50 protein-coding genes and 1 pseudogene (1 of these 51 cut by a window edge) are annotated in these 57,097 nt (G+C 72.3%); 29 read left to right on the top strand and 22 right to left on the bottom strand.

Features of this window, described 5'->3' with window-relative positions; translation table 11 throughout:
• The 12 genes in view from AB0B72_RS34955 to AB0B72_RS34900 are tightly spaced (at most 42 nt apart) and all read right to left on the bottom strand, a layout consistent with a single transcriptional unit that may run on beyond the window.
• Positions 1-995, bottom strand: partial view of a 3-oxoacyl-ACP synthase III family protein gene (locus AB0B72_RS34955; RefSeq protein WP_367743732.1) — the 5' portion only. Its footprint begins 25 nt before the window's first position; the window shows 995 of its 1,020 coding nt (coding positions 1-995); it begins with the start codon at positions 993-995; its stop codon lies beyond the left edge, outside the window.
• 12 nt (positions 996-1,007) lie between these two features.
• The gene (locus tag AB0B72_RS34950; protein ID WP_367743731.1) at positions 1,008-3,938 is read right to left on the bottom strand and encodes a type I polyketide synthase; all 2,931 of its coding nucleotides are present in this window, start codon (positions 3,936-3,938) and stop codon (positions 1,008-1,010) included.
• Positions 3,935-4,207, bottom strand: a complete 273-nt coding sequence (locus tag AB0B72_RS34945; RefSeq protein WP_367743730.1) for an acyl carrier protein — start codon at positions 4,205-4,207, stop codon at positions 3,935-3,937. The genes AB0B72_RS34950 and AB0B72_RS34945 overlap by 4 nt, the downstream gene beginning before the upstream one ends.
• Positions 4,208-4,218: 11 nt before the next feature.
• Positions 4,219-5,943, bottom strand: coding sequence for an acyl-CoA dehydrogenase (locus tag AB0B72_RS34940; protein WP_367743728.1), 1,725 nt, complete (start codon positions 5,941-5,943; stop codon positions 4,219-4,221).
• Complete coding sequence (locus AB0B72_RS34935) at positions 5,940-7,757, bottom strand: acyl-CoA dehydrogenase family protein (RefSeq protein ID WP_367743727.1); 1,818 nt, start codon at positions 7,755-7,757, stop codon at positions 5,940-5,942. The genes AB0B72_RS34940 and AB0B72_RS34935 overlap by 4 nt, the downstream gene beginning before the upstream one ends.
• A complete protein-coding gene (locus tag AB0B72_RS34930) occupies positions 7,754-9,508 on the bottom strand; it encodes a fatty acyl-AMP ligase (protein WP_367743725.1) in 1,755 nt (584 codons plus the stop codon). The genes AB0B72_RS34935 and AB0B72_RS34930 overlap by 4 nt, the downstream gene beginning before the upstream one ends.
• Before the next feature lie 42 nt (positions 9,509-9,550).
• Positions 9,551-11,083 carry a class I adenylate-forming enzyme family protein gene (locus AB0B72_RS34925; RefSeq protein ID WP_367743724.1) on the bottom strand — a complete coding sequence of 511 codons (1,533 nt, stop codon included), beginning with the start codon at positions 11,081-11,083 and terminating at the stop codon, positions 9,551-9,553.
• On the bottom strand, positions 11,080-12,126 hold the full coding sequence (locus tag AB0B72_RS34920) for a ketoacyl-ACP synthase III family protein (protein WP_367743723.1): 1,047 nt from the start codon (positions 12,124-12,126) through the stop codon (positions 11,080-11,082). Before AB0B72_RS34920 ends, AB0B72_RS34925 begins: the two co-directional genes overlap by 4 nt.
• Before the next feature lie 4 nt (positions 12,127-12,130).
• A complete protein-coding gene (locus tag AB0B72_RS34915; RefSeq protein ID WP_367743721.1) occupies positions 12,131-14,287 on the bottom strand; it encodes an MMPL family transporter in 2,157 nt (718 codons plus the stop codon).
• Positions 14,288-14,289: 2 nt separating this feature from the next.
• Positions 14,290-15,297, bottom strand: a complete 1,008-nt coding sequence (locus AB0B72_RS34910; RefSeq protein WP_367743720.1) for a ketoacyl-ACP synthase III family protein — start codon at positions 15,295-15,297, stop codon at positions 14,290-14,292.
• Positions 15,294-16,844 (bottom strand): phosphopantetheine-binding protein, encoded by a 1,551-nt coding sequence (locus AB0B72_RS34905; RefSeq protein WP_367743719.1) that lies wholly within the window; start codon positions 16,842-16,844, stop codon positions 15,294-15,296. Before AB0B72_RS34905 ends, AB0B72_RS34910 begins: the two co-directional genes overlap by 4 nt.
• Positions 16,841-18,349, bottom strand: a complete 1,509-nt coding sequence (locus AB0B72_RS34900) for an MFS transporter (protein WP_367743717.1) — start codon at positions 18,347-18,349, stop codon at positions 16,841-16,843. The genes AB0B72_RS34905 and AB0B72_RS34900 overlap by 4 nt, the downstream gene beginning before the upstream one ends.
• A gap of 176 nt (positions 18,350-18,525) precedes the next feature.
• On the opposite strand from AB0B72_RS34900, the gene AB0B72_RS34895 reads away from it, so the two are divergent.
• The 17 genes from AB0B72_RS34895 to AB0B72_RS34815 all read left to right on the top strand — a co-directional run bounded on the left by AB0B72_RS34895 (position 18,526) and on the right by AB0B72_RS34815 (position 36,929).
• Positions 18,526-19,806 carry an FAD-dependent monooxygenase gene (locus tag AB0B72_RS34895; protein WP_367743716.1) on the top strand — a complete coding sequence of 427 codons (1,281 nt, stop codon included), beginning with the start codon at positions 18,526-18,528 and terminating at the stop codon, positions 19,804-19,806.
• Complete coding sequence (locus tag AB0B72_RS34890; RefSeq protein ID WP_367743715.1) at positions 19,796-21,007, top strand: cytochrome P450; 1,212 nt, start codon at positions 19,796-19,798, stop codon at positions 21,005-21,007. The genes AB0B72_RS34895 and AB0B72_RS34890 overlap by 11 nt, the downstream gene beginning before the upstream one ends.
• Positions 21,008-21,023: 16 nt before the next feature.
• On the top strand, positions 21,024-21,305 hold the full coding sequence (locus tag AB0B72_RS34885) for an acyl carrier protein (RefSeq protein WP_367743713.1): 282 nt from the start codon (positions 21,024-21,026) through the stop codon (positions 21,303-21,305).
• The gene (locus tag AB0B72_RS34880; RefSeq protein ID WP_367743711.1) at positions 21,298-22,461 is read left to right on the top strand and encodes an acyl-CoA dehydrogenase family protein; all 1,164 of its coding nucleotides are present in this window, start codon (positions 21,298-21,300) and stop codon (positions 22,459-22,461) included. The genes AB0B72_RS34885 and AB0B72_RS34880 overlap by 8 nt, the downstream gene beginning before the upstream one ends.
• Positions 22,449-23,642 (top strand): acyl-CoA dehydrogenase family protein, encoded by a 1,194-nt coding sequence (locus AB0B72_RS34875; RefSeq protein WP_367743709.1) that lies wholly within the window; start codon positions 22,449-22,451, stop codon positions 23,640-23,642. The genes AB0B72_RS34880 and AB0B72_RS34875 overlap by 13 nt, the downstream gene beginning before the upstream one ends.
• Positions 23,642-24,385 (top strand): bifunctional 2-polyprenyl-6-hydroxyphenol methylase/3-demethylubiquinol 3-O-methyltransferase UbiG, encoded by a 744-nt coding sequence (ubiG, locus tag AB0B72_RS34870; protein WP_367743707.1) that lies wholly within the window; start codon positions 23,642-23,644, stop codon positions 24,383-24,385. The genes AB0B72_RS34875 and ubiG overlap by 1 nt, the downstream gene beginning before the upstream one ends.
• Positions 24,386-24,400: 15 nt before the next feature.
• Positions 24,401-24,907 (top strand): SRPBCC family protein, encoded by a 507-nt coding sequence (locus tag AB0B72_RS34865; protein WP_367743705.1) that lies wholly within the window; start codon positions 24,401-24,403, stop codon positions 24,905-24,907.
• Positions 24,908-24,921: 14 nt separating this feature from the next.
• Entirely contained in the window at positions 24,922-25,944 is a 1,023-nt protein-coding gene (locus AB0B72_RS34860) for a type III polyketide synthase (RefSeq protein WP_367743703.1), read from the top strand.
• A 29-nt stretch (positions 25,945-25,973) separates the two neighbouring features.
• Positions 25,974-26,852: a methyltransferase domain-containing protein gene (locus AB0B72_RS34855; protein ID WP_367743701.1), complete on the top strand. Its 879-nt coding sequence runs from the start codon at positions 25,974-25,976 to the stop codon at positions 26,850-26,852.
• Positions 26,849-28,315, top strand: a complete 1,467-nt coding sequence (locus tag AB0B72_RS34850) for an aminotransferase class III-fold pyridoxal phosphate-dependent enzyme (RefSeq protein WP_367743699.1) — start codon at positions 26,849-26,851, stop codon at positions 28,313-28,315. Before AB0B72_RS34855 ends, AB0B72_RS34850 begins: the two co-directional genes overlap by 4 nt.
• A complete protein-coding gene (locus AB0B72_RS34845) occupies positions 28,312-30,072 on the top strand; it encodes a fatty acyl-AMP ligase (protein ID WP_367743698.1) in 1,761 nt (586 codons plus the stop codon). Before AB0B72_RS34850 ends, AB0B72_RS34845 begins: the two co-directional genes overlap by 4 nt.
• The gene (locus AB0B72_RS34840; protein ID WP_367743697.1) at positions 30,069-31,355 is read left to right on the top strand and encodes a phytoene desaturase family protein; all 1,287 of its coding nucleotides are present in this window, start codon (positions 30,069-30,071) and stop codon (positions 31,353-31,355) included. The genes AB0B72_RS34845 and AB0B72_RS34840 overlap by 4 nt, the downstream gene beginning before the upstream one ends.
• A gap of 1 nt (position 31,356) precedes the next feature.
• Positions 31,357-31,929, top strand: a complete 573-nt coding sequence (locus AB0B72_RS34835; protein WP_367743696.1) for an NADPH-dependent FMN reductase — start codon at positions 31,357-31,359, stop codon at positions 31,927-31,929.
• Positions 31,930-32,370, top strand: a complete 441-nt coding sequence (locus AB0B72_RS34830; protein ID WP_367743695.1) for an SRPBCC family protein — start codon at positions 31,930-31,932, stop codon at positions 32,368-32,370. It begins immediately after the preceding gene.
• Positions 32,367-33,470 (top strand): amidohydrolase family protein, encoded by a 1,104-nt coding sequence (locus AB0B72_RS34825; RefSeq protein ID WP_367743694.1) that lies wholly within the window; start codon positions 32,367-32,369, stop codon positions 33,468-33,470. The genes AB0B72_RS34830 and AB0B72_RS34825 overlap by 4 nt, the downstream gene beginning before the upstream one ends.
• A complete protein-coding gene (locus AB0B72_RS34820; RefSeq protein WP_367743693.1) occupies positions 33,467-33,823 on the top strand; it encodes a metal-sulfur cluster assembly factor in 357 nt (118 codons plus the stop codon). The genes AB0B72_RS34825 and AB0B72_RS34820 overlap by 4 nt, the downstream gene beginning before the upstream one ends.
• 127 nt (positions 33,824-33,950) lie before the next feature.
• Entirely contained in the window at positions 33,951-36,929 is a 2,979-nt protein-coding gene (locus tag AB0B72_RS34815; RefSeq protein ID WP_367743692.1) for a BTAD domain-containing putative transcriptional regulator, read from the top strand.
• A gap of 90 nt (positions 36,930-37,019) precedes the next feature.
• Here AB0B72_RS34815 and AB0B72_RS34810 read toward each other — a convergent pair whose 3' ends face one another.
• On the bottom strand, positions 37,020-37,397 hold the full coding sequence (locus AB0B72_RS34810; RefSeq protein ID WP_367743691.1) for a hypothetical protein: 378 nt from the start codon (positions 37,395-37,397) through the stop codon (positions 37,020-37,022).
• 339 nt (positions 37,398-37,736) lie between these two features.
• Between AB0B72_RS34810 and AB0B72_RS34805 the strand changes: the two genes are divergently transcribed.
• Entirely contained in the window at positions 37,737-38,378 is a 642-nt protein-coding gene (locus tag AB0B72_RS34805; protein WP_367743689.1) for a TetR/AcrR family transcriptional regulator, read from the top strand.
• 151 nt (positions 38,379-38,529) lie between these two features.
• Here the strand turns inward: AB0B72_RS34805 and AB0B72_RS34800 are convergent, their stop codons facing one another.
• Positions 38,530-38,757: a helix-turn-helix domain-containing protein gene (locus AB0B72_RS34800; RefSeq protein ID WP_367743688.1), complete on the bottom strand. Its 228-nt coding sequence runs from the start codon at positions 38,755-38,757 to the stop codon at positions 38,530-38,532.
• A gap of 10 nt (positions 38,758-38,767) precedes the next feature.
• Positions 38,768-39,400, bottom strand: a complete 633-nt coding sequence (locus AB0B72_RS34795; protein WP_367743687.1) for a DUF2975 domain-containing protein — start codon at positions 39,398-39,400, stop codon at positions 38,768-38,770.
• Positions 39,401-39,571: 171 nt separating this feature from the next.
• Between AB0B72_RS34795 and AB0B72_RS34790 the strand changes: the two genes are divergently transcribed.
• Complete coding sequence (locus tag AB0B72_RS34790; RefSeq protein ID WP_367743685.1) at positions 39,572-40,342, top strand: sporulation protein; 771 nt, start codon at positions 39,572-39,574, stop codon at positions 40,340-40,342.
• Positions 40,343-40,354: 12 nt separating this feature from the next.
• Here AB0B72_RS34790 and AB0B72_RS34785 read toward each other — a convergent pair whose 3' ends face one another.
• Positions 40,355-40,768, bottom strand: a complete 414-nt coding sequence (locus tag AB0B72_RS34785) for an organic hydroperoxide resistance protein (RefSeq protein WP_367743684.1) — start codon at positions 40,766-40,768, stop codon at positions 40,355-40,357.
• An 82-nt stretch (positions 40,769-40,850) separates the two neighbouring features.
• Here AB0B72_RS34785 and AB0B72_RS34780 point away from each other — a divergent pair, with 82 nt between their 5' ends.
• Positions 40,851-41,435, top strand: a complete 585-nt coding sequence (locus AB0B72_RS34780; RefSeq protein ID WP_367743682.1) for a TetR/AcrR family transcriptional regulator — start codon at positions 40,851-40,853, stop codon at positions 41,433-41,435.
• 28 nt (positions 41,436-41,463) lie between these two features.
• On the opposite strand, the gene AB0B72_RS34775 is transcribed toward AB0B72_RS34780, so the two are convergent.
• Together AB0B72_RS34775 and AB0B72_RS34770 are read right to left on the bottom strand one after the other, a co-directional pair.
• Entirely contained in the window at positions 41,464-42,747 is a 1,284-nt protein-coding gene (locus AB0B72_RS34775; RefSeq protein WP_367743681.1) for a cation diffusion facilitator family transporter, read from the bottom strand.
• Positions 42,744-44,000, bottom strand: a complete 1,257-nt coding sequence (locus AB0B72_RS34770; protein ID WP_367743679.1) for a hypothetical protein — start codon at positions 43,998-44,000, stop codon at positions 42,744-42,746. The genes AB0B72_RS34775 and AB0B72_RS34770 overlap by 4 nt, the downstream gene beginning before the upstream one ends.
• Positions 44,001-44,358: 358 nt before the next feature.
• Here AB0B72_RS34770 and AB0B72_RS34765 point away from each other — a divergent pair, with 358 nt between their 5' ends.
• On the top strand, positions 44,359-45,504 hold the full coding sequence (locus tag AB0B72_RS34765; RefSeq protein WP_367743677.1) for a LacI family DNA-binding transcriptional regulator: 1,146 nt from the start codon (positions 44,359-44,361) through the stop codon (positions 45,502-45,504).
• 11 nt (positions 45,505-45,515) lie between these two features.
• Here AB0B72_RS34765 and AB0B72_RS34760 read toward each other — a convergent pair whose 3' ends face one another.
• Complete coding sequence (locus tag AB0B72_RS34760; protein WP_367743676.1) at positions 45,516-45,983, bottom strand: Lrp/AsnC family transcriptional regulator; 468 nt, start codon at positions 45,981-45,983, stop codon at positions 45,516-45,518.
• A gap of 1 nt (position 45,984) precedes the next feature.
• Between AB0B72_RS34760 and AB0B72_RS34755 the strand changes: the two genes are divergently transcribed.
• From AB0B72_RS34755 to AB0B72_RS34720, 8 genes are all read left to right on the top strand, one after another.
• Complete coding sequence (locus tag AB0B72_RS34755; protein ID WP_367743674.1) at positions 45,985-47,157, top strand: phytanoyl-CoA dioxygenase family protein; 1,173 nt, start codon at positions 45,985-45,987, stop codon at positions 47,155-47,157.
• 47 nt (positions 47,158-47,204) lie between these two features.
• Positions 47,205-47,834: a LysE family translocator gene (locus AB0B72_RS34750; RefSeq protein WP_367743672.1), complete on the top strand. Its 630-nt coding sequence runs from the start codon at positions 47,205-47,207 to the stop codon at positions 47,832-47,834.
• Between the two features lie 181 nt (positions 47,835-48,015).
• The gene (locus AB0B72_RS34745) at positions 48,016-48,822 is read left to right on the top strand and encodes a hypothetical protein (protein WP_367743671.1); all 807 of its coding nucleotides are present in this window, start codon (positions 48,016-48,018) and stop codon (positions 48,820-48,822) included.
• A 127-nt stretch (positions 48,823-48,949) separates the two neighbouring features.
• Positions 48,950-50,647, top strand: coding sequence for a 2-isopropylmalate synthase (gene leuA / locus AB0B72_RS34740; RefSeq protein WP_367743750.1), 1,698 nt, complete (start codon positions 48,950-48,952; stop codon positions 50,645-50,647).
• A complete protein-coding gene (locus AB0B72_RS34735; RefSeq protein WP_367743669.1) occupies positions 50,638-52,503 on the top strand; it encodes an FAD-binding protein in 1,866 nt (621 codons plus the stop codon). The genes leuA and AB0B72_RS34735 overlap by 10 nt, the downstream gene beginning before the upstream one ends.
• A complete protein-coding gene (locus AB0B72_RS34730; RefSeq protein ID WP_367743667.1) occupies positions 52,500-52,775 on the top strand; it encodes a hypothetical protein in 276 nt (91 codons plus the stop codon). The genes AB0B72_RS34735 and AB0B72_RS34730 overlap by 4 nt, the downstream gene beginning before the upstream one ends.
• Positions 52,776-53,016: 241 nt before the next feature.
• Complete coding sequence (locus AB0B72_RS34725; protein ID WP_367743665.1) at positions 53,017-54,054, top strand: ThiF family adenylyltransferase; 1,038 nt, start codon at positions 53,017-53,019, stop codon at positions 54,052-54,054.
• 5 nt (positions 54,055-54,059) lie between these two features.
• The gene (locus AB0B72_RS34720) at positions 54,060-55,355 is read left to right on the top strand and encodes a hypothetical protein (protein WP_367743664.1); all 1,296 of its coding nucleotides are present in this window, start codon (positions 54,060-54,062) and stop codon (positions 55,353-55,355) included.
• Positions 55,356-55,462: 107 nt separating this feature from the next.
• Here AB0B72_RS34720 and AB0B72_RS34715 read toward each other — a convergent pair whose 3' ends face one another.
• The 3 genes and pseudogenes from AB0B72_RS34715 to AB0B72_RS34705 form a co-directional block, all read right to left on the bottom strand.
• A complete protein-coding gene (locus AB0B72_RS34715) occupies positions 55,463-55,921 on the bottom strand; it encodes an SRPBCC domain-containing protein (RefSeq protein WP_367743662.1) in 459 nt (152 codons plus the stop codon).
• 196 nt (positions 55,922-56,117) lie between these two features.
• Positions 56,118-56,876, bottom strand: coding sequence for an SRPBCC domain-containing protein (locus tag AB0B72_RS34710; RefSeq protein WP_367743748.1), 759 nt, complete (start codon positions 56,874-56,876; stop codon positions 56,118-56,120).
• A 2-nt stretch (positions 56,877-56,878) separates the two neighbouring features.
• Positions 56,879-57,097: pseudogene (locus tag AB0B72_RS34705) on the bottom strand (ArsR family transcriptional regulator); the annotation flags it as partial.

Genomic DNA, 57,097 nt, shown 5'->3' with positions numbered 1-57,097 from the left:
GCCTTGAGCCACTTGCTGGACTCGACCGCGACCGCCACGGCGCGCTCGCCGGGGCGCACCATCTCGGCGAGCCGGTCGAGCTGCAGGAACGGCAGCGCGTTGCCGTTGTTGCCGACCTCGGCGACCACGCTCACCTCCACGGTCCCGGGGAGGCCGAGCTCCTTGACGATGCGCGGCGTCATCACGCCGGACAGCTGCGGCGGCAGCAGGTACGAGATCGTCCCCGCGTCCCAGCCGGTCCGGTCCAGCAGCTCCCACAGGATCTCGCCGGCCATGACGGGCACGCGGGCCTCGATCGCCTTGTAGTCCTCCACCACCGGCTGCTCGCCGTCGGCCCGCCCGGCCGCGCCGTACCAGTTGATCACCTGGCCCGGCGGCCGGCCGAGGCCGGTGAAGCGGTTGAGGACGTGGCGTACGGCCAGTGCGCCGGGCGCCGGCTGAGCCGACAGCACCGCCGCGCCCGCGCCGTCGCCGAAGATGGCGTAGTTGACGAGCTCGCTGGGGGGCAGCTTGCCGAGGCCGCGCCGCAGGTCCATGTGCTTGGCGCAGACGTCACCGCCGATCACCAGGCCGAGCGGCCGGTCGGGGGACAGCAGTGCCATGGCGGTCTCCAGCGCCTGCACCGCGCCGGCGCACCCGGACTGGAGCTGGAACGTCGGCACCCGGTCGATGCCGAGGATGTCGGCCGCGAGGTTCACGGTGGCGGGCATCAGCGAGTCCGGGGAGGCCGTGCCGAGGACGACGAAGGACACCTCGTCCGGCTCGACGCCCGCCTTGGCGAGTGCCTGGCCCGCGGCCGTCGCGGCCAGCTCGGCCAGCCCGGTGCGCTGCTCGCCGGTCGCCAGGTCCACGGCGAAGTGGCGGGTTCTGGTGCCGATGAACCGCTCGATCCACTCGGCGTTGACGGGGAAGTGCCGGGCCAGTTCGGCGTTGTCGACGGGCGGGCCGGGCAGTGCCGACCCGGTGCCGACCACATAGGCGTCGGACGCGGTCATGGGGGGCTCCTCTCAGGCGACTTCGGCGGGGTCGCGGACCAACGCGAGCAGGTCGGCGACCGTCGCCACCTGGGGGACCACCTCGGCCACCGGGATGCGGCCCAGGGCCGGGAACCCGGCTTTCAGCTGGTCCATGAGCTGCATCAAGATGACCGAGTCGTAGCCCAGGTCCTCCTGCAGCCGCGCTTCAAGCCGGATCTCGGCCGGCGCGTACCCGCCGACGGCCGCGATCGCGGCGATCACGGGATCGTGCCCCACCTCGACGGCGGCGGCGGTCACGGGGGCCGCCGCGCCGGCGGCGGGCTCGCCGGGCCGGGTGTGGCGGACGACGGTGGCGACCGCGCCGTCCACCCAGAAGCGGCCGGCTGTCGCGAACTCGTAGACGGGCAGCCGCCGGGGGACCCGCTGCCCGTCGCTGTAGAGCACCGGCCAGCGGGGCTCCACGCCGTCCAGGTAGAGGGCGGCGATCGTCTCGGCCAGCTCCGCACCGGTCGCGGCCGGCCCCGGGCACGGCACGAGCCCCCGTACGGAGGCCGGGGCGGCGCCGGCCCGCCGGGCCAGCGGCAGCAGCACCGGCCGGGGGCCGACCTCGACGAGGTGAGTCGGCTCGCCGGCCAGCGCGACGGCCAGCGCGTCGCCGAAGCGGACGGTCCCCTCGATGTGCTCGGTCCAGTAGGCGCCGTCCATCGGCTCGCCGTCGAGCCGGCGTCCGCGCAGGGTCGAGATGACCGGCACGCTCGGAGTGCGGGCGGTGACAGTGGCGGCCGCCTCGCCGAACGCCTCCAGCACCGGCCGCATCAGTGGCGAGTGGAACGCGTGGGACACGGTGAGCCGGGTGACCCTGGCCCCGCCGGCGGCCAGCCGGTCGCCGATCGCGGCCACGGCCGCGGAGTCGCCCGAGACCACGACGTCCCCCGGGCCGTTGACGGCGGCCAGGCTGACGTCGGCGCAGGCGTCGACGAGGGGCCGGACGTCCTCGACCGCGGCCTTGACCGCGATCATGGAGCCGGATCGGGGGAGCTCGCGCATCAGGGCTCCCCGGAGGACGATGAGCCGGGCCGCGTCCTCCAGGTCGAGCGCCCCGGCCAGGCAGGCCGCGGCGTACTCGCCGACGCTGTGCCCCAGCATGAACGCCGGCCGTACGCCGAGGTCGAGGAGGGCGCCGCCCATGGCGTACTCCACGGCGAACAGGGCGGGCTGGGCCAGCCCGGTGTCGTGGATCTCCTCGCCTCCGGCGAACAGGGCGTCCACGAGCGAGTACCCGAGGTGTGGGCGCAGCGCCTGGTCCACGGCGTCCAGCCGCTCCCGGTACGGTGGGGACGCCTCGTACAGTCTCCGGGTCATCGCCGGATACTGGGAGCCCTGACCGGTGAACAGCATGCCCGTCCGCGGCCTGGCGCCCGCCCGGCCGGTGGCCGCCTCGAACGCCGCGTCGTCCGACAGCGCCCGTGACAGCAGTCCTGTGATCGTGGCCCGGTCCCTCCCGGCCACGGCGAGCCGGTGGCGCAGCGACGCCTTGACGCGGTTGCTGCTGAAGCACACCTGGCTGAGCTGGGCGTCCGCGGTGGCGCCGAGGGTGCCCAGCAGTGCGGCGGCGTTGCGGCGCAGCGCCTCGGGGGACGCGGCCGACACGGTGAGCACCCCCGCCTCGCCGTCCCGCGCCGGCCACCGGGTGGGGGGCGCGGAGCCGAGGACCACGTGCACGTTCGTGCCGCCGAGACCGAAGGAGCTGACCCCCGCGAGCACCCGGCCCCGGGGAAGCTGCACCGGGGCCTTGGCCAGGCGCAGGCCGTTCTCGCGCAGCTTGAGCCGGGGATTCTCCTCGCGGCTGTGCCGGGTGGGCGGCACCGTCCGCTTGCTCATCGCCAGTGAGGTCTTGATCAGGGCGGCGATCCCGGCCGCGCCCTCGGTGTGCCCGAGGTTCCCCTTCACCGAGCCCAGCCAGCACGGCTCGTCCCGGCCCTGGCCGTGGAGCTCGCCGAGGGCGTTCACCTCGATCATGTCCCCGAGGATGGTCCCGGTGCCGTGCGCCTCCACGAACGTCAGATCGCGGGCGGCCACCCCGGCCCGCTCCAGGGCGCGCGCCATGACCTCCCGCTGCGACCAGCGGTTGGGCGCGGTGATGCCGTTGCTGCGGCCGTCCTGGTTGGCGGCGCTGCCCTCGATGACGGCGTAGACCGGCTGCCGGTCCGCCATCGCGTCCTCCAGCCTGCGCAGCACGACGACGCCGACGCCCTCACCGCGGCCGATGCCGTCGGCGGCGGCCGCGAACGGCTTGCAGCGCCCGTCGGGGGCCGACAGCCCTGCCTGCGTGTAGAAGATCGACAGGGCGGGCGTCAGCATGAGGTTGACCCCGGCTACCACGACCAGGTCGCACTCGCCGCTGACCAGCGCGGACACGCCGAGGTGGGTGGCCATCAGGGACGAGGAGCACGCGGTGTCGACCGCGATGCTCGGCCCCTTGAGGTCCAGGTGGTAGGAGACCCGGTTGGCCACCATGCAGTACCCGTTGCCCGAGCCGCGCTGGGGCGTCAGCCCTTCGAAGTCGAGCATGTGCAGGTTGCCCCACTCGCTCGACATCAGGCCCACGAACACCCCCGTGCGGCTGCCGGCCAGCGAGCGGGGGTCGATCGTCGCGTCCTCGATGGCCCGCCACACGGTCTGCAGCACCAGGCGCTGCTGTGGGTCGAGCGCCGCGGCCTCCTTGGGGGAGATGCCGAAGAACTCGTGGTCGAAGGCCTCGGCGTCCTCGATGAACCCGCCCAGCCGTGAGTTGGCGGTGCCGGGGCGGCCGTCCTCCGAGACGTACCGCTCGACGTCCCAGCGCTGCGGGGGCACCGGCCCGATGCCCTCCTCGCCGCGGCGCAGCAGCTCCCAGAACTGCTCCGGGTCGCCCGCTCCGGCGAAGCGGCAGTCGATGCCCACGATCGCCACGGGGGTCACGACGCCTCCCGGTTCTGCGTGGCCAGTTCCTCGCACAGATAGCCGGCGATGGCCACGATCGTGGGATAGTCCCAGGCCAGCGTGGGCTCGACCTCCAGGCCCAGCTCGTCCTCGATGTCCCCGAACAGGCTGAGCGCGTACACCGAGTCCATGCCGTACTCGGCCAGGGGAGTGGTGGGGTCGATCGCCTCCGGCGCGATGGCGAGGTACATGGCGATCTTCTCGGTGAGCCACAGCTCAAGACCGGCCTGGTCGAACATCGTTCTCATATCGAATCTCCTCAGGAAAGCGGGCGCGAAACCGGTTCGACGTCGGCGCAGAAGCCGAGACCCGCGTCGGCCCGGCGGAGCAGTTCGGTGAACAGTGGTGCGGTCATGTCCCGGCCGTGCGCCTCGGGCGAGTGCGGGCGTGAGGTGTTCGCCCGGGCCAGCCGGACGGCGAGCCGGGACAGCGCGGCGCGCAGCCAGTCGTCGCCACCGAGGAACGGGTCGCCGTCGTGGTGCCGACGGGTGTTGAGGCAGGCCGATGCGGCGAGCAGCAGGGCGTACCGCTCGGTCAGGCGGAAGGCCGGCGCGGAGGCCTGGACGCCCCGCTCCGCCGGCGGCAGCGCGGCGATCTTGCGGGCCAGGTCGAACAGGTCGGCCCGGAAGATCCCGGCGAGCTCGCGCAGGTCGGGGCTGGTGCGGTCGTCGGCGGCCGCCAGCAGGCTGCCGATCAACGGGTCGTCGCCGTGCCCCATCATGCGCAGCGCGCCGAGGTCGAGAGGCGGCACGGGGTCGCCGCGCCGGAAGACGGCCGCCGGGGCCTCCGCCGAGGAGTGCGCCGCGCGGGCGACGCCGGGCAGCTGCGGCAGGATCGTCAGCTGGCACGCGGTCCCGCCGGCGTGCCCGATGCCGAGGACCGGCAGGTCCCGCGTGAGCTTGCTGAAGATGGCGTGCTCGCCCTCCCGCAGGTAGCCGCGCGCGCCCAGCACGACTCCGAGGGACCGCATCGCGTCCTCCAGGAGCAGCGGCACCAGGTATTTGACGGCCGCCGCGTACCGGCTGGCGTGGACCGGCAGCAGGTGCAGGGACCGGGCCACCGTCGTGACGAGGCAGTCGGCGGCCAGCAGGTCGGCGAAGACGCCGGCGAGCACGTCCCTGGCGTGCGGGATGTCGGCGACCGTCCGGCCGTACAGGTGGCGGCCGCGGGCGAAGCGCAGGACGCACGCGAGGGCCGCGTCCACCGCGCCGAGCCCCAGCCCGGCCGTGACGCACCGGCTGACCTGGAAGGACCGCAGCGCGGTCTCCGGGCCTTCGCCCAGCCCGCCCAGCAGGCCGGTCGCCGGGACCGGGCAGTCGTCGAACGCGAAGCCGCTGATGAGGCAGCCGCGCATGCCGCCGGTGCGGAATCGGGGGAGCACCTCCCACCGGTCCGCGGGCAGCGAGCCGGTCTCCACCAGCATGAGCGAGTGCGTGCGTCCCGGCCGGTCGCCGGTCCTGGCGAACAGCACGGCCCCGGCCGCGCGCGAGGCGTTGTTGATGACCTCCTTGCGCCCGCTGACCACGAACCGGTCGCCGTCGGGGCGGGCGGCCAGCTCGTTGCGCATGAGGTCGTTGCCGTGGGCCAGCTCGTGGTAGGCGACCGACAGCCTCTCGCCGCGCAGCAGCAGGTCGGCGACGCGGCGGCGCTGGAGGTCGTTGCCGGCGAGCCACACGTTGGCCGCCGCCATGAAGCTGGTCACCCCGTAGCCGAGCCCGAGGGCGGGGTCCCGGCGGAAGACCGGCCGCAGGCGGGTGATCAGGTCCTGGACGCGGTCGAGCCGCCCGCCGAGGGCGACCGGGACGAACTCGGCGTTCAGCCGCCACCCGTCCAGGACCCGCTCGGCCGCCGCGAGCGGCTCGCGGCGCTCGTCGGCCGCCAGCACGGCCGCGTGCCCGCACGGATTCCCCGCGTCGTACGGGTCGCCGAGGAGCTCCTCCAGGGTCGCCGCCGGCGCACCCGCGACCGTCGCCGTTGATCTCATGACGGAACCGCCTCTCCGGGGACCAGCGACACGGGCCGTCCGGTCCGCGCCTGTTCCAGCAGCCACCCGGCCAGCTCGGGGAAGGGGGGCTCGTCACCCGGGACGGGCTCGCCGAGGCCGTCCATGGCTCGGGTGAGCGCCGCGTGCAGCCATGCGCCGTCCCGCCAGAGGCCTTCCGTCCACGTCTCGCGGTTGCCGAGCCACAGCGCCACGGCGGCCGCTCCGGCGACGCAGAGGGTGAACCTGCCCGCCAGTTCGTACGCGCCGGGCGGGACGTCCATGCGGGACTGCTCCTGCCGGGCCATGGCCGCGTGGACCACGTCGGCCGCCGCGGTGAAGCGCGCCGCCAGATCGGCCACCGGCCGCAGCGCGGGCGTCGCCCGGGCCAGCGTGTCCAGCTCGTGCGCCGCGTGCGGCAGGGCCCTGAGCACGCTCAGCCCCCGGCGGGTGACCAGGGACAGCCGACCGGGTTCGAACCGCGGCAGCGGCGCGCTCAGGTCGCAGGCGACGCGCAGCCCCTCCGGCGGGGCCTCCAGCGGGGCCTGCGGCCCGTCCCGCCAGGCACGCGCCAGCCCGGGGAACTGGTTGATCAGGGCGTGCAGGTTCACCACGGTGTTGCCGTCGAACAGCGACACGATCCTGTTGTCCCGCTCAAGCTTCTCGAACCGGCCGCCCACGCCGAGGTCGAGCAGCAGCGAGCGCGCCCCGAGCAGCTTTCGGGCGCGGGCCACGAGCGTCTCGGTGAGCGTCGGCACCAGATACTTGACGCAGGCCGACAGCGCGGTCATCTCGCCCGTCAGCGTGTGGATCGAACGGGCGGCCACCAGTGCCAGGGCCTCACCGAGCAGATGGTCGGCGAGCAGCTCGCCGAGGGTGTGCGCCGCGTACGGCAGATCGGCCAGCCGCCTGCCGTACAGGTGGCGGTCGTCGGCGAAACCGGCGGCGAGCCGCAGCGCGTGGTCGGCCGCGCCGAGCGACAGGGCGGCGCAGAGCGTCCGGGTCAGCTGCAGGCCCTTGAGCACGGTCTCGATTCCGCCGCCCTCGCGGCCGACCAGGGCGCCGGAGGGGACGGGCGCGCCGGCCAGCCGCAGGCCGCTGATGTCGGCTCCGCGGATGCCCAGGGTGGCGACCTTGGGCAGGCAGGTCACGGTGCCTTCTGGGAGCGTGCTCTTGTCGATCAGCAGCAGGCTGAACCCGCGCGCTCCGCCCTCGGGCCGGGTGCGGACCAGGGCGCACAGCACCTGCCCCCGCGTGGCGTTGTTGATCAGCCACTTCTCGCCGGTGACGCGGTAGCCGTCCTCGGTGGCCGTGGCGGTCATCTCGCCGGCGAGCAGGTCGCTGCCGTGGTCGCGCTCGGTCAGGCCCCAGGAGACGGGGACGCCCGAGATGATCGTCGCGCCCAGCGCGGCCGCCTGGGCGGCGTCGCCGGAGACCCAGACGGACACGGCGCCCAGGTAGGTCTTGCCGTGCCCGATGGCCACGGTGAGGTCCCGCCGGGCGACCGCGCGGGTCATCTGCAGGGCCTCGTCGTAGCGGGCGAGGTCGCCGCCGTGCTCGGCCGGGACGTAGTGGCGGGCCAGGCCGAACTCGTCCAGGTCCGCGCAGATCGCCGCTGGGAACAGCGATTCCTCGTCGAGCCGCACCGCGTCGGCGTACGTGAACGGGCCGGCCGTTCCCGCCGGGTCGCCGAGGTGGCGTTCGAGCCGCTCGGCGAGCGGGAACGGGCCCGCGGCGGGGGCCGCGGGAGCGCCCGGGACGCCGCCGGCCGCCGGGGCGTCGTGGGAGAGGGCCGGAGTCGGCGGCACCGCCGTCACCTCCCCACGGTGCCCGCGTCGGCGAACACGTCCTCGTCTCCGAGGGGGCGTACCTCGCCCGCCAGGTAGAGCTCGCGCATCCGGCCGCGCTGCACCTTGCCGCTGGTGGTCCGCTCCACCGTGCCGCGCGGGACCAGCAGCACCGCCGACAGCGGCACCTCGAACGTCGCGCGCACGTGCTCCATCACCTTGGCAGTGAGCGCCGAGACGCTGAGACCGCCCAGCGCCGCGACCTTGATCTCGTGGAGGAGCACCATCCGCTCCGGCTGGGTGCCCAGTGTGAAGGCGGCGCCGACGCCCTGGGCGAGCGCGGGGTGGAGCTGGCGGATCGCGTGCTCGATGTCCTGCGGGTAGAGGTTGCGGCCGTTGATGATCATCATTTCCTTGATGCGGCCGGTGACGTAGAGCTCTCCGTCGTAGACCGCGCCGAGGTCACCGGTCCGCAGGAAACCGCGCTCACCCTCGGCCGTGGTCGCGCGGAAGATCTCCTCGGTGAGCTCGACGTGGTTCCAGTAGCCCGCCGCCACGCTGCGGCTCCGCAGCCAGATCTCGCCGATCGTCCCCTCCGGAAGGGTCGAGCCGGTGCCGGGGGCGACGATCCTGACCTCCGCCCGGGAGGCCCTGCCGCTGCTGACGAGCGACCGCGCGGCCATGCCCTCCGGGGCGGGGCGCGTCTGGCCCGCCTCCAGGGCGGCGGGGTCGGCCGCCAGCTCCACCATCCCGCGCTGCCGGGGCGTCGCGGTGACGAACAGGGTCGACTCCGCCAGCCCGTAGCAGGGGGCGAGGGTCGTGGCGCGGAAACCCGCGGGCGCGAACCGTTCGGCGAACGCGTTCAGCGTCGCGGCCTGGATCGGCTCCGAGCCGTTCAGCGCGTACTCCCAGCTCGACAGGTCCAGCGTCGCGAGCTGGGCGTCGGTCACCCGCCTGGTCGCCAGGTCGTAGGCGAAGTTCGGGGCCGCGGAGTCGGTGGCCCCGTACCGCCCGAACGCCTCCAGCCAGCGCACCGGCCTCTTGAGGAAGCTCAGCGGCGACATGAAGTAGAGCGTCCCGCCCATGTAGATCGGGTGCAGGAACTGCCCGATCAGGCCCATGTCGTGGAAGTGCGGCAGCCAGCCGACGGCGCGCATCCCGGGCCGGCTGCCGATCCCGCTGTGGATCTCGCGCTGGTTGTCGATCAGGTTGCCGTGGGTGACGACCACGCCCTTCGGCTCGCTGGTCGAGCCCGAGGTGTACTGGAGGAAGGCGACGGTGGAGTCCTCGATCACGGGCATCCGCCACGCGGCCGGGTCGGCCAGCTCGCTGTCGTCGACGGACGCGCACGCCATCGCCGGAGCGGCGCCGGACTCGGCGACCCAGGCCTCCACGAGCGGGGCGAACGAGGTCTCGGTCAGCACGGCGGTCACACCGGCGTCCGTCACGATCCCGATCAGGCGGTCCAGGCTGCGGCGCAGCCCGTCGGGCGGCGGGGCGGGCACCGCGATCGCGCCGCCGTACAGGCAGCCGAAGAAGCCGATGAGGAAGGCGTTGCCCGGAAGGTTCATCAGCAGCACGCGATCGCCCGGCTCGATGCGGGCCTGCAGCCACGCACCCACGCGGCGGGCGCCCTCGTCCAGCTCGGCGTAGGTCAGCGGCACCTCGCCGGCGGGGCTGTCCGGGAGGAACACGGTGGCCGGCTGGTCACCTTGGTCGGCTGCCCGGTCGCGGAGGACTGCCACCATATTCGGCTGCTCGGCGTGATTGCGCTCAGACACGGCATTCCCTTCTTAGTGCTGATCAGAGCATTACAAACCTGGCTAAATCGGCTCTATCGCCGTCCTTAACTGCAGCGTCCGCTTGTCGACCTTGCCGTTGTCGGTCAACGGCAGCGCGGGGAGGATGTGGCATTCGGCGGGCACCTTGGCGTCCTCAAGACGCTCGGCGAGCCGCCTGAGGAGCGCCTCCCCGGTGATGTCCCCGGTGGCGTACATCACCAGGTCCCGGGTGCCCTCGGGGGGCAGGACGGCGGCGGCCGTCACGCCGGGCACGTCCAGTGCCGCCGCCTCGATCTCGATGACGCTCATCCGGGTGCCGCGCCGCTTGAACATGTCGTCGCGGCGGCCCTCGAAGTAGAGGTGGCCGTCCCGGTCCATCCGGCCGTAGTCGCCCGTGTGGAAGGTGACCTCGCCGGTGGTCTCGTCCGCCCGGAAGCGCTGCGCGGTCATCTCGGGGGCCCGCCAGTACCCGTCCATCACGTTCGGTCCCCGTACGGCGATCTCCCCGACCTCGCCGGGGGGCAGCGGACGGCCCTCCGCGTCGAGGATGAGCACCTCGGTGCCGGGCAGGGCGGTGCCGACCGATCCCGGCCTGACGAGATCCCCGTCCGGCTCCAGGATGGTCGCGCGCTTGCACTCGGTGATGCCGTACATGGGCACGATCCCCGCTCCGGGGAACGCGGCGCGCAGGCCGGCGATGACGGGGGGCGTCAGCGCCGCCCCGGTGTTGGTGAACATGCGGACGGCGGTGGGGCCGCCGCCGCGGGCGGACAGCCGGATGAGCATCTCGCCGAGCGACGGCACCAGCGGCACGACGGTGGCCCCCGCCTGCCGGATCAGCGACAGCAGGCGGGGCTGCGCGGCGTCGGGGGCGACGAACAGCTCGGCGCCGGCCAGCGTGGCCAGGAAGATCTGGTAGAGCCCGTAGTCGAAGGACAGGGGGACGGCGGTGAAGACCACGTCGCCCTGGCGGTATCCGAGGCGCCGGCCGATGGCCCGCGCCGCGAACGTCACCGCCCGGTGCGGGCTGACGACCGCCTTCGGCAGGGACGTGCTGCCCGAGGTGTAGATGAGCTGCGCCACGTCGCCGGCCGGCACGTCCACGACGGGCGGCACCGCGGTGCGGTCGAGCGCGGACCACAGCGCGTCCACGCCGTGGACGGGGCAGGTGGCGAACTCGCGCAGCGCGCCGGCCTCGGCGTCCGCGGTGACGGCGAGGACCGGCTCGGCGTCGTGGAAGATTCGTTCCAGGTGGAAACGCTTCATCGCCGGGTTGATGGGGACGAAGACGGCGCCCAGCCGGGCCAGGCCGTACAGGATCGCGGCGACCTCGCGCCGGTTGCCGATCCGGACGAGCACGCGCTCGCCCGGGCCGACGCCCTGCCCGGCCAGCCAGGCGGCGACCGCGCGGCTCTCGGCGTCGAGCCCGGCGTAGGTCCACGCGCCCCGCGCGTCGCGTACGGCGGTGGCGGACGGCCAGGTCGCGGCGGCGCCGGCCAGCAGGTCGTGCACCCGCTCACCGGTCCCGGCGTCCGGGGACGCCGGACGCGCGGGCCGAAGGTAGGTCTCGGTCATGGGTGGTCTCCCGAAGGCGTCTGGAGGATCTCGATGACGGCGGCGGTGCTGGAGAAGCCCGCTCCGGCGCCCACCATGAGCAGCCGGTCCCCGGGGCGCGCGGTGCCCGTCCGGACGAGCCAGTGGAGGGCCGCGAACTGGTCGCCGGCGCCCATGCTGCCCGTACGCCGTCCCCAGTCCCACGTGGTGCGGTTCTCGTCGATGCCCAGGATCTGCATGATGGGCATGATCAGCCGGCGGTCGGCGACGGGGGAGATCACCCGGCTGATCGAGCGGAGGTCGACGCCGGCCTCGGCGAGCGCCCCCTCCATCGCCGCCCTGATCACGCGGGCCGGCCGGGTGGCGAGCTCACGGAAGTCCATGCCGGTCGCCGCGGAGAAGTCGTCCTTGCGGGGCTGCAGGTCGAGGGGCCGCCCGGCCAGGGGCGCCGGGTAGAAGCTGGAGCCGCGGACGATCTCCTCCATGGAGTTGTCCGCCCGGGTCACCACGGACAGCAGCCGGGCGAAGCCCGCCCGCCGCGACACGACGACGGCCGTCGCGCCGTCGCCGTAGACGGCGCTGCCGTCGGTGCGCCACCGGTCGAACCTGGGCGCGCTGAACCGGTCGGCCGTGCTGATGAGCGCCGCCGGGGCGGCGTCCCCGGCGGCCTCCCCGGCGGCCAGGGTCAGCGCGGCCATCTGCAGCGCGGCCATCCCGCCGTTGGCCTGCTGTGCGATCTCGTAGCCGGGCACGCCGCGGCCGACCGCCTCGTGGGCGATGTACGACGCGGCCGGCCACATGTCGATTCCCTGGAAGTACATGCTGCTGTGCAGCGCCAGCCCGATGTCCCCGGCGGGGACGGCGGCGCGCGCGAGGGCGTCGCGGGCCGCGCACACCGCCATCTCGGGAGGCGCGATCCGTCCCTCCGCGATCAGGATGGAGAGCATCCCGCGCGCGGCCGCCTCGTTCGCGGCGTACTCACCGCGCTCGACCAGCGACCGCACGCTTACGGCCTGGGGGAGCCACACCCCCACACCCGCGAGGAACATCGTGTCCAGCCGCATCAGGTCACGCCTGGTCCCCGACGGGGACGGGCTGCACGAGGATCGGCCGCGCCGGCTCCTCGAGCCGGGACAGCCCGAGCCGTGCGTGCAGCGCACGCAGGAACCCGGGGGCCCACCAGTTCGCCCGTCCGAGCAGCACCATCAGCGACGGCACCAGCAGCGCGCGCACGATGGTCGCGTCCAGGATGACCGCCACCATCGTGCCCATTCCGAGCTGCTGGATCAGGGTGATCCGCGACAGCATCAGCGCGCCGACGGCGACGCAGAACAGCGCGGCGGCGGAGGTGATCATCGAGGCGGTGCGGGCCAGGCCCTCCTCGACGGCCGCCCGGTCGTCGCCGGTCAGCTCCCGCGCCTCCTTGATCCTGCCGAGGAGGAACAGGTTGTAGTCGGTCGCCAGGCCGAACGCGAGCGCGCACAACACGATCGGCGAGGTCTGTTCGAGCTCGGAGACCGGGCCGAAGCCGTACCGCCCGCCCTGGAAGACCCACACCAGCACGCCGAACGCCGCGCCGACCGACAGGGCGTTCATGATCAGCGCCTTCACGGGCAGCAGCACCGACCCGGTGAAGGCGAACAGCAGCAGGAACGTGATCACGGCCAGGAGCAGCCCGGCCAGCGGCAGGTGCTCACGGATGGTGTCGCTCTGCGACCGCAGGTCGGCGGTCGACCCCGCGAACAACGCGGGGCCCGGCGCCGGCACGGCCTCGATCCGCTCCAGGACCGCCCGGCCGCCGGGCCCGAGCGGGTCGTCGATCACGGCGTCGATCAGCACGTGCGCGTCGCCCAGCGGGGCGGCCGGGGCCACCGCGCGCACGCCCGGCACCGCGGCGAGCCGGGAGACGTACGGCGCGTACGTCGAGGCGGACGACGCCGGGGCGCTGAACACGATCCGCACCGGGTCGGCCGGGGCGTCGGGGAAGTCGTGGGCGACGGCCGCGGCCACCACCCCGCTGGAGACGTCGCGCGGCATGTCGGCGGGGTCGACGCCGCTGAACCTCGCGTCGCGCGCCGGGGAGATCAGCACGAGCAGCACGGCCGTCGCGAGGACGGCGAAGACCACCGGGCGGCCCATGACGACCCGGGCGAGCCGCCGCCACCGCAGGGGCGGCTCGGCGCTCGCGCGCCGCCAGCGGCGGGGGCTCAGCGCGTCCACGCGGTGCCCCAGGAGCGCCAGCAGGGCGGGCAGCACCAGCAGCGCGTAGAGCGCGGCCGACACGACGGTGAGCACGCCGCTCAGCGCCAGCGAGCGCAGGTACGGCTGCGGGAAGACCAGCAGCACCGACAGGGCGGCGGCGACGGTGATCGCGCTGAACAGCACGGTGCGCCCGGCCGTCCGATAGGTGCCGGACAGGGCGGCGAGCCCGGGGCCCGACACCGCCATCTCCTCGCGGTAGCGGTTCACCAGCAGCAGCCCGAAGTCGATCGACAGGCCCAGCCCGAGCGCCGTGGCCAGGCTCAGCCCGCCGTCGGACATGTGCATGAACTCGGTCAGCACCCGCATCCCGAACAGCGTCAGCAGCACAGAGAACAGTCCGCCGACAAGCGGGAGCAGGGCCGCCACCAGGCCGCGGAAGACCAGGATCAGCAAGATCAGCAGGATCGGCAGGGCGAGGCTCTCCGACGCGCCCAGGTCGTCGGTGGAGATCTCGCCCAGCTGCACGTGGGCGGGGGTGGCGCCGCCCAGCCACACCCGGCCGCGCAGGGCGTCGTCGGCGCCGATCGCGCGCTGCATGTCGGCCTCGGCCGTCCGGGTGGCGGCGTCGGTCATCGAGCCGACCTCCCCGATGATCAGGACGCTGCGCTTGTCGGACGACACCAGGCCGGGCACGGTCAGCGGGACGACGTCGCGCACCTCCGGCCGGGACCGCAGGAGGGCGAGCGCGCCGGTCACCTCGGGCGGCGGGGCGGCCGGGTCGATCGGCCGGTCCGACCGCACCAGCAGGGCGTATCCCTGCTGGGGATCGATGCCCGTGGCGCGGTGGATGAGCTCGCGGGCCGCCACGTTCGGCTTGCCGGGGTCGTCGTAGTCGCTGAGGCTGTTGGTGAGCCGGGACTGCAGGTCCCCGATCAGCACGGCCGTGACGGCCGCCACGGCCAGAGCCAGGAGCAACGCCGGTACGCGACGCCGCTGCATCAGTCGGGCGAGTGCGGCGAACATGGTCAAACCCCTTCGGTGATCTCGACGACGGCGCACGTGCAGGTGAAGCCGGCGCCCCCGCCGACCAGCAGGACCCGGTCGCCGGGGGAGACCAGCCCCTCGTTGATCAGGTGGTGGAGGCCGGCGTACTGGTCGCCGGAGCCGACGTGGCCGGTGCGGCGGCCGAACTCCCACGTCGTGACCGACTCCTCGAAACCGGCGAGCAGGACGAGGTTCAGCATCGGCCGCCCGGCGGCGGGGGTGACGACCCTGGCGATCCGCCCGATCTCGGTCTCGGCCTCGGCGAGCGCGCCGGCGACGGCGCGGTGCAGGATCCGGGCCGGGCGGGCCACCGCGTCCAGCAGCTCCTGGCCGGTGACGTCGAGGTAGTGGTCGCGCCGGCCGCGGATGTCGACGACCGAGCCGGCCTGGGCCACCTGGTGGAACTCGGCGCCGCGCACCACCTGCTCCAGACTGGTGTCCGCCACCGTGCAGGTGGCCAGCAGGCGGGCCTGGCCGCCCTCGGGGGACAGTGCGAGGGCGGTTCCGCCGTCGCCGTAAACGATGCCGAGGTCGCTCCGCCAGCGGTCGACGCCGGGCGGGCAGAACCGGTCGCCGGTGGTGAGCAGGGCGGGCGTCCGGGTCGTGGTGACGTGGCGGGCGCCGATCTCCAGCGCGCCGAGGCCGCCGTTGCACTGCTGCAGCACGTCGAACGAGGCGGCCCCCACGCAGCCGGCCTGGTTGGCGACGAACGCCGCGGCCGGCCACATGTCCACGCCCTGGAACCACAGGCTGCTGTGCAGCAGCAGCGTGACGGCCGAGGGGTCCATGTCCGCCCGCTTGAGCGCCGTCCGGGCGGCCTCGGCGGCCATCTCCGGAGGGGCCAGGCCCTCGGAGACCAGGACGGACAGGATGCCGTTGGTCTCGTACTCCTCGCGGTCGTAGTCACCGGCCTCGACCGCGTCGAGGGCGTCGACGGCCAGGGGAAGGCAGGTGCCGCTCCCCGCGATGTACACGTTCTCCCACTTCACGACTGCCTCCCGCTCTCGACGACGTCCCACAGGCTTCCGGGGGTGGCGAAGGCCGCCGCGGTGAGCGTCTCGTCCGGCAGGCTGACCGCGAACGCCTGCTCCAGCCGCACCACGAGCTCCACCATGGCCAGTGAGTCCAATCCGGCCGCGATGAGGTCGGTGTCGGCCTCCAGCCGTCCTTCACGCGGCAGCCGGGGGAGCGCGGCGCGCAGAACGCCCTCGTACACCTCGTCCCAGGCGCCGTCCGTCTGTGTGTCCACTGCCTGGGTGTCCACTGCCTGTGTGTCCACTGCCGTGGTCTCCTTCTCCTCGGTGCGTTGCAGGGTGAGCCGGGACACCGACGCGACGTGGTCGCCGTCGAGCACGACCTCACGGGCAGCCGGGCGGCTAAGGAAGCCCAGCAGGCTCGCGGTCAGGCCGTACGCCCCGACGTTGGGGATGACGAGCGGGGCGCCCGGCCGCAGGTCGGTGACCTCGACGCTGCGCGACAGCACGTCGGCGGGTGTGCACAGGGGGCCGGCCAGCGTGACGGCGCCGGGCTCGCCGTCCCGCGGCCCCCCCGCGTCGTCCCGTTCGTCCCCGCCGTCCACCGTGTGCGGTACGGCGGACAGCGGGAGCAGCCGGCCCAGGCCGGACATGCCGCCGAGGTGGTGGATGCCGGTGTCGAGCACGGCGTAGGTCGCCTGACGGCTCTCCTTCACGTCGGTGACCGTGCACAGCAGCCGCCCGCAGTCGGCCACCAGGTAGCGGCCCGACTCGAAGTAGACCTGGGGCGCGCCCTCCCGCCAGTCGGGGAAGTGCTCGTCGAGCGCCGCCTCCAGGCGCGGCCGCAGGGTGCGGTAGACGGGCCGCTCACCCGCCCGCGCGTACGGCGCAGAGAAGCCGCCGCCGATGTCCAGGACGTCGACGGGCAGGCCGCGCTCCTTCTGGAGCAGGGCGGCCGCGCGTACGCTGCCCTCCAGCTCAGCGCAGAGCGTCTCCTCGTCCTGGGCGTTGGTGAGCGGGAAGAAGTGGAACCCGACGACCCTGGTCCCGGGCACGTCCGGGTCCCCGTTGTAGGGGAGCGTCTCGATGTCGAAGCCGAACTGGGAGGCGACGCCGGTCATCCGCATGCCCGCGCCTCCCGCGGCCCTGGCGCCGTTCACGCGCAGCAGGCAGTGGGCGACGACGCCGGCGGCCGCGGCGACGGCTCCCACCCGGCGCAGGTCGCGGTCCGACTCCACGGAGAATCTGCGCACGCCGAGCGCGACGGCCTCCCCGATCTCCTCGGCGGTCTTGCCCGGGCCGGTGTAGAGGCAGTCGGCCGGGCTGAAACCGGCGGCCAGTGCCGTGGCCAGCTCGCCCACCGAGCTGAGCTCGCCGTGGCAGCCGCCGAGCCGCAACACCCGGGCCAGGTCCGGGTGCGGGTTGGCCTTGAGGGAGAACAGCACCTTCGCGCCGCGCGGCAGCGCGGCGCGAAGGTCGTCCAGCGCCGCACGCACCCTGGCGAGGTCGTACACGTAGAGGGGGCTGCCGAACCGAGCTATGAGATCGCGGTCGCCGATCATGTCCTGATTCCTTCGCGCGCGGGTATGGGCGGGGTTCGTGTGTCGTCGGCCACGACGGCGGGGCCGGTGAGACGTCCGGGCAGGAGTGCGAGGGCGCAGGCCGCGCCCAGCAGGACCACGCAGGCGCCGACGGTGAGTCCGAGCGGCAGCGCGACGGCGAACGCCTGCCGGGCCGGGCCGCCGAGACCGAGGTCGAGGGCGGCCGCCAGCGATGACCGGGCGGCTTCGGCGACCTCGCCGGCCCGCGCCGTGAGGTCGCGCGCGTAGACGGCGGTGAGCACCGAGCCCGTCACCGCGACCCCGAGCGCGTAGCCGAGCTCCTGCATGGTGTCGCTGAGCGCCGAGCCGGTGCCGGAGCGCTCTGGCGGCAGGCTGCTCATGAGGGCGTCGGTCGCCGGAGTGAGGGCCAGGCCGAAGCCGCATCCCATCAGCAGCAGCCCGCCGAGGACCGGCGGGTACCCTCCGGGGGCCCAGCCGATGACCAGGATCCCGGACGCGACGACGGTCAGTCCCGCGCCGACGCCGGCCCGCTGGCCGAACCGGCGGCTGACCGCGGGAGCGACGGAGGAGGCGGCGCCCACGGCCACGGCGACCGGGGCCACGGCGAGCCCGGCGCGCAGCGGCGAGTACCCCAGCGCGAGCTGGAGGTGCTGGGTGAGCACGAAAAGCGTGCCGCTCAGCCCGAACACCAGCAGCATCCCGGACAGCGCCGCCCCGCTGAAGCGGCGGTCGCGCAGCAGCCGCAGGTCGAGCAGCGGGTGCCGCTGCCGCCGTTCCCACGCCACGAATCCCGCGGCGGCCAGGGCGGACAGCCCGAGAGCCCCCCAGACGCCCCGCGCCGTCCACCCGGCCCCGGGGACCGTGATGACCGCGTACACGAACGCGGAGGTGGCCAGGGTGGACAGCAGCGCGCCGCCGAGGTCGGGACGGCCCGCCTCCGGGTCGGACGACTCGGGCAGCAGCACCAGTCCGAGCCCGATCGTCACCAGCGCCAGCGGCACGTTGACCAGGAACACCGAGGACCAGCCCAGCGCGCCGACGAGCAGCCCGCCGAGGACGGGGCCGGCGGCGACGCCCAGGGCCGCGATGGAGCCCCAGGCGGCGATGGCCTTGGCCCGCTCGGCGGGCGGGAAGACGTCGACGAGGATGGCGAGCGTCCCCGGCATGACCATCGCGGCGCCCAGGCCCATGGCGGCGCGGGCCGCGATCAGCGCGGGGGCGCCGTCGGCGAGGGAGGCGGCGATCGAGGCCGCGCCGAAGACGGCCAGGCCGGTGAGGGTGACGCGCTTGCGGCCGTACCGGTCGGCGACGCCGCCCGCGGTGATCAGCAGCCCGGCGAAGACCAGCGAGTACGTGTCGACGATCCACTGGACCGTGCTCGTCGTGGCGCCGAGGTCGCGCATCAGGGCCGGGACGGCGACGTTCAGCACCGAGTTGTTCAGCACCACCCCGAAGAGCGGCAGGCCCAGCACTCCGAGCACCAGCCAGCGACGGCGAGCGTCCATGCGGGGACTCCTTATGGCGGAAACGGCGGGAACGTCGGAGTCCCAGCGTCGATGGGACTCGCGGGAATCGCCACCTCGGCTTTGGTGCGCCTTTAGCGGGACGTCCGCTTTCGGGTCACTAAAGGCGCGATTTAGCGACGAGTTCTACGTTGGCCGCAATTCATCACGGATTGGCGATGCTCATGACCGAACCGATGGACGCACAGGTCTGCGTGGTGGGCGCCGGACCCGGCGGGCTGGCGCTCGCAGTGGAGCTGACGCGCGCCGGCGTGGACGTTGTCGTCGTGGAGCAGACCGGCCACTTCAACCGCTCGTTCCGGGGGGAGTCGATCTCGCCCGACGGCGTCTACCTCCTCGACCGCCTGGGCGTGCTGAAGGAGATCATCGAAGAGGGGGCGATGGAGACCCGGCGGCTGGAGATCGTGGACGGCGGCCGGACTGTGCTGGACGCCGACTTCGACCGGTTCGACGACTACGAGTACCGCTATCCCATGGAGGTGCCGCAGCCCACGCTGCTGAAGGCGCTCGCCGACGCGGCCGGGACCACGGGCCGCTTCCGGATGGTGCGCCGGTCCAAGGCGGCGGCACTGCTGGAGGAGGGCGGGCGGATCACCGGCGTGAGCTGCTCCACCCCGGACGGCCCGCTGGAGGTGAGGGCCCGGCTCACGGTGGCGGCGGACGGCCGCTACAGCAAGGTGCGCGAGATGGCCGGGCTCGACGCCCGCAAGCTCCCGCTCGACCGGGACGTCATCTGGTTCAAGGTGCCCGCCCCCGCCGGTTGGGACGTTCTCACGTACCGGATTCGCATCCGCGCCGACAAACACGCTCTATTCATCCCGACATTTCCAAATATGGTGCGGGTGGGGGTGAACATTCCCAAGGACGGGCTCCGTGACGTCCGCCGGCTCGGCATCGGATTTCTCCACAGTCACGTCCGGGAGCTGGCTCCGGAAATGGCGCCCGTCGTCGTCGAGCACGTCCCCGACTGGTCGCACACCAGCGTGCTGGACATCTTCACCAGCACCGCCCCCCGCTGGTCGCGGCCCGGCCTCGTCCTCATGGGCGACGCCGCGCACACGCTGTCCCCGATCCTCGGGCAGGGCGTCAACCACGCGCTGATCGACGCCGTCACGCTGGCCCCCCTCGTCGCCGCCGCCTTCGAGCGGCCGGCCGCCGAGCGGGACCGCGCGCTCGGCGACGCCGCGGACCGGTTCCAGGCCGTACGGGAGCCGAGCGTCGCCCGTTCGCGCCGGATCCAGCTGCGGCAGGAAAAGTTGTTCACCTTCGGCAGCCGGCCGGGCGGCTGGCTGCGGCAGGGCCTGTACCGGGCGATGAACTCCAGCACGCCGCTGACCCGGTTCATCCTCGGCAAGGCCTATTTCCAAGTCCAGCCCCGGCGCTCGGCGCGCGACCGCGTGCCCGTCCGCAACGCCTCTGGAGTACGGCATGTCATCTGAGAACACCGTCCCCGCCACGGACGTCCGCCCCTACCCGTTCGAGCGGTACTCGGTGACCGAGATCCCGCCCGTCTACGCGGAGCTGCGCAAGCAGTGTCCCGTGGCCGAGCTGTCCCTGCCGAGCGGGGACCGGGGCTGGATCATCACCCCGTACGAGGACGTCAAGCGCGTGCTCGCCGACCTCGCGTTCAGCCGGGCGGCCACCGCCGTGCCGGACGCGCCCCGGCTGACCGAGACGCCCCCGGCCTCCGGCGGCCTGTTCACCATGGACCCGCCCGAGCACACCCGCCTGCGGCGCCTCGTGGCCCGCGAGTTCACCAACCGCAGGGTCGAGGCGCTGCGCCCGCGCATCCAGGAGATCGCCGACCGGCTGCTCGACGAGATGGCCGCCGGGCCGCGCCCGGTGGACCTCGTGCAGGCGCTCGCCCTGCCGCTGCCGATCATCGTCATCTGCGAGCTGCTCGGCGTGCCGTACGAGGACCGGGAGAAGTTCCGCGACTGGTCCTCGGCGATGGTGTCGCTCACCCTGCACACCCCCGAGGTCGTCGAGCACAAGAAGCAGGAGCTGGCCTTCTACTTCGCCGAGCTCGTCGAGCGCAAGCGCGCCGAGCCGGGCGACGACCTGTTCAGCGCCCTGGTCACCGCCCACGACGACGACGGCAAGCTGGACCTGCTCGAACTGATCATCATGGGCATCACCATCATCGTCGCCGGCACCGAGACCACCACCAGCACGATCGGCACCGGCACCCTCGCGCTCCTGCGCCACCCGGAGATCGTCACCCGGCTCCGGGACGACCCGTCGAAGATCGACGCGGTGGTGGAGGAGATCCTGCGCACCTGCCCCATCGGCGACGGCGGCCCGCAGCGGGTCACGCTGGAGGACGTCGAGGTCGCGGGTGTGGCCATCCCCAAGAACAGCCTGGTCATGGCCGCGATCCCGGCCGCCAACCACGATCCGTTCCGCTTCGCCGATCCTGACCGGTTCGACATCGACCGCGGCGGCAACCCGCACCTCGCCTTCGGGCACGGCATCCACCACTGCCTGGGCGCGTCGCTGGCGAGAGCGGAGCTGCAGATCACCATCTCGTCCCTGTTCCGCCGATTCCCGGACCTGCGCGCGGCCGTCCCCGTGGAGAGCCTCCAGCTCACCAGCGGGATGATCGTGCACAGCCTCCGCGAGTTGCCCGTCACCTGGTAAAGCCCGGGAGGCTTTCATGAACCGCGTCCTCGTCCACCACATCGCCGGGGTCAAACCGTCCCTGGACGCCGGCACCATCCAGGCCGCCGACTCCCTCACCGTCGACCTCGGCTTCGACTCGCTCGACCTGGTCGAGCTCAGCCAGCGCATCCGCCGCGTGGAGCCGGGCGTGGACCTGCGCCCCTGGTTCGCCGGCGCCAGCATGTCGGACACGGTGGCCAGCCTGGCCGCCCACCTCGGCTGGGCGATCGAAGAGCCCGTGCGGACGCTGAGCCCGGCCGGGAGCGACCATGGCTGAGCGCAGGGACTACGTGGCCCTCGCGACCGAGCTGGCGCAGAAGTTCGCCGAGCGGGCCGACGCGCACGACGTCGACGGCACCTTCCCGCACGAGAACCTCGCCGACCTGGTCAACACCGGTTACAGCGCCATGACCGTCCCCGCCGAGCACGGCGGGGGCGGCGCCACGCTCGAAGAGCTGTGCAAGGCGCAGCAGATACTGGCCGGCGGATGCGCCTCGACCGCGTTCGCCATCAACATGCACATCCACGGCCTCGCCATGCTGGCGGCCGTCGCCGGCGACCAGTGCGCGTGGGCGTACCGCAAGGTCGTGGACGAGGGCGCCGTCATCGCCGGAGGGTTCAGCGAGCCGGGCGTCGGCGGCAACTGGTGGCACCCCGGGACCGTCGCCACCCCCGTCCCCGGGGGCTACCGCCTGACCGGGCGCAAGAGCTTCTTCACCGGCTACCCGGGGGCGTCGCTGCTGTTCCTGTCGGCGGTGCGGCCCGACGAGAGGGGCGTGCCCCAGCCGCTGGCCTTCCTGGTCCCCAAGCCGGAGGAGGGCGTCACGGTCAGCGCCGAGTGGGACGCCGCCGGCATGCGCGCCACCGGCAGCCACTCGCTCAGCATCGACGGCATGTTCGCCGGTGACGAGCACCTGGTCGGCGGCGTGGGCAACCTGCCCCTGCTGTTCATGTCGGGCGTCCACTGGGCGTGGTGCAGCTTCGCCTCGGTCTTCGTGGGCATCGCGCGGGCCGCGCTCGACCACGTCGTGGCCGTGCAGCGGGAGCGGCGGCTCAACGTGCTCGACCGGACCGTGGCGCACCTGCCGGGCGTCCAGTTCGCGGTGGCCGACATGGTCACGAAGGTGGCGGCCGCCGAGGCGCACCTCTACGCCGCCGTACGGGCCGACCACGGCAACCCGGACCCGCTGGCGCACTACATCGACATGAGCCTGATGAAGACCAGCGTCTGCTCGCTGGCCCACGAGGTGGTCACCCTGGCCCTGCGGGTCCAGGGCGGCAGCGGCCTGCTGCGCAAGAGTCCCCTCCAGCGGTTCTACCGCGACGCCGCGGCCGGGCTGCTGGTGCCGCCGGGCCTGGACACCACGTACGAGTGGGCCGGCAAGCAGGCGCTCGACATCCCGATCTTCGAGGAGCCGAGATGGGCGAGCTGAGCGAGCGCGACCGCCGCTGGGCGGCCGTGATGGAGGCCGCCCGCGACCTGGCCCCGGTGTTCGAGCGCCGGTCGCTCGAACACTACGACGAGGGCGGCTTCGCCGCGGAGAACATCGCGGACCTGGTCGCGGCCGGCGTCACGGCCATCAACGTCCCGGCGGCGCTGGGCGGCATCGAGGCCACCCTCGCGGAGAACGTGGAGCTGCTGAAGACCGTCGCGGCCGGCTGCGGCTCCACGGCGTTCGCGCTGAGCATCCACACCGTCATCACGGCCTCGCTGCGCGACCAGACCGGCGGCCCCTGGCACGAGAAGCTCATGCGGGCCGTCGCCGACGGCGCGTTCGTCATCGGCCCGTTCACCGACGAGTCCTCGGGCAGCAACTGGACCCGGCCGTCCACGACCGCCCGCCGCGACGGCGACGGTTTCGTGCTCGACGGGCTCAAGCACTTCGCCACCGGATTCGACGCCGCCACCCATCTGATCGTCACCGCCGCCGTCGCCGACGGCATCCTGGAGCCCCCCTTCGACCTGTCCGCCTTCGTGGTGGAGACGGCGGCGGCGGGCGACGGGCTGCGCGTCGAACGCCCCTGGCGGGGCGGCGCACTCACCATGACCGGCTCCCACTCGCTGCGGCTGGACGGGCTGCGCGTCGACGGCGACGCCCAGCTCTTCCCCGACGGGCTGGCTCCCCTGTTCGTCATGTCCCGCCAGCAGTGGGGCCACTACTGCTTCGCCGCGGTGTTCCTCGGGCTGGCGGAACGGGCCTACGAGCTGGCCGTGGAGACGACGAAGGGCCGTTCGAACACGGCCGTGCGGGACGTGGGCCGGCTGCCGGGCGTCCAGTTCGCCATCGCCCGGATGCGCGCGCGGCTGGCCACCATGAACGCCCTGCTCACCGCGTACGCGACCGAGCACGTCGAGCCGGGGGAGGACCTGCTCGGCTTCGTCGCGGACACGTGCGTGCCCAAGTACTTCGTCACCGCCGAGGCCGAGGCCGTGGTGTCGGCGGCGTTCGAGGTGATCGGCGGCTCGGCCATCAGGGACGGGTCGCGCATCGCGCAGATCTGGCGCGACGTCAAGGCCGGGCCGCTGCTGCCCTTCACCGCCGACCAGGCCCGCGAGTTCATCGGCAAGCAGGCGTTCGGCATCAGCCCCATCGAGACCCCGAGGTGGATGTGATGACGACACGCATCGACAACCAGTACTACGACGTCGTCGGCGACGGCTGGTGGGACCCGGCCGGCCCCCTGGGGGTGCTGCACTCCATGAACCCGGCGCGGATCTCGTACTGCGACGGGATCCTCAGCGGGCTCGGCGCGCGGGCGGAGGAGATCCGGGTCGTGGACGTCGGCTGCGGAGGCGGCCTGGTGTCGGAGCGGCTCGCGTCGTACGGCTACCGCGTCACCGGCGTCGACCTGTCGCCCGGCACCGTGGAGACGGCCCGCAAGCACGCCGAATGGGCCCACGTCGAGGTCGACTACCAGGTGGGCTCGGCGTACGACCTGCCGATGGAGGACGGAAGCGTCGACGCCGTCGTCATGTCCGACGTCCTGGAGCACTTCGACGACGTGCCGCGGGCGCTGGCCGAGGCGGCCCGCGTGCTGCGGCCCGGCGGGATGCTGATCTACGACACCGTCAACAGGACCATCCGCAGTTACCTGGTGGCCATCCTGCTGGCGGAACGGGTGCTCAAGATCGTGCACCCGAACACGCACGACTGGCGCATGTTCATCCGGCCCCCCGAGGCCCGCGCGCTGCTGACCGCCGCGGGGCTGAAGCCGGCCCAGATGCGCGGGCTGACCCCGTCCCGCTCGTTGCTCGGCCAGATCTCCGCCTTCGCGCGCACCCGCCGGGTCGGCTCCTTCCGCGTCGGCGGCGGGCTCGGGGTCAGTTACATCGGTCACGCAGTCAAGACTCGCTGAGGGGAGCCGGAGACCATGGTCTGGATACGAACGGACAGCCGGGGGGCGATCGAGGTGAGCCGCGACCCCGGCGAGGTCCGAGCCCTGCTCGCGGACATCCCCGGGCACGCCCGCCTGATGCCCGGCGTCGACCTGCTGGAGCGCCGCCCGGGAGAGAGCCCCTCCGGGACGGAGATCTACCACTACGTCCTCACGACCGTCACCAACGGCGCCGTCCGCATGACGCCCGACTACGAGGTGACCTTCGACCGGGCCGACGAGGGCGCGCTGCGGTGGGAGCCGCACGGCGTCCACAACTTCCGTTCGGGCGGCGTGCTCAGGACGAGCGGCGGCGCCGCGCCCGGCACGAGCGTCGTCGAGATCGAGACCTGGTCGGAGGCGCAGGTCGACATCGCCCCCGTGATGGTTCCGCTGGTGGAGCCCTTCGCCAGGCGCACCAGCGACGACGTGACCGTGGGGTTCCTGTCGGCGATCAAGTCCGCCGCCGAGGCGCGGCACGCGGCGGAAGCGCCGGTCCGGTGAGCGGTGCCCGCATCATGGCCACGGCCACGGCGACGCCCGGCGTGGCGTACGGCCAGGACGAGCTGTTCCAGGGCTTCTTCCGGCTGCTCTACCGCGACCTGCCCCAGGCCGAGCGGACCTTCTCCGCGTCACAGGTGAAGTCCCGGCACCTGGCCTGGGATCCCAGGCAGGAGTTCAGCGACGGCTTCCCCGGCATGAAGCTGCGCATGCAGGCCTGGGAGCGCAACGTCCTGGCCATGGGCCGCTCGTCCATCGCGTCCGTCCTGGACGACGTCGAGCGGGCCAGGATCGGCACGTACGTGATGGCGAGCTGCACCGGCTACGCCGGGCCGAGCCCCGAGATGCTGCTGGCCAAGGAGTTCGGCCTGCGCGCCGACCTGCGCCGCACGTTCGTCGGGCACATGGGCTGCTACGCCGCGTTCAACGCGCTCAAGGTGGCGATGGACGCGGTGGCGACCCGCCCCGGCGAGTACGCCCTGGTCACCTGCGCCGAGGTCTGCTCGGTGCACCTGCGGCCCGAGGTCAGCAAGGAGCAGATGGTCGTCAACAGCCTGTTCGCCGACGCCTGCGTCACGCTGCTGCTGGCGGGTGACAGCGGTCCGGGGCCGCGGATCCTGCGCACCCACACCGAGACGCACTACGCCACGTCGGACGCGATGTCCTGGCACATCCAGGACGACGCGTTCCGCATGTCGCTGTCCCCGTACGTGCCCCTCTACCTCTCCGAGGCGATCGAGCCGTTCATCCGGACCCTGCTACGGCCCGAGGGGCTGGACCTGCGGGACATCGCCCACTGGGGCATCCATCCCGGCGGCCCCAAGATCGTCGAGTTCGTGGGCCAGCGGCTGGGACTCTCGGACGAGCAGCTCGCCGCCTCCCTCGCCATCCTCGCCGAATACGGCAACTGCTCCTCGTCGACGATCCTGCTCATCCTCGACCGGATCCTGCGCCGAAGCCGGCCCCAGCCCGGCGAGTACGGCGTCTTCATGGCCTTCGGGCCGGGGCTGACCATGGAATCCGCCCTGGTCCAGTTCTAACCACCCACGCGCCCCTGGAACGGATCAGCATGGATACCGCTCTGGAACCACACTGGACCACCCCCGACCTGCACGACGCCATACGCAACCACTACGACAACCTCGTCGACCTGTACGAGGACCTGTGGGGCGAGCACATCCACCACGGCTTCTGGGACAGCCGGGAGGACAAGACCGACCGGCACACCGCCCAGGAGCGGCTGGTCGACGAGCTCGCCTCCTTCGCCCCGGTCGCGCGCGGCTCCCGCGTCCTGGACGCCGGGTGCGGTATCGGCGCGTCGGCCATCCGGCTGGCCGCCACGCTCGGCTGCGAGGTGGAGGGCATCACCCTCAGCGAGGAGCAGGTGCGGCGTGCCACCGCGAAGGCGCACGCCGCGGGCGTCGCCGACCGCGTCACCTTCCGTGTCGCCGACGCCATGGCCACCGGCTACCCCGACGCGTCCTTCGACGTCGTCTGGGCGCTGGAGAGCTGCGAGCTGATGCCCGACAAGGCGGCGTTCATCGCCGAGTGCGCCCGCGTGCTGCGCCCCGGCGGCGTGCTCGTGGTCGCGACCTGGTGCGCCCGCGACACGGCGCTCGACGAGTCGGAGTCCCGGCTGCTGCGCCGCATCTACCGGGACTTCGTCGTCTCCCACGTGCTGCCCATCCCGGAGTACGAGCGGTTGTGTGAGAAGGCCGGCCTCACCGGGACCCGCGCCGAGGACTGGACCGAGAACACCCGCGCCACCTGGGAGCTGTCGTCCGACATCGTGCGGCCCCTGCTGCGCGACCCGTCGTACATCTGGCGGCTCGTCCGGGCCAAGGGCATCGACATCTTCCGGTTCATCAACTCGGTGCCGCTGATGCGGCAGGCGTACGACCGGGGCGTCATGCGCTACGGCGTCTTCCGCGCGGAGCGGCGGCCATGACCGCCCGCACGGCCGCGGCCACCGATGAGATGATCGCGGGGCTGCTCGGCGAGCAGTGGATCATCGACTTGTTCACCGACCTGGGCGAGCGCCAGGCCACCTCCGCCGGGCTGGCCGACCGGCTGCGCCGCGGCTCGGTCTCCAACCACGTGCTGTGGCCCTTCCACGCGCCGCAGTTCCCGCTCGCCGTGACGCGGGCCGAGGGGTGCCGGATCACCGACGCCGACGGCAACGTCTACCTCGACGCCCACCTCGGCTTCGGCGCGCAGGCGCTCCACGGGCACAACCCGGGGCCGGTCGCCGACTTCGTCCGGGGGCACCTGGGCACCCAACCGGGCAACGGCTACTTCCACCCGCTGGAGCTGGGGCTCACCGACCTGCTGCGCACCTTCGTCCCGCACTGCGAGAAGTTCGCCTTCCTGAACTCGGGGACCGACGCGACGGCCGCCGCAATCCGGCTGGCCCGGGCCCACACCGGCCGGCGCATGGTCGCCAAGTTCGAGGGAGCGCTGCACGGCGTGCACGACATCGCCGCGCACAACACGGCCTTCTGGTACCACGGGCATCCCGTCGAGCCCTTCCCCCCGATCGACGAGAACGGCGTCCGGCCGCTGCCCGCGCTGACCGGCCTGCCACCCGTGCCCGACCTGCTGATCCTGCCGAACGACGCCGACCAGGCCGCGGCGCTGATCGAGCGGCACGCCGGGGAGCTCGCCTGCGTCCTCGGGGAGGCGGTCAGCTCCTCCTTCCCGTACGCCGAGCGGACGGTGCCCGTCATCCGCCGCGCGGCGGACGTCTGCGCGGCGCTGCGCATCCCCTTCGTCCTCGACGAGGTCCTGACCGGCTTCCGGTACGGCCCCGGCGGCGCGGCCACCCACTTCGGCATCCACGCCGACCTGTACTGCTACGGGAAGGTGATCAGCGGTCTCGGCATCCCGCTGTCGGCGGTCGGCGGCGACGCGCGGATGCTGGAGCACGCGCAGACGAGCGGCATGGCCCTGACGGACCTCGGCCGCAAGACCTGCGTCCAGACCACCCACGCGGGCAACACCCTCGCCCTCGCCGCGTCGTTCGCCTCACTCAGCCTGCTCCGCGACAAGGGGGACGCCTACTACGCGCGGACACGCGCCAAGGTGGACCGGATCCGGGCCCGGCTGGGCGAGTTCCGCGCCGAGACCGGCATCCCCCTGCGGCTGCTCGGGTTCGGCGACTTCATCGGCTCCTTCGGGTTCGTGGCCGAGGACGACTACCCCGGCTACCGGGAGTTCGCCGACGCGGTCGACCCGATCGCGGTCATCCTGCTGACCCTGATGCTCCGCCGCAGGGGCGTCTACATGCTCAGCCTGCCGATGCTGTTCACGGGCGACGCCCACTCCGACGCCGACATCGACGAGCTGCTGACGGCGGTCACCGGCGCGGCCCGCGACATGGACGCCAACGGCTACCCCTGGAGGTCGGCATGACCGTCGAGGACGTCGCCGCCACAATGACCTCCGCCGTCCACCCCGCCCGCGCCTGGTGGGAGCCCGGCGGACCCCTGGCCGCGCTGCGCCGGGCCCCCACGCTCGGCGCGGCCCTGGCTTCGCGCGCCCAGAGCGAGCCCGGCGCGGTGGCCTACTACCTGCAGGACGAGCCGGAGGGCATCACCGTCGGCGAGCTGTACGAGCTGGCCGGCCGGGCCGCGTCGGCGCTGGTGGACCGGGGCGTGTCCCCCGGGGACAGGGTGGGGGTGTGCCTCGACACCGGCAGGGACCTGCTCGCCACGATCTTCGGCTGCCAGCTCGCCGGCGCGGTGCCGTTCCTCACCGAGCCGGCCGTGCTGCCGAGCCGCCGCCGGGCGGGCGCCGACCGGATCCGCCACATGATCCGCGTGGCCCGTCCCCGGGCCTTCGTCGTGGACGCCTCGCTCGGAGAGCTGGTGGGCCCGGTCTGCGCCGAGCATCGGGTGCCGATGGTCACGCCTCCCTTCACGTCGGCGGGCTGGTCGAGGGGGCCGGCCGCCGACCCCGATGAGCTGGCCCTGATCCAGTTCACCTCGGGCACCACCAAGGCGGCCCGCGGCGTCGCGCTGACCCACCGCGCGGCGATGGCGAACATCGCCGCGATCGGCTCCCGGCTCAGGATGCGCGACGGAGACCTCACGGTGGGCTGGCTGCCCCTGCACCACGACATGGGCATGATCGGCATCCTGCTATCCACCTTCATGCACGGCGTACCGGTCGCCCTGCTGTCCCCTATGTCGTTCGCCCTCTCGCCCGAGCGCTGGCTGCGGACCATCTCGTACTTCCGCGGCACGATCTCGGCCGCGCCGAACTTCGCCTACCGGTTGTGCGCGACCCGGCTGAGCGACGCCGCGCTCAAGGACCTCGATCTCAGCTCATGGCGGGCCGCGCTCAACGGGGCCGAGGTCGTCGACGCCCCCACCGTGCGGGCCTGGCAGGAGCGCATGCGGCCGTACGGCCTGCACCCACGGAGCATGGTGCCCTGCTACGGGATGGCGGAGATCGGGCTGGCGGCGACGTTCGCCGACCCCGGCTCGCCGGTCCGCACCCGCCGCGTCGACCACGGTTTCCTGCGGGCGTCGGGCCGAGCCGTCGACGCCCGCGAGGGCGACGTGCCGGTGCTTGAGCTGGTCTCGTGCGGCCCGCCCCTGCCGGGGGTCGAGGTCCGGATCACCGGCGAGGACGGCCGGCCCCTGCCGGGGCGCACCGAAGGGGACATCCGGCTCCGCACCTCCTCCGCGATGAACGGCTACTACGGCGACCCGGAGGAGACGCGCCGCGTCCTCGGCGACGGCTGGCTCCGCACGGGCGACCGCGGTCTCCTCATCGACGGCGAGCTCTACGTCACCGGCCGGATCAAAGACCTGATCATCATCGGCGGGCGCAACTACACGCCGTACGAGATCGAGGCGGCGGCGGCCGACGTCGCGCCATCGGGGACGGTGACCGCCGCCGTCGGCTGCCCCGACCCCGACCGGGGCGAGGCCCTGGTCGTCCTCGTCGAGTTCAGGGGGCAGGTGGACGACCCCGCCGCGCTGCGGGCCGCGGTCGTCCGCTCCGTGTCCTCGCGCACCGGGCTGACCGTCCAGCGCGTCGTGCTGGTCCGCCGCGGGTCGCTGCCGAAGACGTCCAGCGGGAAGCTGCGGCGCCCGGAGATCGTCCAGTCGCTCATCGCGGGGCGGCTCCCCGACGCCTTCACCGAAGGGCCGGGGGAGTGAGCGGCGCGCCGTACGACGCGGTCGTGATCGGCGGTGGCCTGGCCGGGCTGACCACCGCCGCCCTCCTCGCCGGACGCGGCCGCCGCCCGCTCCTGCTGGAGGGCAGATCGGCGCTGGGCGGCCGGGCCAGGACCACCGACCACGCGGGACACCTGCTCAACTTCGGGCCACGCGCGCTGTCCCGCGGCGCCGCCGCCCGCGTCCTGCGCCGGGTGGGGGTACGGCCGGGAGGCGGGTCGCCGCACATGGCTCAGGGCCGATGCCTGTACCGGGGCGAGCTGGCCCCGGGGTTCGCCGGCGCGGGCGGGCTGGCCCGCACCCCCCTCCTCGGCCTCGGTGAGCGGGCGGCCGTGGCCCGGCTGCTGGCCACGTCCCGCCCGTCGGCCGGGCTGGCCGAGATCAGCGGCGCCGACTGGCTCGCCCGCCGGCTGCCCACACCGCGTGCCAGGCAGGCCGCGTTCGCGCTGCTGCGAGTCAGCAGCTATCTCACCGATCCGGGCCAGGTCAGCGCCGACGCGCTCGCCGGGCAGCTACGCGACGTGCGCCACGGCGTCCGCTATCTCGACGGCGGCTGGCAGGCCGTGGTCGACGCGCTCACCGCGGCCGTGGAGCGCGCGGGAGGACGGCTGCGCACGAGCGCGAAGGTCGTCGGCGTCGAGCACGTCACGCGGACGGGCGGCGGCGCCGCGGTCCACCTGGCCGGAGGCGAGCGGATCGACGCCCGGGCCGTCGTCCTGGCGGGTCTCGCCCCAGGCCAGGCCGCGGAGCTGGCCGGCCTGCCCGCCCTGCCGGGCCCCGCCGGCGAGGCGGAGCGGCACCCGGTCCGGGTCCGCTCGGCGTGCCTCGACGTCGCCCTGAGCCGCCTGCCCAACCCGGACGTGACCTTCGTCTACGGCTTCGACGAGCCCGTCTACCTCTCCGTCGCCTCCGCCGCGGCACGGCTGGCCCCGCCCGGCGGCGCGGTGATCCACCTCGTCCACTACGGGGGCCAGCCGCCGGGCGTCGACACCCGCGCCCGCCTGGAGCGGCTTCTCGACGTCTGCCAGCCGGGCTGGCGCGACCATCTCGTGCACGCCCGGTTCCTGCCCAGCATGATCACCGCGTGCGCCCTGCCCGACCCGCGCACCGGAGGCCTGGCCGGCCGCCCCCGGTCCGACGTGCCCGGCCGGCCCGGCGTCTATCTCGCGGGGGACTGGGTCGGCCCCGAGGGGATGCTCGCCGACGCCACCGTCGCCAGCGCGGCGCGCGCCGCCGCTCACGTCCACCACCTCCTGGAGGCTTGAGATGCCCCATCTGCTCGCGGTCGGCGGGTCGCTGCGCGCCGGCTCCGTCAGCACGGCCGCCCTCGAGGCGTGCGCCCACCTCGCCCGTCGCGCCGGTGCCACGGTCACCGTCCTGTCCGGGGAGGACCTGCGGATGCCGCCGTACGAGCCCGACAGCCGGGTCCGCACCCCGGAGGCGCTGCGGCTGGTCACGGCCCTGCGCGACGCCGACGGGCTGATCCTCGCCGCCCCCGCCTACCACGGCGGGCTGTCGGGGCTGGTCAAGAACGCCCTCGACTACGCCGAGGACCTGTCCCGCGACAGCCCGCCCTACCTGGAGAACCGCGTGGCCGGCTGCCTGGCGGTCGGAGCGGGGGACCGCGGCGCCGCGACCGCCCTGGAGAGCATGCGCACCACCCTGCACGCGCTGCGCGCCTGGACGGCTCCCATGGGAGTGATCGTCAACGGTCTGCGGTCGCCGTTCGTCGGCGACGTCTGCACCGACGACAAGACGGCCCGGCGCCTGCGGATCCTCGTGGACCAGGTCGTCGAGCACGCCACCAGGCCCGCCCCGTACGTCCTTTCGGAGGTGTGAGTGACCCGCACCATCGACACCACCACCGTGATCGACGCGCCCCCGGGCCAGGTCTGGGAGGTGATCGCCGACTTCGCGCGATACCCCGAGTGGAATCCCTTCGTACGGGAGATCAGCGGCCCGCTGGTCCCCGGTGAGCGGCTGACGGTGCGCATCGCGTCGCCCGGAGGCAAGTCCATGACGTTCCAGCCCCGCCTGCTGACCGCCGAGCCAGGCCGCGCCCTGCGATGGAAGGGCACCCTCGCGCTGCCCCGGCTGTTCGACGGCGTCCACGAGTTCCTGATCGGCCCGGAGGGCGCGGGCACCCGGCTGGTGCATCGGGAGACGTTCAGCGGTCTCCTCGTCCCGTTCGGCGGCGGCACCATCCGCGGCGCCCGCGCCGGATTCGAACAGCTCAACACCGCGCTCAAGCGCAGAGTCGAAGAGAGGAGCAGTCGATGATCGACGGAATGTTCGTGATCGACGCGACCGTCCACGCGTACAACCTGGAGGACCGCAACCTCCGTTCCCCCGACCCGCACACGGGGCTCTACTCCTACGCCCTGCGGGAGATGCTGTGGAAGCTGCACGAACGGTACGCCCCGGACGGCCACCGCATCCCGCAGAGCGCGTTCTTCACGGACTGGTCGCCGGAGTCGCTCGCCCGCACCCTGTTCCTCGAGTCGGACATCGACATGGCCGTCCACCACCGGCTGCGGATCGACAGCCTCTTCGACGACGGGCTGGTCCGGGGGGAGAAGAACCGCGAGCTGGCCGAGCGCTGGCCGGAGCGGTTCGTCATCTACGCCGGCGTGAACCCGCTCGACGGGATCGACGCCTGCCTGCGTGACCTGCGCGAGCAGGTCGAGGCGATCCCCGAGACGATCGGCCTCAAGCTCTACCCGACGTCGGGTTCGCCGGACGCCTCCTGGCGGCTCGACGACCCGGAGTTCGCCCCGCTGTTCGAGCTCGCCGTCGAGCTCGGGCTCAAGGTGATCGCCGTGCACAAGGTCGTGCCGAACGGGCTGGTGCCGATGAAGCCGTTCGGCATCGACGACCTCGAGGTGGTCGCGGTGCGCTACCCCCTTCTCTGGGAGATCGTGCACGCGGGTCTGCCACCGTTCGTCGAGGAGGTGTCCCTCGCCCTGATGCGCTACCCCAACGTGTACGCGAACCTGGAGATCAGCTCGGCGCTGCTACAGGGGGGAGTCGGATATGTACAGGACGCTCTCGCACAATTCATTTCGCTCGGTGGTGCTGAGAAAATATTCTTCTCGACAGGCGCCAATCACTTCCATCCACAGCCAATTGTCAAATGTCTTGCCGAGCTGCAATTCCCGCAGCAGACGCTCGACAGATACGGGCTGGACCAAATCACCCGGGAACAGCGGCAGGGCATTCTCGGCGCCAACTACGCCTCGGTCGTCGGGCTGGACCTGGAGGCCGCGGGCAAGCGCATCGCCGACGACGAGTTCGCCCGCGCCCGCGCCGGTGGGCCCCCGCTGCCGGCCTGGTCCTCCTGGAGCGAGTCCGAGCCCGCGTGGGCGGAGGGAGCGCGATGACGGAGCACGCGGCACCGGAGGACGCGGCCGTCAGGGCGGCGCTGGACCAGGTGTTTGATCCCTGCAGCCAGGCGTGGCAGCGCCCGCTGAGCCTGCGGGAGCTCGGTCTGGTCCGTGACGTGCGCGCGGACCAGGCGGGCCGGGTGACGGTCGTCCTCAGCCTGACGTCGCCCTTCTGCATGGCTCTGCCGACGATCATGCAGGCTGTCGAGCTCCGCGTCGGAGAGGTGCCCGGCGTCACAGGGGTCAGCGTGGAGATAGATTCGGACACCTCGTGGTCGCCCGGACTCATGACACCGGCCGGTCGGAAAACGCTCCAAATGGTGCGGGTCGCCGACGCTGACAGGGGGTGAACAATCGCTATGACGCGGCCGGTATGGCGCTATAGAGAATTTTGGTGTTAAATCGTGACGTGTCCTAGCCAGCTTGTCGGACGATCCGTCGATAGACGCATGAGATGACCAGCGAGCCGGGGGGGTCATGGGGACGCAAGTCGAATTCAATATTCTCGGGCCACTCGAAGTGCTGGTGGGCGGCGAACCGCTCGGTATCGGGGGAGCCCGGCAACGGGCCGTGCTGATCACACTGGCCCTCAACGCGGGTACGGTCGTCCCGGTCAACACGCTCATCGAGGTGGTCTGGGACCATGACGCGCCGGCGACCGCGCGCAGCCAGATCGCGACCTGTGTGTTCGGCCTCCGGCGGGCCTTCGCCGACGCCCTGGGCGAGGACGACCTGATCGTCACCCGGCACCCCGGTTACCTTCTGCGCCCGGACAGGGTGGTGCTGGACCTGCAGACGGCGCGGGAGCGCCGGGCCGAGGCGAGGGACGCCGTCGCGCGCGGCGACCGGGCGAAGGCCGCGAGGCTGCTCCGGTCGGCGCGCGACCTGTGGCGGGGACCCTCCCTCGCCGGCATCGAGAACGCCCGGCTGCACAGCCAGGCCATCAGGCTGGACGAGCTGCGATGCGCGGTCCTGGAGGAGTGGCTGGCGCTGGAGATCGAGCTGGCCAACGACCAGGCGGTCCTGGACGAGTTGCTCATGCAGGTGGCCGAGAACCCGCTGCGCGAGCGGCTCCGCGGCCTGCTCATGCTGGCCCTGTACCGGCTGGGACGGCGGGCCGAGGCCCTGGACAACTTCCAGGAGGCGCGGCGGCTCCTGGTCGACGAGCTCGGCCTGGAGCCCGGTCCCGAGCTGAGGAGCCTGCACGAGGCGATCCTTCAGGACGCGCCGACCCTGTGGCCGCAGGAGGAGGCGCCCCCGGCGCCCGAGCCCCCGCCCGAGCCGGAGCCCGCCAACGTCGCCTTCCCCCTGGCGCAGCTGCCGCCCGACGTGTACGCCTTCACGGGCCGGTCGGACGAGCTGGCCCTGCTGGACGAGACCCTGCTGGAAGGCCGGTCGGAGGTCCCGAGGATCGCACTGATCACCGGGACGGCGGGTGTGGGCAAGTCGGGGCTGGCGATCCACTGGGCGCACCGGGCGGCCGCCCGGTTCCCGGACGGGCAGATCTTCGCCGACCTGCGCGGATACGACGAGCACCACGGTCCGGTGCCCCCGCATGCCGCACTCGACCGGTTCCTGCGGCTGCTCGGCGTGCCGGGCAAGCAGGTGCCCGAGACCCTCGACGACCGGTCGGCGCTCTACCGCAGCGTCCTGTCCAACCGGACCGTGCTGATCCTCCTGGACAACGTGCGGACGGCCGAGCAGGTCATTCCGCTGCTCCCCGGCTCCGGCCGCTGCTGCGTGCTCGCGACAAGCAGGGCCTGCCTGGACGGCATCGTCGCCGGGTACGGCGCCCAGCAGCTCCCGCTCAACGTGCTGGCGAAGGAGGAGGCCGCCGAGCTGATGGGCAAGCTCGCGGGCAGCCAGATCGCCGCCGACCCGGAGGGCGCCACCCTGCTCGGAACGCTGTGCGACCGGCTGCCGCTCGCGCTGCGCATCGCCGCCGGCCGCCTGGCGTCGCGGCCCCACTGGACCGTCCAGACGATCGCCGCCCGGCTGCAGAACCAGCAACGGCGCCTGGACGAGCTGAGTGTGGGCGAGGTGGGCATCCGCGCCAGCTTCCGGCTCAGCTACCAGAGTCTGTCTCCCGAGGCGGCCCGGCTCTACCGGCGGCTCGGCATGCTGGACGCGCCCGACTTCGCCTTCTGGGTGGCCGCCGCGCTGGCCGGCGAGGGCAACGCCGAGGACCTGATCGAGCAGCTCGTGGACGCGCAGCTGCTGGAGGTCGGCGGGCGGGACGCCGCCGGCCAGATCCGCTATCGGCTGCACGATCTGCTGCGTCTGTACGCGCGTGAGCGGTCGCAGACCGACGAGACCGAGGCCGACAGGCAGCTCGCGCTCACCGAGGTCTTCGGCTGCCTGGTCGCCCTGGCGGAGGCGGCGCACCGCAGCGAGTACGCCGGGGACTATTCGCTCATCCACGGCGACTTCCCGCGTCACCATCTCGGCGAGGAAACCACCGCACGCCTGCTCGCCGCGCCGCTGAAGTGGCTGGCGGCCGAGCGGTTCTTCATCGTGGCCGCGGTCAAGCAGGCCGCCTCGATGGGGCTCGACGAGTTCTGCTGGGATCTCGCGCTGACCAGCATCACCCTCTTCGAGACCGGCGACTACTTCGACAGCTGGCGGACGGTGAGCCACTGCGCGCTGACGGCGGTCATCGAGGCGGGCAACGAGCGTGGCCGGGGCGCGATGATGTACGCCCTCGGCTCCATGGAGGTGTTCCTCCACGCGTACGAGGAGGCCGTGCCGTACTTCGAAGCGGCGCTCGAGCTGTTCGAGGCGACGGGGGAGCGCCACGGCTACGCCCTCGCCCTGCGCAACAACGCGCTGGTCGACCGGATGCACGGGCAGCTCCTGTCGGCGCTGAGCCGCTACGAGCGGGCCCGCGACATCCTGCACGAGTGCGGCGACCAGAGCGCCGAGGCGCACGTACTGGGCAGCATGGCGCTGGTCTACCTCGACCTCGGCCGCACGGCGGAGGCGGCCGACCGGCTGAAACAGGCGATCGCGATATCCAAGGCCATCGGCAGCCGCCGCGGCGAGGCCCTGGCGCTCTACCGGCTGGGGGAGCTGCTGCTCGCGCAGGAGGCGTTCGAGCAGGCGTGCGGGGCGTTCGAACGCGTTCTCGACCTGCTGCGGGACAGCAAGGACACGAGCGGCAGGTCCCACGCCCTGCGGGGACTCGGGGAGGTCAAGTTCCGGCTCGGCCGGTACGCGGACGCCGAGGAGGACCTGCGGATGGCGCTCGAAACGGCGAAGCGGGCCGCGGACCGCTTCTGCGAGGCGCGCGCCTGCCTGTCTCTGGGCTTTCTGCACCGTGGAATGGACGACCGGGCGGCCGCGGGGGAATTCTTCGCGCGCTCGCACGAACTGTTCTCCGCTATGGGAGCACTCACGTGGGTGAAACGCGTCGAGGACGCCGCGTGCACGCCGGACCCATATGTGGCGGTGGACTGAAATCGCGCGTTTCCATTCGGTTCCGGCCGTCTCCGCAGTGACGACATTCTCGGAAGTGAGCCTGTCACAGGAAATCCTCCGGTCGTGACGCTACTCACCCGGAGCGGGCCGCAGACGCGGTGACGGGGTCAGCGCCCGGTGTACGGCGATGTGCGCCAGCCAGACCAGGCCGAAGGTGAAGCCCGGCGCCGCGTCGTCGTTCGTATCACCGTAGAAGCTGAAGAAGATGATCACCGCAAGCGGGAGCAACGGGTTGTGCAGCAGTCGTAATGCCAGGTCGGCGGCCTTGCGGAGGCTCCGGGCGCCACCGAGCACGTACGGCAGGTCGGGGGCGAGGGCGGCGATGAGCGCGAGGGGGATCGTCCATCCGCGATGCTTGATGATCTCGAAGAGCGCGAATGCGATGACCGGCACCGCGACCACCGCCCAGAGTGTCCGTACGGCGGTGCTGGAACGCGTACTTTTCACGCCGTCAGCGTACAGGTTCATCGGCATTTCTCCCACTCAATGAAGCTCGACGTGACTTTTGTCAATCAGGCTGGCGAATCGGCCTGAGTGTGCTTACGTTTCTCTTGAGCCGGGCCTGCTTGTCAACCGCGTTGTCATGAAAATATCGAACGTTACCGATGATGGCAACAGGCGGTTTGGACCCGAGTAAGGACGGCTTTACGCGCCCGCCGCCTTTTATGGGGCACGCCGCGGCGCCGTCCGCCCGCGCCGTCGGACCGGGCCCGGGACGGCTCTGAGGCGGGGTGGTGTGATAGGCGCCACGGGTTGGCGCCGGGGATGCGGGGTAGCGACCATCTCATGACATCCGAGGACGACAGGGGACAGTCCGAGGCCGTCTTGAGCGTCGCCACCCGGCTCTTCGCTGCTCTCGGCTACGACAGCACCTCCATCCGCCAGATCGCCGACGCGGCGGGTCTGGACGTGGCCGAGCTCACCAGGCGGCTGGGCGGCAAGCGGGACATCTACCTGGCGGTCATGGAACGAGCGTTCCGCGCCGAGCAGGCCGCGCTGGGGGCGGCGGCCGCGGAGCTGGAGGAGACAGGGTCGATCCACCTGCTGTTCGACCGCTATCTGGACTTCTACGTCGCCAATCCGGAGATCGTCGCGTTGTGGATCCATCGCTGGCTGATGGACGCCGTCGACGTCGCCGAGCTGGAGAAGCAGTACGTCCAGCCGCTCATGGCGATGATGGGCAAGTCGGTGGGGAGCGTGCTGGGCGACCAGGTGGACATCGACGTCGAATACACGCTGTGGTCGGTGATCTGGTGTGTCCACGGATTCGTCAAGACAGGGGTTCTGGAGGCCGACGGCCGGCTCCGCGGTCCGGGTGATCCCCGGGCGATGCGCCGTTTCCGCCGCCACATGCACCAGATGCTCCACCGCCATGTCGGTCTCCCCGGAGATCCCCCCGCGGACGGGCTCTCCTCACACCCCTCCTGAACGTCATCTCCTGCCGCCCCTGCATTCCGGCGTGAACGCGCTCTGACGGACGGTTGCCGTGCCTCCGCTCCGGACGACGCCCATCCCGTGCCGATGCGGCTCTACAGCGGCCTGGGTTTCCGCGCATATGCGAGGAGTCTCACGTTCCGCTCTACTCAGGTCCGGCCGTCACGGTGAGCAGGTCGCCGGGCTGGCAGCCGAGAACCCGGCAGATCGCGGTGAGCGTGGAGAACCGGATCGCCCTCGCCCGGCCGTTCTTGAGGATCGAGAGGTTGACCACCGTCACGCCGACCCGGCCGGCCAGCTCGGCGAGGGTCATGCCGCGTTCGGCGAGCAGCCGGTCGAGGTGACAGATGACCTCGTGGTGCGCGTTCTCCACTCGGATCGTCTCAGATCGTCGCGGCCACGTCGTCCGCGAGCTCGCCGCCACGGCGGAACGCCTCCGCGAGCACGAGCAGCAGGAGCGCCACGAGGATCGGCGCCATGGGGATGGAGACCCCGGCTGTGAACATCGGGCCCAGATCGAGCCGTGAGAGCACGATGCCCGCGCCGATATCGGGAAGGGCCTCACCCACGATCGCGGCGAACAGCAGCAGCCCGGCCAGGCCGGCGATACGCGCCGGATTGCCCCCGCGGAAGGGGGTGCCTTCGAGGACCGACAGCAGCAGCCTCCGCAGGAGCACGGCGGCCAGCCCCAGGCACAGGCCGGTGACCGCCGTGTCGCCACGAGACAGAAGCTGCTCGGCGACGGTCGAGCCGGGCGCGCTCAGCGCCACAGCGTCGTCGACGGCCGACAGCCGGACGGCGTCCGGGACGTGCGCCTTCGGCAGCTGGATCTCGGGAGGCTCGCCTTCGGACGTCTTCCCGATCGTGACGGGAACGGTGACCCGGCCCTTCGCCTGGGTCGCTCCGTTGATCGCGTACGCGACGCCCCAGAAGGCGGCGATGACCCCGATCCAGACGGTGAGGCCGGCGAGGAAGCGGATCAGCCGGGGGCCCGCGTAGGAGCGCGTTCTCGCCATCGAACCCTCCCGCATATCGAATGTCGATATGTGGGAATGATTGCGCATCCCTTCCGGTGAGGCAAGGGCCTGCCGCCGGGCCTCGGGCCGTACGGCGGGAACCCGATCACGATGCCGGGCGTTGGCAGCGATGACAGGAGATCGACGGGCGATCGACGGGAGGAGCCGGTGGTGTTCCGGAAGCTGATGGCGGCGCTCGGCGCGGGTGTCGAGGTGGACACGGTGCTGCGTGACTCGCAGGTCCGTCCTGGCGCGACTGTCGCGGGGGAGGTCCGCTTCCGCGGCGGCTCCTCCGATCACAAGGTGGAGGGCATCACCGTCGACCTCACCGCCGTGGTCGAGGTCGAGCGCGGCGACGAGGAGCACCACGCCACGTACAGCTTCCAGCGGTCACGGGTCAGCGGCCCGTTCGAGCTGCGGGCCGGGGAGGCGCGGACGGTTCCGTTCACGGTGCCTGTGCCCTGGGAGACGCCGATCAGCGCGGTCGGCGGTCACCCGCTGCCCGGCATGCGGCTCGGCGTCGCCACCGAGCTGGCCCTCGCCGGGGCGCTCGACAAGGGCGACCTCGACCCGCTGTTCGTCAACCCGCTGCCGGAGCAGGATCACCTGCTCGGCGCGCTCGTCCGGATGGGCTTCCGGTTCAAGCGGGCCGATCTGGAGAACGGCAGGCTGCACGGGTCGAGCCTGCCGTTCTTCCAGGAGATCGAGTACCACGCCGGCCCGGAGTGGCGGCGGCACTTCAACGAGCTGGAGCTGACCTTCGTCGCCGGGCCGCACTCCATGGACGTGATCTTGGAGGCGGACAGGCGCGGCGGCTTCCTGACCTCCGGCCACGACGTCTACAACCGCTTCACCGTCCGGTACGGCGACCACCCCGGCGCGGTGGAGACGGCCCTGCGGAACGGGCTGGCCGCCATGGCGCGGCATCGCGGCTGGTTCTGAGGCCGCGCGGGGTCACTCGATGACGAGGTCCACCGGGATGTTGCCGCGCGTGGCGTTGGAGTACGGGCACACCTGGTGGGCCGCCTCGACGAGCTCCCGGCCGGTCTCGGGGGAGATGTCGTCGGGCAGCTCGACACGGAGCGTCACCGAGAGTGCGAAGCCGCCGGAGCCGTTGGAGCCCAGGCCGACCTCGGCCGTCACCGCCGCGTCCGAGATGTCGACCTTCGAACGCCTGGCCGTCAGGTCCAGCGCGCTCGCGAAGCAGGCGGCGTAACCGGCGGCGAAGAGCTGCTCGGGGTTGGTGCCCTCACCCTTGCCGCCCATCTCGGCGGGCCGGTCGAGCTGCACGTCGAGCTTGCCGTCCGAGGAGACGGCGCGGCCCTCGCGGCCGGCGGCGGTGGCGATGGCGGTGTACATGACGCTCATGAGGATCTCCCGGCGGTTCGTGTTAGACAGACCTGTCTGTCTTTTATGGAGACTAGACAGGTCCGTCTGTTATTGTCAAAGTATGACCACGACGGCCCCGCAGCAGTCGCTCACCCGGCCGGCTCGCCGGCGCGTCCTCGACATCGCCCGTGCGCTCTTCTACGCCGAGGGCATCCGGGCCGTGGGCGTCGACCGGATCATCGCCGAGGCCGGCGTCGCCAAGGCCACCTTCTACAACCACTTCCCGACCAAGGACGAGCTGGTCTGCGCGTACCTCGCCGAGGAGAGCCGCAGGCAGCGCGAGGCCGCCGGGATGCTGCACACCCTGGAGGCCCCCGGGGCCGAGAAGATCCTGCGCCTCTTCGACACCCTGGGGGAGCTCGCCTGCGGGCCGGGGTTCCGGGGCTGCTCGTTCGTCAACGCCGCGGCCGAGTATCCCGACGCGGCCCATCCCGTCCGCGCGGTCATCGCCGAGCACCGCCGCTGGTTCCGCGGCCTGCTGGAGGAGCTGCTCACCGGTATGGGCCACCCGGACACCGCCGCCACCGCCGCGATGCTGATGCTGGTGCGCGACGGCGTCGTGGTGGGCGGCGACCTGGACGACGCGGCCGCGGTCCGGGGCGTTCTGCGCGCCGCGGTGACCCGCCTCCTCGCCGTGCCCGCGTGACTCGCCACCCGACCCACTCCGCGAGTGGTCACGCCGGCGGCGGCCCCGGCCGGGCCGCTTCCGGCTGGTGGTCGGCGAGCACGGCGTGGTGGTCGACGCCGTCATGGGGGAGCGGGTCGGCGTGGACGATCGCCGCGGTCAGGCGCGGGATGGCGTGGATCAGCCCGTGCTCGGCCTCGACCGCGACCTCGTGGGCCGTCACGACGGTCGCCGCCGGATCGACGATCACCTCGCACTCGGCGCGGAGCTGGTGGCCGATCCAGCGAAGCCGCACCTGGCCGACGCCGAGGACGCCGGGCGTGCGGCGCAGCGTCTCCTCCGCCCGGTCGACCAGGGCAGGGTCGACGGCGTCCATCAGCCTGCGGTAGACCTCCCGCGCGGCCTGACGGAGCACCATCAGGATCGCGACGGTGATGAGCAGGCCGACGGCCGGGTCGGCCCACGTCCAGCCGAGGGCGACGCCGCCCGCGCCCGCCAGCACGGCCAGCGAGGTGAACCCGTCGGTCCTGGCGTGCAGCCCGTCGGCCACGAGCGCCGCCGACCCGATCGCCCGGCCGACGCGGATGCGGTAGCGGGCGACCAGTTCGTTCCCGGCGAAGCCGGCCAGCGCCGCCCCGGCGACGGCTCCCAGGTTCGACACCTCCTGCGGGTGCAGCAGCCGCCCCACCGCCGCGTACGCCGCGACGATCGACGAGGCGGCGATCGTCACCACGATGACGACCCCGGCCAGATCCTCGGCCCGTCCGTAGCCGTAGGTGTAGCGGCGGTTCGGCGGCCGGCGCCCGAGCAGGAACGCGATGCCGAGCGGGACCGCGGTCAACGCGTCGGCGGCGTTGTGGAGGGTGTCGCCGAGCAGCGCCACCGATCCGGAGATCGCGACCACCACCGCCTGGATGAGCGTGGTCGCCCCCAGGCCGCCCAGCGAGATCCACAGAGCCCGCATGCCTTCGCGGGAGGACTCCATGGCGGCGTCGACCTTGTCCGCCGCCTCGTGGGAATGCGGCCGGAAGAAGTGGAGGACACGGTCGCGCAGCCCCCCAGGCCCGCGTCCATGGCCGTGACCATGGCCGTGACCATGTCCATGCCCGTGACCATGCCCGTGCCCGTGCCCGTGGCCGCGGGCCTGTGGGTGGTGGCCGTCAGCGGAGGGCGGGCGGTCCTCGTCGCCGGGACCGGCGTGCGGCTGGCTCATGGACACCACCATGCCCTTGAAAGCGCGCTGCGGCACCTCGACAACAGCGCCCCCCGCGCTGTTGCGAACCTTCCGCAGCCGGCCGGGATGAGCCGTGATCGCCTCGGCGACGGCCGTCACCGGTGCGCCGGGGGACAGGTCCAGCGGTGGCCACCGGGGACGTCGCTGACGGAGACGCCTCCGGCGGTCAAGGCGGCGCGCACCGCGTCCGCCGTGTCGAAGGCGCCCTGGTCGCGAAGGCGGCCGCGCAGCGCGAGCAGCGGTTCGACGAGCGGGGCGATGCGGTCGCGGGGGTCCCGGGTGTCGGCCAGCCGGCCGAGCCGCACGATCAGATGGCGCAGCGCCTCCCGCGCCTGGCCGACGCCGCCCTCGTCCTCCTCCAGGTCCGCCGACCACTTGACGATCTCCGCCTCCAGGTCGAGGACGGCCTGCGTGGCGGCGGCCTGATCGTGCTCGGCGAGCGCGGCGTCGAAGCGGGCCACACACGTGCGCGTGACCTCCCCCAAGGTGACCGGCCCCAGCGTGACCGGGTCGAGCGTGACCGGTTCGGGTGTGACCGGTTCGGGTGTGGCCTGACCCGGTGCGGGAGAGGGGGCCGTCGTCCCCGGCGCCGGGCGCTCCCCGGCGACCAGGCCGCGCAGCTCTGCCAGCGTGGTGGTGCTCCCCGCGCCCATGAAGGTCTGCTCCCCGGGGCGGCGGACGGTCAGCCCGCCGCGACCGAGCACTTCGACGCCCTCACTCGAAAGGTCGATCAGGACGGCGGTGTGCTCGTCGATCCCCAGCACGGCCGCGTCCTGCGGGAGCTCCCGTTCCATGCGCGCGAGCCTCCGCTCCCCGAGGTAGCAGTAGCGGGTGTCATGGGTGCCGCCCTCGGCGTTGTCGTAGTGCGGGATCACCGCCACCCGCAGGCCCAGAGCGCCGAGCAGGTCGAGCCCCTCGCGCCAGTGCGGCTCCGCCCCGGCCTTGTAGATCTCGTAGACCGGCACGGTCGCGACGCCTGCCGTGCAGGCCGCGGCCGAGGCGAGCACGGTGGCCCCGTCGCGGGCGCGTACGCGGGCGCGCAGGTCGGCCCCGACGGCCGTGGCGGTCCACCTGCCCAGGGCGTAGGTCGGGCTGCCGGGCCCGGAGAAGACCCAGTCGGCCGTGCCGATCTCCTCGGCGGCGACCACGTCGAGCCCGACGCTGCCGGCGAAATACCGCCGGGCGCGGGCGGAGATGTCGGCCGCGTTCTCCTGGAAGGCGTATGGGGTGTCGAGCAGGATCGCACGGGGCGCGTTCCCGAGCCGCCGTACGACGCCGCGGTGGACTTCGACCATGGTCGGGCTGGTCTCGCCCGATCCCATGAGCACCAGCGCCCCATAACGCTCCGGCATGACGCCCTCCTGTGCTCGCCCGTCGTCCCCCTAACACGATGCACAAATACGGCGTAAGGGCAATATGGGGCAAATGCCCTTCATGAGTTCCGCCGTCGCGCCGCCATCCTTCGAGGTCGCCAGACCCGGACGGCCGGATTCATGCCACGTTCGCCTGTCCTTGTGTTAGCGCTGCCACAGTCGTGAGACCGAGCATCACGGGGGTGCCGGTGGGCGTAAACAGAAGTGCCTTCTGAACTGGAAACATTCACGTAACACGCCGGTCGCTCCAGGTTTGGATGGGGCGCTAGGCTGTTTGCGCTACCACGTGAACGCAGGGACGGCGACGTGGGGCGATGCGAAACCAGGGGGAGACGCGATGACCACCGTGGACGACGGGGTGAGGGCCGGTCGGCGCCGGGGGCGGGGCCGGGGACACGGTGCTCCGTCCATGGCCGACGTGGCACGGATGGCCGGTGTGTCACCGCAGACCGTGTCACGGGTCGCCAACAACCGCACCAACGTCGACGGGACGACCCGGGAGCGCGTGCTGGACGCCATGCGGGCGCTGGGCTACCAGCCCAACATCGCCGCCCGCGCGCTGGCGACGGGGCGGTTCGGCACCATCGGGGTGATCAGCTTCACGGTGAGCAACCACGGCAACGCGCGCACCCTGGACGGGATCGCCGACGCCGCTCGGGAGGCGGGCTTCTCCATCAACCTCGTCGGCATCACCACGCCGACCCGCCAGGCGGTGCGCAAGGCCTTCGGCCACCTCAGCACCCAGGCCGTCGACGGGATCGCGATCATCGAGGCGGAGGTGCTGGACACCCCCTCGCTCCTGCTTCCGCGCGGCGTGCCCGTCGTCGTGGCCGACGGTCACGGCAGCCAGGAACATCCCGTGATCGACTCCGATCAGGCGGCCGGGGCGCGCCTGGCCACCGAGCACCTGCTCGACCTCGGGCACTCCACCGTCTGGCACGTCGCCGGGCCGCCCGACTCCAACTCGGCCCGGCACCGGCACGCGTCCTGGCGGCGGACGCTGGAGCGCGCGGGACGGCAGGTCCCTCAGGTGCTGTTCGGCGACTGGAGCGCGGAGTCCGGCCACCGGCTCGGCGCCTACCTGGCCGGACGGCCCGACGTCACGGCGATCTTCGCGGCCAACGACCAGATGGCCCTGGGTGTGCTGCGGGCCCTGCACGAGGCCGGCCGCGCGATTCCGGACGAGGTCAGCGTGGTCGGCTTCGACGACATGCCCGAGTCGGCGTACTTCTGGCCGGGCCTCACCTCGGTGCGCCAGGATTTCGCGCAGGTCGGCCGGCTGTGCGTGCAGACCCTGCTGGCGCAGATCCACGTCGGGGCCCAGGAGGCGGGCGCGGCCGGAGACGGCACAGCGATGAGCGCGGGGGTGAGTGCCGTGGCGGGCCTGACGGCGGGGATGGTGCACACCGTGCCGGTCGAGCTGAAGGTGCGCGGCAGCTCCGGTGCCCCCCGGTCCGGGCGTCTCCGGCTGACAGACGTCTGAGGCGCCTGAGATCAACCTTCCGGGCCGTCGAGGGGCAGGCCCCGCGGCTCCTTGACCGCCTTCATGGGCATGTGAGAGGTCAAGGTGGCCACGCCCGGCAGGTCGATGAGGACGTCCGTATAGAACCGTTCGTACGCCCCGATATCGGAGATGTCGACGCGCAGCATGTAATCCGGATCCCCGAACAACCGGTACGCCTCCGTGATCTGGGGTAGCCCGTTGATCTCCTGTTCGAACTTGCTGATGGTGTCCCGGCTCTCCTGCTCCATGACGACGCTGACGAAGACGGTGAATCCGAGTCCCAGTGCGTGGCGATTCAGCACCGCACGGTAACCGAGGATGACGCGGTCGCGCTCCAGTTGCCGCAGACGCCGCAGACAGGGCGACGGGGACAGGTTGACCCTCTCGGCCAGCTCGGAGTTGGTCAGCCTGCCGTCCTTCTGGAGCTCGATCAGGATCTGATTATCGATCTTGTCCACGATGGCAGATTATGTCACCAATAACGCACAGCAGGCAAGTTTGTTGCGTGAAGTGACTCCCAGTTATGGTTGTTTGACAACATTTGCCCGGCGAACGCTGTTAGAGTTACAGGCGTCGCCGACGGGGGCGATTCGCGAAAAGGCGCGCCATTCCGCACAACGATCGATCCGTTCTTCATGCTCTCTGCTGCCCCATCGCTCTCAATTACCGAAGGTTCGCATGCAGCTGTCATCAAACGGAAAGTCACTGGAAACCGGCCCGGCGGAGTTCGGCGAACTCCGCGACGACGCCATCAGCCTGCTGGGCGACGTCGAGGCCCTGCGCGATCGCATCAAGGAAGACGGCTACCTGCTGTTTCGCGGTCTCCTGGACCGTGAGGCGGTGCTGACCGCCCGGCGCGAGATCATGCTCAAGTTCGCCGTCGTCGGGGAGATCGACTCCGTCAACCATTCCGCGATGGAGGGAATCCAGTCGGAGGACAGTTATATCGACCAGGTGAACCTCTTCGCCTTCACGGAAAGCGTCCGGTCGGGGCTCGCCTACGAGAGGATGGTGCACGACCCCGCCCTCATGAAATTCTTCGAGGGATTCCTCGGCGGCCCGGTCCGTACATTCGACTTCCGCTGGCCACGATTCATGCGTCCCGGCGAGGCCACCGGAATTCACTGCGACGGGCCGTATATCACCCGTGGCACAAAGAATGTCTGGTCGGCCTGGATTCCGATCGGCGACGTGACCATGGAGGAAGGCGCGCTCGTCGTTCTGGAGAACAGCCACAAGAATGACCGGCTACGCGAATCGTACGGAACCAGGGACGCCGACGAGGAAGGCATCGGCTGGCTCAGCACCGATCCGGTGGGGCTGCGGCGGCGGCTGGGCGGACGCTGGCTCAGCACGGACTTCAAGGCCGGTGACGTGATTGTCTTCGGTCCCTATCTGGTCCACGCCAGCCTCGACAACAACTCGCCGGTCCGGCGCTGCCGCCTTTCGTCCGACACACGATACCTATTGGTCGGCGACGAGCTGGACGAGCGCTGGAACGGCAACATCGAGAATCCGCACGGCGGAAAACCGCGTGTATTCCTTCCCGGCCGAGGACGCGGCAACAACAAGGACTTCGCCGACGAGTGGAAAGAGGTCGACGACCGGGGCCGGCTGGTGATCGCGAGCTGACCTCCCGCGCACCGGTTGAGCTCCGCACCAGACCCGGGAAGGTCACCATGAGTCACCTCGCGAATCTGCTCGTCTTCGGCGGCGTCTGGACCGTCATCGTGATAAGCCCCGGCCCTGACCTCATGGTCACCATGCGTCTGGCCGTGAGGCGGTCGCGGGCGGCGGCGCTGGCGGCGGTCCTCGGCATCGCCATGGGGACGGCGATCTGGGCGTCGGCCGCGGCGACCGGCCTGGCGTTCCTGCTGGCCCAGGAACGGTGGCTCACCCAGGGCATCCGCTGGTGCGGAGCCGCGTACTTGCTGGTGCTGGCGGTCCAGGCCGTCAGGCACGCCGGGGCGCCCCTCGCGTTCGCGCAGGGAGCCGGCGATCCCTCGCCGGGGCCCGGGCTGGTGGCCGCGTGGCGCACCGGCCTGTTCGCCGACCTCAGCAATCCCAAGGCCGCGATCTTCTGGAGCAGCCTGTTCGCGACGAGCTTCCCGCAGGGAACGCCGTCCTGGACGCTGGCTACCGCCGTCGTCCTCGCAGTGCTGATCGCGGGCGGCTGGTACATGACGGCCGCGCTCCTGCTGTCCATCGGGCCGGTCCTGCGCCTGTACGAACGGGTCAAGCGCTGGGTCGACTACGCCACCGGCGGGATCCTGACCGCCCTGGCGGCCCGTCTGGCCACCACCGGCTGAATCATCACCCTCCTTCCGGCACGGCCCCGGGCCGTCGCGGGCGTGCACAACTGTGCTCACAACTGGGCGCACAACTGTGCTCACAGCCGTGCGCAACAGCGGTGCCCACACCCGCGACAACCGCCCGGTCACCATCCATAGGTCCAGTAACAGCGCGATGAAGGGAACGAGCACCATGGCCATGAGCATCGAGGAACTCGTCGAGAAGATCCGCTCTCACCGCTGCTACACGCACCCCCTTTTCCAGCACTGGGCGACGTCGGCCCCCGACGTGGAGACGGTGGGAACGCTGTTCCACCAGATCCGGAACTTCTGCGACGCGACACGTCCCGGCGGGAACTTCCCGGAGGCGCTCAAGCAGCACCAGCTGTCCACGGAGAGCGGCCTGCTGCAGGAGATCGTGGAAAGCGAGGAGAACCACGGCCCGGAGCTGGCGACCATGGCCGGGTACATCGTCAACCGGGCGGCCGGGCGGCAGGTGTTCACCGACCTGTACGACCAGGAGGCGGTCGAGGCCGGCCTCAAGGAGTTCTCCGACCGGCTGCTGGGTAGCCTGCCCGGGTACGACCCGGCCACCGGGCTGCTGGGGCAGACCCGGCGTGCCCGCGCGGTGTTCGACGGCCGGCAGGCGATGGACCGGGACAGCACGATCCGCAACCTGGGGGTCGCGCTCGCCCTGGAGATGATCTCGAACCGGCAGCTCATCCCGGGGGAGAAGCACTGCCTGGTGGACGCGCGGCTGTACGGCGCCTCGATCGAGGACCCGGAGATGCACTACCTCGATGAGCACTGGGGCGAGATCGGTGCGGAGGCCCAGCATGAGAAGAACGCGATCGCGGCGGTCGGCTCGGTGCTGAACGACGAGACCGAGCCGCTGATCGTCGAGGGTGTGTTCGCCTTCCTGGACGCGCTGGTCGCGCTCTGGGACGTGCTGGACGCCGCGCTGCTCGAGTCGGGCAGGGCCGAGCGCGAGCTGGTGTCCGCCTGACCGGCGGGGGCCGCCGCCGGTCAGGCGGCGGCCCCCGTTCCCCAGGCCGGCCTCTCCACTCAGTCCCCGGGCTCATTCGCTTCCGCCAGGAAGGGACGTCGTGAAGTCACTCGAGCACCGCAGCGTCATGCCCCACTACCGCTACTCGCCCGCACCCGTCGTCCACCTGCCCGACCGCACCTGGCCCACCAAGGCGATCACCGCGGCGCCGCGCTGGCTGTCCACCGACCTGCGCGACGGCAACCAGGCCCTGATCGACCCCATGGACACCGGCCGCAAACTGGTGATGTTCGAGCTGCTGGTCGCGATGGGCTACAAGGAGATCGAGGTGGGGTTCCCGGCGGCCAGCCAGGCCGACCACGACTTCGTCCGCCTCCTCGTCAAAGAGGACCGCATCCCCGACGACGTACGCATCTCCGTGCTCACCCAGGCCCGCCCCGACCTGATCGAACGCACCGTCCAGTCGCTGGTCGGCGTCCGCCGGGCCACCGTGCACCTCTACAACGCCACCGCGCCGCTGTTCCGCCGGGTCGTGTTCGGCCTGGACAGGCAGGAGTGCAAAGCGCTCGCCGTACGCGGCACCGAGCACGTCGTCAAGGCCGTGGACATCCTTCTCGGCGACGCCGAGGTGGGGTACGAGTACTCGCCCGAGGTGTTCGTCGACACGGAGCTCGACTTCGCCGCCGAAGTGGCACACGCGGTGATGGACACCTGGTCGCCCGGCCCGGAGCGCGAGTTCGTCCTCAACCTGCCCTCCACGGTGGAGCGGTCGACCCCGAACGTCTTCGCCGATCAGGTCGAGTGGATGCGGCGGCGACTGGACGGCCGCTCCCATGTCTGCCTGTCGGTCCACCCGCACAACGACCGGGGCACCGCGGTCGGCGCCGCCGAACTGGCGATCATGGCGGGGGCCGACCGGGTCGAGGGCTGCCTGTTCGGCAACGGCGAGCGGACCGGCAACGTCTGCCTGGTGACGCTGGGCATGAATCTGTTCTCCCAGGGAGTGGATCCGCGGATCGACTTCTCCCGCATCGACGAGATCCGCCGGACCTACGAGTACTGCACCCGGATGCCGGTGCACGAACGGCACGCCTATGCCGGGGACCTGGTCTACACCTCGTTCTCCGGCTCCCACCAGGACGCGATCAACAAGGGCCTGGCCGCGCTGGCCGCCGAGGCCGAGCGGACGGGAGCCCCGTCAGGCCAGATGCCCTGGCAGGTGCCCTACCTGCCGATCGATCCGCGCGACGTCGGCCGCGCCTACCGGGCGATCATCCGCATCAACAGCCAGTCAGGCAAGGGGGGCGTCGCCTATCTGATGAAGACCGAGCACGGGCTGGAGCTGCCCCGGCGCCTGCAGATCGAGTTCTCCCGGGTGATCCAGGACCACACCGACGCCGAAGGCGGCGAGGTCACCGCCGCGCAGATGTGGCACATCTTCGACGGCGAGTACCTGACCCCCGCCCACCCGCGCCTGGCGCTGGAGTCCCACACCTGCAGCTCCGTCGGCGACGGCCGGTACCAGATCACCTCGCGGGTGCGAATCGACGGCATCGCCAGGGAGGTCAGGGCCTGGGGCAACGGTCCGGTGTCGGCCTTCACCACCGCCCTCGCGGAGGCCGGGGTGCCGGTCAGCGTGCTGGACTACCACGAGCACGCCATGGCCTCGGGAAGCGACGCCCAGGCGGCCGCCTATCTGGAGTGCGAGGTGGACGGCAAGGTCCTGTACGGCGTCGGCATCGACTCCAGCACCGTCACCGCGTCGCTCAAGGCGGTCGTCAGCGCGGTCAACCGGGCGGCCCGCGTGGACGGGGCGTGCCGGTGAGGGGGCGGCGTCCCCTGGCGATCGCGGTCCTCGTCAAGCAGGTCCCGCGGTTCGACGCGCTGAGGCTGACCGCGCGGGGCCGGCTGGACCGCGAATCCGCCCCGCCGGAGATCAACCCCTACTGCCGCCGCGCGGTCGCCAAGGGAATCGAGCTCGCGCGCTCCACCGGCGGCGTCTGCACGGTCTTCACCCTCGGGCCGCCGTCGGCGGAGGACTGCCTGCGTGAGGCGGTCGCATGCGGCGCCGACCTCGGCGTCCTGGTCAGCGACCCCGGGTTCGCCGGGAGCGACACCATCGCCACGGCCCGCGTCCTTACTGCGGCGTTGCGCGAACGAGGCCCGTTCGACCTGGTCCTGTGCGGCCGCAGCTCCGTCGACGCCGACACCGCCCAGACTCCCGCCCAGCTCGCCGAGCTCCTGGAGCTGCCGATGGCGGCCAGCGTGCTCCGCATGGCACTGACCGGCGACACCGTCACGGTCCACTGCCAGCACGACGACGGCTGGTCGGCCGTCGAGCTCACCCTGCCGGCGCTCCTCACCTGCGCCGAGCGGCTGACCGCGCCGGCCAAGGCCGGACCTGCCGAACGCGCCGCCGTCCCGGCCGGCCGCGTCGTGACGCTCGACGCCGCGGCGCTGCGCCTCGGCCCCGGCGAGGCCGCGAGCAGGACGACGGTCGGAAGGGTCCGCCACCTGCCGTCCGGCCGGGCGCGGGTCCGCTTCAGCGGTGACGTCGAGGACCAGGTCGCGCGGGCCGTCGCCATGCTGGCCGCGTTGGGGGCGTTCGACCGCTCCAAGCCGGCTCCCGCCCGCGAGGTCCCCGTCAGGTCCGCGGACGCGCGTGGTGCGGCGGTGGCGGTCCTGGCGGAGCCGGGCCGCGACCGTGCCACCCGCGAGTTGCTCGGGGAGGCGGCACGGCTGGCACGCCTTCGCGGCGGGCACGTGACGGCGCTGACGCCCGGCTTCCTCGAACCCCAGGAGGCGGGGGCGTGGGGCGCCGACCACCTGGTCGTACTTGAACCAGGGAACGGCCTTCAGGAGGCGGCGGCGACGGCGACGGCCTTCGCCCACTGGTGCGCCGAGCATCGGCCCTGGGCCGTGCTGGCACCGTCGACCAGCTGGGGACGCGAGGTCGCCGGCCGCATGGCGGTCCGGCTGGACGCCGGGCTGGTCGCGGACGCCGTCGGCCTGGACGCCGTCGGCCTGGACGCCGGCGGTGGATCGGGGCTGGTCTGCTGGAAATCGGCGTTCAGCGGCGGCTCGGTCGCGGAGATCGGGTACGCGTCGCCGATCAAGATGGCCACCCTGCGCCCGGGCGTGCTGCCGCTGATGGCGCCACGCACCGCGCTGTGCGGCGTCAGCACGCTCCAGCCCATCACAACCGCGGTGCACCGGCGCGTGCGCACCCTGGAACGCGGACGCGACGACGAGCTTGACGCGCTCACCACCGCCGAGGTCGTGGTGGCCGTCGGAGCCGGTGTCGACGTCGGGGACTATCCGATGGTCCGGCCGCTGCTCGACGCCCTGGGGGCCGAACTGGCCGCCACACGCAAGGTGACCGATCGCGGGTGGCAGCCACGCGGCCGCCAGATCGGCATCACCGGCCGCAGCGTCGCGCCCCGCCTGCTGGTGTCGGTCGGCGCCAGCGGAAAGTACAACCATCTGTCCGGCACACGCGGCGCCAGGCTCGTCCTCGCCGTCAACGACGATCCCGGCGCTCCGGTCTTCCACGGCGCCGACGTCGGCGTCGTCGCCGACTGGCGGGAGGCGCTGCCCCCGCTCACCGCCGCGGTGCTCGCCCGTACCCGGGCATCGGCCCGCGCCCCTCGCCCCGACGCGCTGGTGGGAGGCACCAGATGACGACAGGTTCCCGGACCCTTGCGATCCCGCGATCGCCCGTAGCCGTACCCGGCGTGGTGGACGGATCGCTGACCACGGCACGCGACCCGGAGGGCAACGTCTGCCTGTACGTGATGCTCGGCGGCGGAGTGCAGGGCGACGACTGTCACATCGAGTTCGTGCTGACGCCTGAGGACGCGGTGGCCCTCCAGCGGACCCTGTCGGACCAGACGGGGTCGGCGACCTCGCGGACGCCCTGCCGCGTCGGGCTGCGACTGAGCCCCTGGTTTTGAGCCCCCGCCCCCGCCTTTGACGCGACGGCGTCACCAGGCCTCCGCGCCGAGCGGAGCGGAACGCCCCAGCGAGCCCGAAGGGAGGTGACCGGCGATGCAGGTCGAGCGTGTGTACGAGGACGGACTCGTCAAGGAGTGGCACGGCAACGTCATCTGACGATGACCCGCGCCCGCTGACGGCCGTGGCGGGCATTCCCCGCCACGGCCCCTTACCGAACCCCACCAGCACAGGAGAGACGGGATGCTGCGCCCCCGAATTAAAGAGTTCCTGCGCGTCCACCAGGTGGCGGACGAACCGCACCTGTACGTCGGGATCGGCCCGGAGAAGGTCCGGATCGCCGACCCCACCGAAGAGATGATCTCCTTCGTCCTCGAGCTCGACGGCCGGCACACCCGTGCCGACCTCCGGGCGCGGTACCCGGAGACCGACGCGTGGCTGGAAGCGCTCGGCGCGCAGGGCGTGCTGGAGGACGCGGCCGCCATGCCGGAGTTCGACGAGGCGGACGCGCGCCGCTGGAGCAGGCAGATCAACCACCTCAGGCTGTACGACCGGGACGGCTGGGACGGCTTCGAGGGCATGCGCCGTCTGCGGCAGGCCCGGGTGGTCGTCATCGGCACCGGCGCGGGAGGCACCACCCTGCTGCGGCTGCTGAACGCGGCCGGCATCGGCACTCTGGAGGCGGTGGACTTCGACACGTTCGCCGAGGAGAACCTGCCGACCCACCCGACCTTCGACGAGCAGGACGTCGGCGTGCCCAAGCTGCGGGCGCTGGAACGTCACCTGGCCCTGCAGAACTCCAGGTCGCGGTTCGTCCCGCACAACACCCAGATCGAGTCCGCCGACGACATCGTCAAGCTGGTCGAAGGGGCCGACTTCTTCTTCAACGCCTACGACCGGCCCCGCAACAAGGCGATCCGCTGGTCGAACGAGGCCAGCCTGCGCACCGGGGTGCCGTTCGGGCAGATCGGCATCACCGACAAGGGCGCCCGCGTCGGCCCCACCATGATCCCCGGCAGTACGCCGTGCATGGAGTGCGTCGGCATCCGGGACCTGACCATCCTGCGCGCGGAGAAGTCGGGCAGCCTGACCGGCACCCTCGTCGCCATGGTCGCGGGCATCGCGGTCAACGAGGTCATCGGTCTGGTGTCGGGCGCGAAGCAGACCTCCCGCACCGCGGGGCGCAGCCTGTACATCAACGCCGAGACTCTCACCTTCAACTTCACCGAGTTCCAGTTCCGGGAGGGCTGCCTCTGCAAGGAAGGCCGGCCGCCCCGGTGATCTCGGTGGGACGACGGGAGGCGACGCCCCTCCGCCGTGCGGACGGGCTGAGGTCACTGGCCCGGTCGTGGCTGCCCACCGCCTTCGGCACGTCCTTGCTCTCCTGGGAGATCCCCCTGGTCGTGGCCGTCGTCGCGCGCATGGCGGGGGGCGAGCCTGCGATGGCGGTGCTCGGCGTGGGCCTGTCGGTGCTGTTCGTGGTCAACTCTCCCGCCCTGGCCCTGGCGCCGCTGGTCGTCGCCGAGCTGGACGCGCGCGGCACGCGGATGCTGGCACGTCACTCGCTGGTCATCGGGGCGCTCGGATGCGCCGTGATGGCGGGTATGGCCCTTGTCCCCGGCCTGTCGGCGGTGGTCCCGGCGGTGCTCGGCCTTCCGGACGGGCTCGCTCCGGGCTTCCGTACCTGCCTGCTGTCGTTCGCGACCGCCCCGCTCGCCGTCGCCGTACGGCGCTATCTGCACGGGCGGCTGATCCACGGCGACGTCACGCGTCCGATCGCGGTGGCGACGACGGCCCGGATCGCCGTCACCGTCGGCGCGGCGGCCGCGCTGTGGCGGTCGGGCGCCCCGAGCGCCGCGACCGGCGGCGTGGCGCTGTCGTGCGGAGCCTGGGCCGAGGCGGCGGTCCTCGCCGGCGCCGTCCGCGGGCTCGCGCGACCGCACGCGGGCGGCGGAACGGCCACCGGCCGCTCACCGCTCGTCCAGCACTTCCGGCTGACGACGAGCGTGCTGCTCAACATGAGCCCCGCGCTGCTGGCCACGATCGCCATCACCCGGTCCGGGGAGGCAGCCGCGTCCCTGGTCGTCTGGCCCGCCCTGTACGGGCTGATGTCGCTGGGCGCGGTGCCGTTGTCGGACGTGGAGTCGGTCGGCGCCGCGTTCCTGAGCCGCGGCGGCGACCCGCGGACCCTGCTGCGGTTCACCGCGGCCCTGGCGGGCTGCCTGGCGGTGATCTTCGCCCTGGCCGCACTGACCCCGTTCGCCCACTGGTACGTCGCCGACTTCAGCGGTGTTCCGCGGGGCCCGGCCGATCTCGGGCTGCGCTGGCTGCTCGTGCTGGGGGCCGCCCCCGCGCTGTGGGCGATCCGCGGGCGCTTCCGGGCCGTCTTCATCGCGGGCGGCGCCGTCGACATGCTTCCTCGTGCCGCGGTCGTCCACGTGGCCGGTCTGCTGGCGCTCGGCGCGTCCCTCCCGTTCACGTCCCTGCCGGGGGTGGCCTGCGCCTCCATCGCGATCGTCGGCGCGCTCCTGGTCGAGGTCGCCTTCCTGCGCGCCGCGTCACGCCGTCTGCCAGGCCGGTAAGAGATGGACGGTTCATGAGCGCGTGGCAAGCCCTGGTGACAGTCAGGGCCCGGCGTCTCAGCGGCGCCGGGCCCTGACCTGCCGGACGGCGCGCCGGCCCGTCGTGCTCAGGCGCCGGCGAGGTGCTTGTCGAGGCGGTCGAAGAACTGGAGCCAGCCCGCCTTCGCCCCGTTGGCGTGCTCCTCGTCGGTGTTGTAGCCGGCCTGGTTGAAGTTCATCTCGGTGGTGTCCCCGTTGGCGGTGAAGGTGACGGTCACCACCGACGCGACGGCGCCTTCCTGGTTGTCCGGGTCGCCGGTCGTGAAGACCAGCCTCTCCGGCTCGGCGATCTCCCGGTAGACGCCTCCGAGGACGGCCTCCGCACCGTCGGGGGAGACGAGGGCGGCGCTCCACTCGCCGCCGGGGCGCAGGTCCATGGTGATCCTGGACACCGGCGTGGTGAAGCTCTCCGGGCCGAACCACTGGGAGAAGCGGGCCGGCTCGGTCCATGCTTTGAACGCCTGCTCGGGCGAGGTCTCAAGAACGCGGATGATCGTGAAGTCGCGGTCAGGGGTGTTCGCGGTCATTGTCGTGTCTCTCTCGTGTCGGCGGTGCATGGTCAGGAAACCGGCGGTGGCGAGCCGCCGCCGTCGTACGTCGGTGCGGGCCTTTCAAGGGAGCGCTGTCAAGGGAGCGCTGTCAAGGGAGCGCTGTCAAGGGAGCGCTGTCAAGGGAGCGCTGTCAAGGGAGCGCTGTCAAGGGAGCGCTGTCAGAGAAGCGCTGTCAGGCGAGCACGCGGGTGAGCCAGGCCTGCCAGGCTCGCTCGGCCTGCTCGTGGTCGACGTCCTCGGAGAAGATGTGGTGGCCGAGGACGAAGGCGCTGCCCCTGTCCGGCCCCGAGTGGATGAACCCGTAGAACCCGTCCGCGGTGCGCACGCCCAGAAGGTGCGGGAGGCCGGCGAAGGCGACGACGCCCTCGGCGGGGGGCAGGCCGTCCACGGCCAGCCGTACGGGGTCGCCCAGCTCGACGGCCGGGCCGGTGAGGCCGAGCTCGCGGGTCACGGCCGCCCACGCCTCCTCCTGGCGGGGCGCCTGGGGCCGGAAGACCGACACCGCCTTGGCCGTACGGCCGGGGAAGTACGTGAGGTACTGCGCCAGCTTGACCAGGTACAGGTCCCAGCCCGTCTTCATGGCCTCGTACTCGGTCTCCCAGTTGTCGCCCATGAAGCCGTTCTGCACGAGACGCAGGACCGTGCTGCCGCCTTCGCGGCCCTCGATGAGGTACTCGATCGCCATGAAGGTGCCGTCGGGGTTCTCGTCGCCGCGGAACGCGAACCGCTTGCCCGGCTCCCATCCGGTCACCGTGGACCGCTCGGTCATGCCCAGGAGGGTCAAGCTGCCACGGCCGCCCTCGCCGGGCTCGATCTCGTTGCGGCCCATGAACCACGAGTCGACCCCCGGGCCGGTCGCGATCGCCTCCCACACCTGATCCGGGGTGGCGTCCAGCTCGATTTCCTTGCGCAGCTCGAACTCGTGCAGCATCGTCACGACTCCTGGGGGTCGGTATCTGTCGGGGGGCCGGCGGAGGCGGCCTGGTCGGGGGGGACGTGGGGGTGGACCGCGAGGACCAGGCGGTGCTCGCGCCCGCCTTCGGCGTTCTCGTCGTGGTACCGGCTCACCAGGGTGGCGACGGTGGAGGCCAGCTCCTCGGCGAAGGCGGCCCGGTCGGCCGCCGAGGCGAACCGCACCCGCGCGTCGATCGC

The organism is Microbispora sp. NPDC049125, assembly GCF_040802045.1.
Classification (GTDB): domain Bacteria; phylum Actinomycetota; class Actinomycetes; order Streptosporangiales; family Streptosporangiaceae; genus Microbispora.
The sequence above is the reverse complement of the archived record's forward strand: the minus strand, read 5'-3'. Positions and strand labels throughout refer to the sequence as shown.

Coding starts and splice junctions, on each gene's coding strand:
- AB0B72_RS34945 (WP_367743730.1), bottom strand. CDS start 4,207: ATGAGAACGATGTTCGACCAGGCCGGTCTTGAGCTGTGGCTCACCGAG.
- AB0B72_RS34940 (WP_367743728.1), bottom strand. CDS start 5,943: ATGAGATCAACGGCGACGGTCGCGGGTGCGCCGGCGGCGACCCTGGAG.
- AB0B72_RS34925 (WP_367743724.1), bottom strand. CDS start 11,083: ATGACCGAGACCTACCTTCGGCCCGCGCGTCCGGCGTCCCCGGACGCC.
- AB0B72_RS34920 (WP_367743723.1), bottom strand. CDS start 12,126: ATGCGGCTGGACACGATGTTCCTCGCGGGTGTGGGGGTGTGGCTCCCC.
- AB0B72_RS34915 (WP_367743721.1), bottom strand. CDS start 14,287: ATGTTCGCCGCACTCGCCCGACTGATGCAGCGGCGTCGCGTACCGGCG.
- AB0B72_RS34905 (WP_367743719.1), bottom strand. CDS start 16,844: ATGATCGGCGACCGCGATCTCATAGCTCGGTTCGGCAGCCCCCTCTAC.
- AB0B72_RS34900 (WP_367743717.1), bottom strand. CDS start 18,349: ATGGACGCTCGCCGTCGCTGGCTGGTGCTCGGAGTGCTGGGCCTGCCG.
- AB0B72_RS34895 (WP_367743716.1), top strand. CDS start 18,526: ATGCTCATGACCGAACCGATGGACGCACAGGTCTGCGTGGTGGGCGCC.
- AB0B72_RS34890 (WP_367743715.1), top strand. CDS start 19,796: ATGTCATCTGAGAACACCGTCCCCGCCACGGACGTCCGCCCCTACCCG.
- AB0B72_RS34885 (WP_367743713.1), top strand. CDS start 21,024: ATGAACCGCGTCCTCGTCCACCACATCGCCGGGGTCAAACCGTCCCTG.
- AB0B72_RS34880 (WP_367743711.1), top strand. CDS start 21,298: ATGGCTGAGCGCAGGGACTACGTGGCCCTCGCGACCGAGCTGGCGCAG.
- AB0B72_RS34875 (WP_367743709.1), top strand. CDS start 22,449: ATGGGCGAGCTGAGCGAGCGCGACCGCCGCTGGGCGGCCGTGATGGAG.
- ubiG (WP_367743707.1), top strand. CDS start 23,642: ATGACGACACGCATCGACAACCAGTACTACGACGTCGTCGGCGACGGC.
- AB0B72_RS34865 (WP_367743705.1), top strand. CDS start 24,401: ATGGTCTGGATACGAACGGACAGCCGGGGGGCGATCGAGGTGAGCCGC.
- AB0B72_RS34860 (WP_367743703.1), top strand. CDS start 24,922: ATGGCCACGGCCACGGCGACGCCCGGCGTGGCGTACGGCCAGGACGAG.
- AB0B72_RS34855 (WP_367743701.1), top strand. CDS start 25,974: ATGGATACCGCTCTGGAACCACACTGGACCACCCCCGACCTGCACGAC.
- AB0B72_RS34850 (WP_367743699.1), top strand. CDS start 26,849: ATGACCGCCCGCACGGCCGCGGCCACCGATGAGATGATCGCGGGGCTG.
- AB0B72_RS34845 (WP_367743698.1), top strand. CDS start 28,312: ATGACCGTCGAGGACGTCGCCGCCACAATGACCTCCGCCGTCCACCCC.
- AB0B72_RS34835 (WP_367743696.1), top strand. CDS start 31,357: ATGCCCCATCTGCTCGCGGTCGGCGGGTCGCTGCGCGCCGGCTCCGTC.
- AB0B72_RS34825 (WP_367743694.1), top strand. CDS start 32,367: ATGATCGACGGAATGTTCGTGATCGACGCGACCGTCCACGCGTACAAC.
- AB0B72_RS34820 (WP_367743693.1), top strand. CDS start 33,467: ATGACGGAGCACGCGGCACCGGAGGACGCGGCCGTCAGGGCGGCGCTG.
- AB0B72_RS34815 (WP_367743692.1), top strand. CDS start 33,951: ATGGGGACGCAAGTCGAATTCAATATTCTCGGGCCACTCGAAGTGCTG.
- AB0B72_RS34805 (WP_367743689.1), top strand. CDS start 37,737: ATGACATCCGAGGACGACAGGGGACAGTCCGAGGCCGTCTTGAGCGTC.
- AB0B72_RS34795 (WP_367743687.1), bottom strand. CDS start 39,400: ATGGCGAGAACGCGCTCCTACGCGGGCCCCCGGCTGATCCGCTTCCTC.
- AB0B72_RS34785 (WP_367743684.1), bottom strand. CDS start 40,768: ATGAGCGTCATGTACACCGCCATCGCCACCGCCGCCGGCCGCGAGGGC.
- AB0B72_RS34780 (WP_367743682.1), top strand. CDS start 40,851: ATGACCACGACGGCCCCGCAGCAGTCGCTCACCCGGCCGGCTCGCCGG.
- AB0B72_RS34770 (WP_367743679.1), bottom strand. CDS start 44,000: ATGCCGGAGCGTTATGGGGCGCTGGTGCTCATGGGATCGGGCGAGACC.
- AB0B72_RS34765 (WP_367743677.1), top strand. CDS start 44,359: ATGACCACCGTGGACGACGGGGTGAGGGCCGGTCGGCGCCGGGGGCGG.
- AB0B72_RS34755 (WP_367743674.1), top strand. CDS start 45,985: ATGGCAGATTATGTCACCAATAACGCACAGCAGGCAAGTTTGTTGCGT.
- AB0B72_RS34750 (WP_367743672.1), top strand. CDS start 47,205: ATGAGTCACCTCGCGAATCTGCTCGTCTTCGGCGGCGTCTGGACCGTC.
- AB0B72_RS34745 (WP_367743671.1), top strand. CDS start 48,016: ATGAGCATCGAGGAACTCGTCGAGAAGATCCGCTCTCACCGCTGCTAC.
- leuA (WP_367743750.1), top strand. CDS start 48,950: ATGCCCCACTACCGCTACTCGCCCGCACCCGTCGTCCACCTGCCCGAC.
- AB0B72_RS34730 (WP_367743667.1), top strand. CDS start 52,500: ATGACGACAGGTTCCCGGACCCTTGCGATCCCGCGATCGCCCGTAGCC.
- AB0B72_RS34725 (WP_367743665.1), top strand. CDS start 53,017: ATGCTGCGCCCCCGAATTAAAGAGTTCCTGCGCGTCCACCAGGTGGCG.
- AB0B72_RS34715 (WP_367743662.1), bottom strand. CDS start 55,921: ATGACCGCGAACACCCCTGACCGCGACTTCACGATCATCCGCGTTCTT.
- AB0B72_RS34710 (WP_367743748.1), bottom strand. CDS start 56,876: ATGCTGCACGAGTTCGAGCTGCGCAAGGAAATCGAGCTGGACGCCACC.